The 57,090-nt window shown below is 71.7% G+C and carries 49 protein-coding genes; 18 read left to right on the plus strand and 31 right to left on the minus strand.

The window, feature by feature from the left end; all coding sequences use genetic code 11:
- Window positions 1-68 precede the first annotated feature (68 nt).
- Window positions 69-683, plus strand: a complete 615-nt coding sequence (locus WA762_RS06250) for a Uma2 family endonuclease (RefSeq protein ID WP_335933876.1) — start codon at window positions 69-71, stop codon at window positions 681-683.
- A gap of 23 nt (window positions 684-706) precedes the next feature.
- Here the strand turns inward: WA762_RS06250 and recQ are convergent, their stop codons facing one another.
- From recQ to WA762_RS06325, 15 genes are all read right to left on the minus strand, one after another.
- Window positions 707-2,770 carry a DNA helicase RecQ gene (recQ, locus tag WA762_RS06255; protein ID WP_335933621.1) on the minus strand — a complete coding sequence of 688 codons (2,064 nt, stop codon included), beginning with the start codon at window positions 2,768-2,770 and terminating at the stop codon, window positions 707-709.
- 218 nt (window positions 2,771-2,988) lie between these two features.
- Complete coding sequence (gene nuoN, locus WA762_RS06260) at window positions 2,989-4,653, minus strand: NADH-quinone oxidoreductase subunit NuoN (RefSeq protein ID WP_335933622.1); 1,665 nt, start codon at window positions 4,651-4,653, stop codon at window positions 2,989-2,991.
- Window positions 4,650-6,269 carry an NADH-quinone oxidoreductase subunit M gene (locus tag WA762_RS06265; protein ID WP_335933623.1) on the minus strand — a complete coding sequence of 540 codons (1,620 nt, stop codon included), beginning with the start codon at window positions 6,267-6,269 and terminating at the stop codon, window positions 4,650-4,652. Before WA762_RS06265 ends, nuoN begins: the two co-directional genes overlap by 4 nt.
- A gap of 4 nt (window positions 6,270-6,273) precedes the next feature.
- Entirely contained in the window at window positions 6,274-8,169 is a 1,896-nt protein-coding gene (gene nuoL, locus WA762_RS06270; protein WP_335933624.1) for an NADH-quinone oxidoreductase subunit L, read from the minus strand.
- Between the two features lie 14 nt (window positions 8,170-8,183).
- Window positions 8,184-8,483: an NADH-quinone oxidoreductase subunit NuoK gene (nuoK, locus tag WA762_RS06275; protein ID WP_335933625.1), complete on the minus strand. Its 300-nt coding sequence runs from the start codon at window positions 8,481-8,483 to the stop codon at window positions 8,184-8,186.
- Window positions 8,480-9,361: an NADH-quinone oxidoreductase subunit J gene (locus tag WA762_RS06280; RefSeq protein WP_335933626.1), complete on the minus strand. Its 882-nt coding sequence runs from the start codon at window positions 9,359-9,361 to the stop codon at window positions 8,480-8,482. The genes nuoK and WA762_RS06280 overlap by 4 nt, the downstream gene beginning before the upstream one ends.
- The gene (gene nuoI / locus WA762_RS06285) at window positions 9,358-10,005 is read right to left on the minus strand and encodes an NADH-quinone oxidoreductase subunit NuoI (RefSeq protein WP_335933627.1); all 648 of its coding nucleotides are present in this window, start codon (window positions 10,003-10,005) and stop codon (window positions 9,358-9,360) included. Before nuoI ends, WA762_RS06280 begins: the two co-directional genes overlap by 4 nt.
- Window positions 9,998-11,401, minus strand: coding sequence for an NADH-quinone oxidoreductase subunit NuoH (nuoH, locus tag WA762_RS06290; protein ID WP_335933628.1), 1,404 nt, complete (start codon window positions 11,399-11,401; stop codon window positions 9,998-10,000). The genes nuoI and nuoH overlap by 8 nt, the downstream gene beginning before the upstream one ends.
- The gene (locus WA762_RS06295) at window positions 11,398-13,911 is read right to left on the minus strand and encodes an NADH-quinone oxidoreductase subunit G (RefSeq protein WP_335933629.1); all 2,514 of its coding nucleotides are present in this window, start codon (window positions 13,909-13,911) and stop codon (window positions 11,398-11,400) included. The genes nuoH and WA762_RS06295 overlap by 4 nt, the downstream gene beginning before the upstream one ends.
- Window positions 13,908-15,287: an NADH-quinone oxidoreductase subunit NuoF gene (gene nuoF, locus WA762_RS06300; protein WP_335933630.1), complete on the minus strand. Its 1,380-nt coding sequence runs from the start codon at window positions 15,285-15,287 to the stop codon at window positions 13,908-13,910. Before nuoF ends, WA762_RS06295 begins: the two co-directional genes overlap by 4 nt.
- Window positions 15,287-16,108: an NADH-quinone oxidoreductase subunit NuoE gene (gene nuoE, locus WA762_RS06305; protein ID WP_335933877.1), complete on the minus strand. Its 822-nt coding sequence runs from the start codon at window positions 16,106-16,108 to the stop codon at window positions 15,287-15,289. Before nuoE ends, nuoF begins: the two co-directional genes overlap by 1 nt.
- A 29-nt stretch (window positions 16,109-16,137) precedes the next feature.
- The gene (locus WA762_RS06310) at window positions 16,138-17,496 is read right to left on the minus strand and encodes an NADH-quinone oxidoreductase subunit D (protein WP_335933631.1); all 1,359 of its coding nucleotides are present in this window, start codon (window positions 17,494-17,496) and stop codon (window positions 16,138-16,140) included.
- Window positions 17,496-18,221, minus strand: a complete 726-nt coding sequence (locus WA762_RS06315) for an NADH-quinone oxidoreductase subunit C (RefSeq protein WP_335933632.1) — start codon at window positions 18,219-18,221, stop codon at window positions 17,496-17,498. Before WA762_RS06315 ends, WA762_RS06310 begins: the two co-directional genes overlap by 1 nt.
- A complete protein-coding gene (locus tag WA762_RS06320; protein WP_335933633.1) occupies window positions 18,218-18,772 on the minus strand; it encodes a NuoB/complex I 20 kDa subunit family protein in 555 nt (184 codons plus the stop codon). Before WA762_RS06320 ends, WA762_RS06315 begins: the two co-directional genes overlap by 4 nt.
- An 18-nt stretch (window positions 18,773-18,790) precedes the next feature.
- Window positions 18,791-19,150, minus strand: coding sequence for an NADH-quinone oxidoreductase subunit A (locus WA762_RS06325; RefSeq protein ID WP_031093067.1), 360 nt, complete (start codon window positions 19,148-19,150; stop codon window positions 18,791-18,793).
- A 1,229-nt stretch (window positions 19,151-20,379) separates the two neighbouring features.
- On the opposite strand from WA762_RS06325, the gene WA762_RS06330 reads away from it, so the two are divergent.
- Window positions 20,380-21,234 (plus strand): C40 family peptidase, encoded by an 855-nt coding sequence (locus tag WA762_RS06330; protein WP_335933637.1) that lies wholly within the window; start codon window positions 20,380-20,382, stop codon window positions 21,232-21,234.
- A 1-nt stretch (window position 21,235) separates the two neighbouring features.
- Here WA762_RS06330 and WA762_RS06335 read toward each other — a convergent pair whose 3' ends face one another.
- Entirely contained in the window at window positions 21,236-21,421 is a 186-nt protein-coding gene (locus WA762_RS06335; RefSeq protein WP_335933638.1) for a hypothetical protein, read from the minus strand.
- Window positions 21,422-21,542: 121 nt separating this feature from the next.
- Between WA762_RS06335 and WA762_RS06340 the strand changes: the two genes are divergently transcribed.
- From WA762_RS06340 to WA762_RS06365, 6 genes are all read left to right on the plus strand, one after another.
- Entirely contained in the window at window positions 21,543-21,773 is a 231-nt protein-coding gene (locus WA762_RS06340) for a hypothetical protein (RefSeq protein ID WP_335933639.1), read from the plus strand.
- Between the two features lie 189 nt (window positions 21,774-21,962).
- Window positions 21,963-22,247: a hypothetical protein gene (locus tag WA762_RS06345; RefSeq protein WP_335933640.1), complete on the plus strand. Its 285-nt coding sequence runs from the start codon at window positions 21,963-21,965 to the stop codon at window positions 22,245-22,247.
- A gap of 302 nt (window positions 22,248-22,549) precedes the next feature.
- Window positions 22,550-24,025 carry an acyltransferase family protein gene (locus WA762_RS06350; RefSeq protein ID WP_335933641.1) on the plus strand — a complete coding sequence of 492 codons (1,476 nt, stop codon included), beginning with the start codon at window positions 22,550-22,552 and terminating at the stop codon, window positions 24,023-24,025.
- 217 nt (window positions 24,026-24,242) lie between these two features.
- The gene (locus WA762_RS06355; protein WP_335933642.1) at window positions 24,243-25,097 is read left to right on the plus strand and encodes a helix-turn-helix domain-containing protein; all 855 of its coding nucleotides are present in this window, start codon (window positions 24,243-24,245) and stop codon (window positions 25,095-25,097) included.
- A gap of 11 nt (window positions 25,098-25,108) precedes the next feature.
- Window positions 25,109-25,309, plus strand: a complete 201-nt coding sequence (locus tag WA762_RS06360) for a DUF397 domain-containing protein (protein WP_335933643.1) — start codon at window positions 25,109-25,111, stop codon at window positions 25,307-25,309.
- A gap of 546 nt (window positions 25,310-25,855) precedes the next feature.
- Window positions 25,856-27,118: an MraY family glycosyltransferase gene (locus WA762_RS06365; protein ID WP_335933644.1), complete on the plus strand. Its 1,263-nt coding sequence runs from the start codon at window positions 25,856-25,858 to the stop codon at window positions 27,116-27,118.
- A gap of 232 nt (window positions 27,119-27,350) precedes the next feature.
- Here WA762_RS06365 and WA762_RS06370 read toward each other — a convergent pair whose 3' ends face one another.
- From WA762_RS06370 to WA762_RS06385, 4 genes are all read right to left on the minus strand, one after another.
- Window positions 27,351-27,812: a hypothetical protein gene (locus WA762_RS06370; protein WP_335933645.1), complete on the minus strand. Its 462-nt coding sequence runs from the start codon at window positions 27,810-27,812 to the stop codon at window positions 27,351-27,353.
- 89 nt (window positions 27,813-27,901) lie between these two features.
- Window positions 27,902-29,842 carry an alpha/beta hydrolase gene (locus WA762_RS06375; protein ID WP_335933646.1) on the minus strand — a complete coding sequence of 647 codons (1,941 nt, stop codon included), beginning with the start codon at window positions 29,840-29,842 and terminating at the stop codon, window positions 27,902-27,904.
- A gap of 3 nt (window positions 29,843-29,845) precedes the next feature.
- Window positions 29,846-30,292, minus strand: coding sequence for an amino acid ABC transporter permease (locus WA762_RS06380; protein WP_335933647.1), 447 nt, complete (start codon window positions 30,290-30,292; stop codon window positions 29,846-29,848).
- Window positions 30,293-30,772: 480 nt separating this feature from the next.
- A complete protein-coding gene (locus WA762_RS06385; protein WP_335933648.1) occupies window positions 30,773-32,056 on the minus strand; it encodes a geranylgeranyl reductase family protein in 1,284 nt (427 codons plus the stop codon).
- A gap of 98 nt (window positions 32,057-32,154) precedes the next feature.
- Here WA762_RS06385 and WA762_RS06390 point away from each other — a divergent pair, with 98 nt between their 5' ends.
- Window positions 32,155-32,664, plus strand: coding sequence for a GNAT family N-acetyltransferase (locus WA762_RS06390; RefSeq protein ID WP_335933650.1), 510 nt, complete (start codon window positions 32,155-32,157; stop codon window positions 32,662-32,664).
- Between the two features lie 137 nt (window positions 32,665-32,801).
- On the opposite strand, the gene WA762_RS06395 is transcribed toward WA762_RS06390, so the two are convergent.
- A complete protein-coding gene (locus tag WA762_RS06395) occupies window positions 32,802-33,494 on the minus strand; it encodes a demethylmenaquinone methyltransferase (RefSeq protein ID WP_335933651.1) in 693 nt (230 codons plus the stop codon).
- Window positions 33,495-33,631: 137 nt separating this feature from the next.
- Here WA762_RS06395 and WA762_RS06400 point away from each other — a divergent pair, with 137 nt between their 5' ends.
- Window positions 33,632-34,495 carry a DUF3152 domain-containing protein gene (locus tag WA762_RS06400; RefSeq protein ID WP_335933652.1) on the plus strand — a complete coding sequence of 288 codons (864 nt, stop codon included), beginning with the start codon at window positions 33,632-33,634 and terminating at the stop codon, window positions 34,493-34,495.
- Between the two features lie 301 nt (window positions 34,496-34,796).
- On the opposite strand, the gene WA762_RS06405 is transcribed toward WA762_RS06400, so the two are convergent.
- The 4 genes from WA762_RS06405 to WA762_RS06420 form a co-directional block, all read right to left on the minus strand.
- Window positions 34,797-35,531: a hypothetical protein gene (locus tag WA762_RS06405; protein WP_335933653.1), complete on the minus strand. Its 735-nt coding sequence runs from the start codon at window positions 35,529-35,531 to the stop codon at window positions 34,797-34,799.
- A gap of 14 nt (window positions 35,532-35,545) precedes the next feature.
- The gene (gene mqnC / locus WA762_RS06410) at window positions 35,546-36,745 is read right to left on the minus strand and encodes a cyclic dehypoxanthinyl futalosine synthase (protein WP_335933654.1); all 1,200 of its coding nucleotides are present in this window, start codon (window positions 36,743-36,745) and stop codon (window positions 35,546-35,548) included.
- A gap of 72 nt (window positions 36,746-36,817) precedes the next feature.
- Window positions 36,818-38,857, minus strand: a complete 2,040-nt coding sequence (locus WA762_RS06415; protein ID WP_335933655.1) for a serine/threonine-protein kinase — start codon at window positions 38,855-38,857, stop codon at window positions 36,818-36,820.
- A 527-nt stretch (window positions 38,858-39,384) separates the two neighbouring features.
- On the minus strand, window positions 39,385-40,263 hold the full coding sequence (locus tag WA762_RS06420; protein ID WP_335933656.1) for a menaquinone biosynthetic enzyme MqnA/MqnD family protein: 879 nt from the start codon (window positions 40,261-40,263) through the stop codon (window positions 39,385-39,387).
- Window positions 40,264-40,773: 510 nt separating this feature from the next.
- On the opposite strand from WA762_RS06420, the gene WA762_RS06425 reads away from it, so the two are divergent.
- Together WA762_RS06425 and WA762_RS06430 are read left to right on the plus strand one after the other, a co-directional pair.
- Window positions 40,774-40,977, plus strand: a complete 204-nt coding sequence (locus tag WA762_RS06425; RefSeq protein ID WP_017948713.1) for a cold-shock protein — start codon at window positions 40,774-40,776, stop codon at window positions 40,975-40,977.
- 218 nt (window positions 40,978-41,195) lie between these two features.
- Entirely contained in the window at window positions 41,196-42,023 is an 828-nt protein-coding gene (locus WA762_RS06430) for a MerR family transcriptional regulator (protein WP_335933664.1), read from the plus strand.
- Between the two features lie 278 nt (window positions 42,024-42,301).
- Here WA762_RS06430 and WA762_RS06435 read toward each other — a convergent pair whose 3' ends face one another.
- Window positions 42,302-43,531 carry an amidohydrolase family protein gene (locus tag WA762_RS06435; protein ID WP_335933665.1) on the minus strand — a complete coding sequence of 410 codons (1,230 nt, stop codon included), beginning with the start codon at window positions 43,529-43,531 and terminating at the stop codon, window positions 42,302-42,304.
- Between the two features lie 261 nt (window positions 43,532-43,792).
- Here WA762_RS06435 and afsR point away from each other — a divergent pair, with 261 nt between their 5' ends.
- Both afsR and WA762_RS06445 read left to right on the plus strand, forming a co-directional pair.
- Window positions 43,793-46,750, plus strand: coding sequence for an SARP-family global regulator AfsR (afsR, locus tag WA762_RS06440; protein WP_335933666.1), 2,958 nt, complete (start codon window positions 43,793-43,795; stop codon window positions 46,748-46,750).
- A 364-nt stretch (window positions 46,751-47,114) separates the two neighbouring features.
- Window positions 47,115-47,303 carry a hypothetical protein gene (locus tag WA762_RS06445; RefSeq protein ID WP_335933667.1) on the plus strand — a complete coding sequence of 63 codons (189 nt, stop codon included), beginning with the start codon at window positions 47,115-47,117 and terminating at the stop codon, window positions 47,301-47,303.
- 167 nt (window positions 47,304-47,470) lie between these two features.
- Here the strand turns inward: WA762_RS06445 and WA762_RS06450 are convergent, their stop codons facing one another.
- The 3 genes from WA762_RS06450 to WA762_RS06460 form a co-directional block, all read right to left on the minus strand.
- Window positions 47,471-47,866, minus strand: coding sequence for a PIN domain-containing protein (locus WA762_RS06450; protein WP_335933670.1), 396 nt, complete (start codon window positions 47,864-47,866; stop codon window positions 47,471-47,473).
- Window positions 47,866-48,141 carry a hypothetical protein gene (locus WA762_RS06455; protein WP_335933672.1) on the minus strand — a complete coding sequence of 92 codons (276 nt, stop codon included), beginning with the start codon at window positions 48,139-48,141 and terminating at the stop codon, window positions 47,866-47,868. Before WA762_RS06455 ends, WA762_RS06450 begins: the two co-directional genes overlap by 1 nt.
- 104 nt (window positions 48,142-48,245) lie before the next feature.
- Window positions 48,246-49,829, minus strand: coding sequence for a FadD3 family acyl-CoA ligase (locus WA762_RS06460; protein ID WP_335933674.1), 1,584 nt, complete (start codon window positions 49,827-49,829; stop codon window positions 48,246-48,248).
- 125 nt (window positions 49,830-49,954) lie between these two features.
- Between WA762_RS06460 and WA762_RS06465 the strand changes: the two genes are divergently transcribed.
- From WA762_RS06465 to WA762_RS06475, 3 genes are all read left to right on the plus strand, one after another.
- Window positions 49,955-51,103, plus strand: coding sequence for a lipid-transfer protein (locus WA762_RS06465; RefSeq protein ID WP_335933879.1), 1,149 nt, complete (start codon window positions 49,955-49,957; stop codon window positions 51,101-51,103).
- An 88-nt stretch (window positions 51,104-51,191) separates the two neighbouring features.
- Window positions 51,192-51,635, plus strand: a complete 444-nt coding sequence (locus WA762_RS06470) for a Zn-ribbon domain-containing OB-fold protein (RefSeq protein WP_335933676.1) — start codon at window positions 51,192-51,194, stop codon at window positions 51,633-51,635.
- 13 nt (window positions 51,636-51,648) lie between these two features.
- A complete protein-coding gene (locus WA762_RS06475; RefSeq protein ID WP_335933677.1) occupies window positions 51,649-52,422 on the plus strand; it encodes an enoyl-CoA hydratase/isomerase family protein in 774 nt (257 codons plus the stop codon).
- A gap of 176 nt (window positions 52,423-52,598) precedes the next feature.
- Here the strand turns inward: WA762_RS06475 and WA762_RS06480 are convergent, their stop codons facing one another.
- Window positions 52,599-53,144, minus strand: coding sequence for a hypothetical protein (locus WA762_RS06480; protein WP_335933679.1), 546 nt, complete (start codon window positions 53,142-53,144; stop codon window positions 52,599-52,601).
- 361 nt (window positions 53,145-53,505) lie between these two features.
- On the opposite strand from WA762_RS06480, the gene WA762_RS06485 reads away from it, so the two are divergent.
- Complete coding sequence (locus WA762_RS06485; protein WP_335933681.1) at window positions 53,506-54,282, plus strand: hypothetical protein; 777 nt, start codon at window positions 53,506-53,508, stop codon at window positions 54,280-54,282.
- A gap of 306 nt (window positions 54,283-54,588) precedes the next feature.
- Here WA762_RS06485 and afsK read toward each other — a convergent pair whose 3' ends face one another.
- A complete protein-coding gene (gene afsK / locus WA762_RS06490) occupies window positions 54,589-57,000 on the minus strand; it encodes a protein serine/threonine kinase AfsK (protein WP_443080529.1) in 2,412 nt (803 codons plus the stop codon).
- Between the last annotated feature and the right edge of the window lie 90 nt (window positions 57,001-57,090).

The following is a 57,090-nucleotide window of genomic DNA, read 5'->3' on the forward strand; positions in this document are numbered from 1 at the left end:
TGCCGTCCTGATCCGGTTTCGGCCGATACGCTGGACAGATCCGCGAGACTCCGTGCATGGGAGCACTGATGAGCGTCGAACCCGAGGCCGACGAGCCGAGGTGGGCGGTTCCGCCCGTGGGCGGCTGGACCGCCGATGACCTGGACACACTCCCGAATCTGCCTCCGCACACGGAGCTGATCGACGGGAGCCTCGTTTTCGTGAGTCCGCGGACCCTGTTCCATTCACGGGCAGTCAGCTTCTTCGAATGGCAGCTTCAGTCACTGGCGCCCCCCGGTCTGGAGGTCGTGCGCGAGTTCACCGTCGACATCGACCGTCACAATCGGCCCGAACCCGATGTGATCGTCGTGGACGGCGAGGTCGTCCGGGATCCGGGCCAGACACGTTTCCCGGCCGCGTCCGTGCGACTCGCCGTCGAAGTCGTGTCCGAGGAGTCCCTGACCCGGGACCGGGAGACCAAGCCCGTGAAGTACGCACGGGCGCGTATCCCCCACTACTGGCGGGTGGAGAACCATGACGGCAGGGCGGTGGTCTACGTCTTCGAACTGGAGCCGTCGACCGGGGCCTATGCCTACACCTCCACCGGGATCTTCCACGACCGGATGAAGGTCTCCGTCCCCTTCCCGGTCGACCTCGACCTCACCGCCATCACCGCTCGCCGCGGGGCGGCGGCCCCGGAGTAGCCCGGCGCCGCCGCCCCGCCCGCTCACTCGTACTCGGGCGGCGGCTCCTCGTCCCAGTCGAACCCCGGGTCGTCGAACGCGGCCGGGGCCGCGGCGGCGCGCGCGGGGGCGGCCGGAGCAGCCGGGGCGGGAGCGGTCGCGGCCGGACGTGTCTCGCGGGCCGGGGCCGTCGCCGGGGCGGCCTGCTGGATCGCGTCCTGCCGGGGGGCCGCCTCGGCGTCCGGCGTCCCCGCCGGGTCCGCGAGCGAGGCCAGCACCTCCAGGACGCCCTCCCCGTACGTCGCCAGCTTCTTCTCGCCCAGGCCGCTGACGCCGCCCAGCGCGGCCACCGAGTCCGGACGGGCCGTGGCGATCTCGCGCAGGGTCGCGTCGTGGAAGATGACGTACGCCGGGACGCCCTGCTCCTTCGCCCGGGCCCCGCGCCAGGCCCGCAGCGCCTCGAAGACCGGAACGGCCTCGGGCGCCAGCTCGGCGGTGGCGGCCGCCCGGGACTTCGTCCCGCGCTCGCCCCGCGTGGAGCCGGAGCGCGAGGCGGGCTTCGCCGCCTCCTTGCGGAGCGGCACCTCCCGCTGCCCGCCGAGCACCGTGCCGCTGTCCTCCGTCAGCACCAGCGTGCCGTACTCGCCCTCGACCGCGAGCAGCCCCTGGGCCAGCAACTGCCGCACCACGCCCCGCCATTCGGCCTCGGACAGCTCGCCGCCGATGCCGAAGACCGAGAGCTGGTCGTGGTCGAACTGGATGATCTTCGCGGTCTTGCGGCCGAGCAGGATGTCGATGATCTGGCCCGCGCCGAACTTCTGCCCGCGCTCCCGCTTCAGCCGTACCACCGTCGACAGCAGCTTCTGCGCGGCGACCGTGCCGTCCCAGGTCTCGGGCGGGGTGAGGCAGGTGTCGCAGTTGCCGCAGCTCGCGTCGGCCGGCTCCTGGCCGAAGTACCGCAGCAGCCGGCCGCGGCGGCACTGGGCCGTCTCGCACAGGGCCAGCATCGCGTCCAGATGGGCCGCGGCGCGGCGGCGGAAAGCCTCGTCGCCCTCGCCGCCCTGGATGAGCTTGCGCTGCTGGACGACGTCCTGGAGGCCGTAGGCCATCCACGCCGTGGACGGCAGCCCGTCACGGCCGGCGCGCCCGGTCTCCTGGTAGTACCCCTCGACCGACTTCGGCAGATCGAGATGGGCGACGAACCGCACGTCCGGCTTGTCGATGCCCATGCCGAAGGCGATGGTCGCGACGACGACCAGCCCCTCCTCGCGCAGGAACCGGGACTGGTGCGCGGCGCGGGTACCCGCGTCCAGACCCGCGTGGTACGGGACGGCCTCGATGCCGTTGCGGCAGAGGTACTCGGCGGTCTTCTCCGTCGCGTTGCGCGACAGGCAGTAGACGATGCCCGCGTCCCCGGCGTGCTCCTCCTTGAGGAAGGACAGCAGCTGCTTCTTCGGGTCGGCCTTGGGCACGATCCGGTACTGGATGTTGGGCCGGTCGAAGCTGGCGACGAAGTGCTTGGCGTCGGGCATGCCGAGGCGCCGGGTGATCTCCTCGTGCGTGGCGTTCGTCGCGGTGGCGGTCAGGGCGATGCGCGGCACGTCGGGCCAGCGCTCCCCGAGGACCGACAGGGCCAGGTAGTCCGGGCGGAAGTCGTGGCCCCACTGGGCGACGCAGTGCGCCTCGTCGATCGCGAAGACGGAGATATCGCCGCGCGCGAGCAGGTTCAGCGTGGTGTCCAGCCGCAGCCGCTCCGGGGCCAGGTAGAGCACGTCGAGCTCGCCCGCGAGGAACTGGGCCTCCATCGAACGGCGCTCGTCGAGGTCCTGCGTGGAGTTGACGAAGCCGGCCCGCACCCCGAGCGCCCGCAGGGCGTCCACCTGGTCCTGCATCAGGGCGATCAGCGGGGAGACGACCACGCCCGTGCCGGGGCGGACCAGGGCCGGGATCTGGTAGCACAGGGACTTCCCGCCGCCGGTCGGCATGAGCACGACGGCGTCGCCGCCCGCCACCACATGGTCGACGATCGCCTCCTGCTCGCCGCGGAACTCCTCGTATCCGAACACGCGGTGCAGGGTCCGCCGTGCTTCGCTCCCGGTCACATCCATGGTCCCGCCCGTCGTGCTCGTCCGCCTGGTCCCCCGGTGCCGTCCCGGTCCGCCGGCCCGGCCGCCGCGCCGGTGCCCCCGGAGCGTCCGCCGCGCCCGCCCGTCCGGACACCGCTCACTGCCACGATAGGCGGCGGATACGACAACGCCGGACGGGCTTGACTTCCGAAGCCCGTCCGGCGCCGTGCGCGGCCGCGTATCGGCCGTACGCGTGTGCGCTACCTCACGAAGACCCCCGCCTGGCCCGCGAGGTCCAGGAAGTACTGCGGGGCCAGGCCCAGCACCAGGGTCACCGCGACACCGACCGCGATCGTCGTCATCGTCAGCGGGGACGGGACGGCTACCGACGGGCCGTCCGCCTTCGGCTCGCTGAAGAACATCAGCACGATGACCCGGATGTAGAAGAACGCGGCGATCGCCGACGAGATCACACCGACCACGACCAGCCCGGCCGCGCCGCCGTCCGCCGCCGCCTTGAAGACGGCGAACTTCCCGGAGAACCCGGAGGTCAGCGGGATGCCGGCGAAGGCCAGCAGGAACACCGCGAAGACCGCGGCGACCAGCGGGGAGCGCCGCCCCAGCCCCGCCCACTTCGACAGGTGCGTCGCCTCGCCGCCCGCGTCGCGCACCAGGGTGACGACGGCGAACGCGCCGACCGTGACGAAGGAGTACGCGCCCAGGTAGAAGAGGACCGACGAGACGCCGTCCGGGGTCGCCGCGATCACACCGGCGAGGATGAACCCGGCGTGCGCGATCGAGGAGTAGGCGAGCAGCCGCTTGATGTCGGTCTGGGTGATGGCGACGACCGCCCCGCCCAGCATCGTGAGGATCGCGACGGCCCACATGACCGGCCGCCAGTCCCAGGTGAGGCCCGGCAGCACCACGTACAGCAGGCGCAGCAGCGCGCCGAACGCGGCGACCTTGGTGGCGGCGGCCATGAACCCGGTGACCGGGGTCGGGGCGCCCTGGTAGACGTCCGGGGTCCACATGTGGAACGGGACGGCGCCGACCTTGAAGAGCAGACCGGTCAGGATCATCGCCCCGCCGATCAGCAGCAGCGCGTCGTTGCCCATGGTCGAGGCCAGCGCCGGGTCGACGCCGGTGACGGAGCCGTCGACCACGCTCGCGACGGTCGCGTAGGAGACGGAGCCCGCGTACCCGTACAGCAGGGCGATCCCGAAGAGCAGGAACGCCGACGAGAAGGCGCCGAGCAGGAAGTACTTCACCGCCGCCTCCTGCGACATCAGCCGCTTGCGGCGGGCGACGGCGCACAGCAGGTAGAGCGGGAGGGAGAAGACCTCCAGGGCCACGAAGAGGGTCAGCAGGTCGTTGGCGGCCGGGAAGACCAGCATGCCCGCGATCGAGAAGAGGACCAGCGGGAACACCTCGGTGGTGGTGAACCCGGCCCTGACCGCGGCCTTCTCGCTGTCGCTGCCGGGGACCGAGGCGGCCTGGGCGGCGAAGGAGTCCACATGGCCGCCGTGCGAGGCGGGGTCCAGCCGCCGCTCGGCGAAGGTGAAGACGGCGACCAGCGAGGTCAGCAGGATGACGCCCTGCAGGAACAGCGCCGGGCCGTCGACGGCGACGGCGCCCATCGCGGCGATGTGCGCCTTCGTCGTGGCGTATCCCCCGGCCGCGAGGCCGACGATCGCGGCGAACGCGGCGGCGAGGGCGACGACGGTCAGGAAGACCTGCGTGTAGTACCGCGACCGGCGCGGCACGAACGCCTCGACGAGCACGCCCACGACGGCCGCGCCGATCACGATCAGCACCGGCAGCAGCTGCCGGTACTCGATGACGGGCGCCGTGAACTTCTCGACCGGGGCGGCCGAGGTCACCCCGCCCGCCGTCGCCCACAGGCTGTGGACAGCTGTTGCGCTCACTTGGCGGCCTCCACCTCAGGCTGGGGGTCCTTCTTCTGGACGTCCGACATGGTGTGCTGCACCGCCGGGTTCACGATCTCGGTCAGCGGCTTCGGATAGACCCCCAGGAACAGCAGCATCGCGATCAGCGGCAGGACCACCGCCAGCTCCCGGACCTTGAGGTCCGCCATGCCCCGGACCTCGGCCTTCACCGGGCCGGTCATCGTCCGCTGGTAGAGGACGAGGACGTACAGCGCGGCGAGCACGATGCCGGTGGTGGCGATGACGCCGGCCGCCGGGTACGCGCTGAACGCGCCGACCAGGACCAGGAACTCGCTGACGAACGGGGCGAGTCCGGGCAGCGACAGGGTGGCCAGACCGCCGATCAGGAAGGTGCCGGCCAGGACCGGCGCCACCTTCTGCACTCCGCCGTAGTCGGCGATGAGCCGCGACCCGCGCCGGCTGATCAGGAAGCCCGCCACCAGCATCAGCGCGGCGGTCGAGATCCCGTGGTTGACCATGTACAGCGTGGCGCCGGACTGGCCCTGGCTGGTCATCGCGAAGATGCCGAGGACGATGAAGCCGAAGTGCGAGATCGACGCGTAGGCGATCAGCCGCTTGATGTCGCGCTGGCCGACGGCGAGCAGCGCCCCGTACACGATGCTGATCAGCGCCAGAACGACGATCACCGGCGTCGCCCACTTGCTGGCCCCCGGGAAGAGCTGGAGGCAGAAGCGGAGCATCGCGAACGTGCCGACCTTGTCGACGACGGCGGTGATCAGGACGGCGACCGGGGAGGTCGCCTCGCCCATGGCGTTGGGCAGCCAGGTGTGCAGCGGCCACAGCGGGGCCTTCACCGCGAAGGCGAAGAAGAAGCCGAGGAAGAGCCAGCGCTCCGTGCTCGTCGCCATGGAGAGCGTGCCGTCGGCGCGGGCCTGGGCGATCTCGGAGAGCGAGAACGTCCCCGCGACCACGTACAGCCCGATCACCGCGGCCAGCATGACGAGCCCGCCGACCAGGTTGTAGAGGAGGAACTTCACCGCGGCGTACGAGCGCTGCGCCGCCGCGTTCTCGATGCCGCCCGCCGCGGAGCCCGAGGCGGCCCGGTCCCCGAAGCCGCCGATGAGGAAGTACATCGGGATGAGCATGGCCTCGAACAGGACGTAGAAGAGGAAGACGTCGGTGGCCTCGAAGGAGAGGATCACCATCGCCTCCGTCATCAGCATCAGGGCGAAGAAGCCCTGGGTGGGCCGCCACCGGTAGGGACGGGTCCCGTCGCGGCCTCCCCCGCTCGGGCGGGGGGAGCCCGGGGCCGGGTCGGCGTCGTGCCAGCCGGCCAGGATGATGAACGGCATGAGCAGCGCGGTCAGCGCCAGCAGCGCCACCCCGATGCCGTCCACGCCCAGTTCGTAGCGGACGCCGAAGTCCTTGATCCAGGCGTGCGACTCGGTGAGCTGGTAGCGGGCGCCGCCGGGCTCGAACCGGGCCAGCGCGACGCCCGCCAGGGCGAGCGTGCCCAGCGAGAACAGCAGCGCCGTCCATTTCGCGGCGGTGCGCCGGGCGGCCGGGACCGCGGCGGTGGCGACGGCGCCGATCGCCGGGAGCGCCGCCGTCGCCGTCAGGAGGGGAAAGGACATGTGATCAGACCGCCCTCATCAGCAGGGTCGCGGCGATGAGGATCGCCGTACCGCCGAACATCGAGACCGCGTAGGAGCGGGCGTAGCCGTTCTGCAGCTTGCGGAGCCTTCCGGAGAGCCCGCCCATGGTGGCGGCCGTGCCGTTGACGACGCCGTCGACCAGGGTGTGGTCGACGTACACCAGGGAGCGGGTGAGGTGCTCGCCGCCGCGGACCAGGACCACGTGGTTGAAGTCGTCCTGGAGGAGGTCGCGGCGGGCCGCCCGGGTGAGCAGCGAGCCGCGCGGGGCGGTGACCGGCACCGGTCCGCGTCCGTACATCGCCCAGGCGAGGGCGGCGCCGACGACCAGGACCACCATGGTGGCGGCCGTGATGGTGGCGGCGCCGACCGGGGCGTGTCCGTGGCTGTGTCCGGTGACCGGCTCCAGCCACTTCAGGAAGCGGTCGCCCACGGAGAACAGGCCGCCCGCGAAGACCGAGCCGAAGGCCAGCACGATCATGGGGACGGTCATCGACTTCGGGGACTCGTGCGGGTGCGGCTCGTTGCCGTCCGCGTCGGGCTGCCAGCGCTTCTCGCCGAAGAACGTCAGCAGCATCACGCGCGTCATGTAGAACGCGGTGATCGCGGCGCCCAGCAGGGCCACCGAGCCGAGGATCCAGCCCTCGGCGCCGCCCTTGGCGAAGGCCGCCTCGATGATCTTGTCCTTGGAGAAGAAGCCGGACAGGCCGGGGAAGCCGATGATCGCCAGATAGCCGAGGCCGAAGGTGACGAAGGTGACCGGCATGTACTTCCGCAGGCCGCCGTACCTGCGCATGTCGACCTCGTCGTTCATGCCGTGCATGACCGAGCCGGCCCCGAGGAAGAGCCCGGCCTTGAAGAAGCCGTGCGTCACCAGGTGCATGATCGCGAAGACATAGCCGATCGGGCCGAGCCCGGCGGCCAGGACCATGTACCCGATCTGGGACATCGTCGACCCGGCGAGGGCCTTCTTGATGTCGTCCTTGGCGCAACCGACGATCGCACCGAAGAGCAGCGTGACCGCGCCGACGATCGCCACGACGAGCTGCGCGTCGGGCGCGGCGTCGAAGATCGCGCCGGAGCGGACGATGAGGTAGACGCCCGCGGTCACCATGGTCGCGGCGTGGATGAGGGCGGAGACCGGGGTCGGGCCCTCCATCGCGTCACCGAGCCAGGACTGGAGCGGCACCTGGGCCGACTTGCCGCAGGCGGCGAGCAGCAGCATCAGGCCGATCGCCGTCAGCCTGCCCTCGCCGGTGTCCCCGGTCGAGGCCAGCACCGGGCCGAACGCGAAGGTGCCGAAGGTGGTGAACATCAGCATGATCGCGATCGACAGGCCCATGTCGCCGACGCGGTTGACCAGGAACGCCTTCTTCGCGGCGGTGGCCGCGCTGGGCTTGTGCTGCCAGAAGCCGATCAGCAGGTACGAGGCCAGGCCGACGCCCTCCCAGCCGGCGTACAGCAGCAGGTAGTTGTCGGCGAGGACCAGCAGCAGCATCGCCGCGAGGAACAGGTTGAGATAGCCGAAGAAGCGGCGTCGGCGCTCGTCGTGCGCCATGTAGCCGACCGAGTAGAGGTGGATCAGGGTGCCGACGCCGGTGATCAGCAGCACGAACGTCATCGAGAGCTGGTCGAGCTGGAAGGCCACGTCGGCCCGGAAGCCCTCGACCGGGATCCAGCTGAACAGCTTCTGGTGCAGGGCCCGGTCGTCCGCGGCCCTGCCCAGCATGTCGGTGAAGAGCACCGCGCCGATGACGAACGACACGGCGGCGAGCAGGGTGCCGATCCAGTGTCCGGAGCGGTCGAGCCGTCGGCCGCCGCAGAGCAGGACGGCCGCTCCGAGCAGGGGCGCCGCGATGAGCAGCGCAATCAGGTTCTCCACGTTTCAACGTCCCCTCAGAGCTTCATCAGGCCGGCGTCGTCGACCGAGGCCGAGTGGCGGGAACGGAACACCGACACGATGATCGCGAGCCCCACCACGACCTCGGCGGCGGCGACGACCATCGTGAAGAACGCGATGATCTGGCCGTCGAGGTTGCCGTGCATCCGGGAGAAGGTCACGAGCGCGAGGTTGCAGGCGTTGAGCATCAGCTCCACGCACATGAACAGGATGATCGCGTTCCGCCGGATCAGGACTCCGGCCGCGCCGATGGTGAACAACAAGGCTGCGAGGTAGAGGTAGTTGACCGGATTCACTTGGCGACCCCCTCTGTCTTGTTGTCGCGGCCCTCGTTGTTCCGGCCGCCCGCCGCGCCGTCGCGGCCCTCGCCGTCGCGCCCGAGCCGCTCCTCGGAGCGCTGCTCCAGTACCCGGAGCTGCTCCAGGGACTCGCCCGACACGTCGCGGATCTGGCCGCGTTCGCGCAGCGTCCGCATGACGGTGAGCTCGGCCGGTGTGCCGTCCGGGAGCAGGCCCGGGATGTCCACGGCGTTGTGCCGGGCGTAGACGCCGGGGGCGGGCAGCGGCGGCAGCTGGACTCCCTCGCGCACCCGCGCCTCGGCCAGCTCCCGCTGGGTGCGGGCCCGTTCGGTGCGCTCGCGGTGGGTGAGCACCATCGCGCCGACCGTCGCCGTGATCAGCAGGGCGCCGGTGATCTCGAACGCGAAGACGTACTTGGTGAAGATGAGGGCGGCCAGCCCCTCGACGTTCCCGCCGTGGGCGCCGTTGGCGGCGCCGAGCCCGTTGAAGGTGTCCAGCGAGGCGTTGCCGATGCCCGCGATCAGCAGGACGCCGAAGCCGATCCCGCAGCCCGCGGCCAGCCAGCGCTGCCCCTTGATGGTCTCCTTCAGCGAGTCGGCCGCCGTGACGCCGACGAGCATGACGACGAAGAGGAACAGCATCATGATCGCGCCGGTGTAGACGACGATCTGGACGATGCCGAGGAAGTAGGCGCCGTTGGCGAGATAGAACACCGCCAGGACGATCATGGTCCCGGCGAGGCTCAGCGCGCTGTGCACGGCTTTTCTCATCAGCACGGTGGACAGCGCGCCGATGACGGCGACGATGCCCAGCACCCAGAACTGCACGGCCTCCCCGGTCGAGGTCTGGGAGGCCGCGGCGGCCAGGGCCGTCATGCGTCCACCCCCCGCGCCGAGCCGTCGTTCTCGCGGTCGCCGCCGGACCGGGCGGCGTCGTCCGAGGGCTTCTCGCCCTTGGAGACGGCGGTCTGACGCACCGTGCCGGGCGCGGCCCCGGTGACCAGGCCGCGGTAGTAGTCCTGCTCGTCCATCCCCGGATGGATCGCGTGCGGGGTGTCGACCATGCCCTCCTCCAGGCCCGCGAGCAGCTCGTCCTTGGTGTAGATGAGGCTCTCGCGGGTGGTGTTGGCGAGCTCGAAGTCGTTGGTCATCGTGAGCGCCCGGGTCGGGCACGCCTCGATGCACAGCCCGCACAGGATGCAGCGCGCGTAGTTGATCTGGTAGACGCGGCCGTAGCGCTCGCCCGGCGAGTAGCGTTCCTCGTCGGTGTTGTCCGCGCCCTCCACGTAGATCGCGTCCGCCGGGCAGGCCCAGGCGCACAGCTCGCAGCCGACGCACTTCTCCAGCCCGTCCGGGTGACGGTTGAGCTGATGCCGGCCGTGGAAGCGCGGCGCCGTCACCTTCGGCGTCTCCGGATACTGCTCCGTCAGCCGCTTCTTGAACATGGCCTTGAAGGTCACGCCGAAGCCGGCGACGGGGTTCTGGAACTTCTCCTCCGAGGGCTCCTTGGACTCAGACACCGTCAGCCTCCTTTCCGTCACTCGAATCTCCGTCACGCTCAGTGTCCGACCCGCCACTGACAACGAGCTGCCGTTCGCCCCGCGGCCTGCGGCGCGGCACCGGCGGCAGGGTCTGTCCGGGCAGCGGCGGCACCGGGAATCCGCCCGCCATCGGGTCGAACTCGGGCGTCGGACCCGCCTGCGCCGCCTCGGCCCGGCCCTTCTTGTCGCGGAAGACGTCCGCGACGAAGGAGAGCAGCAGGACCGCGATCACCGCCCCGGCCACGTACAGCACGATGCGCGAGAAGTCGTAGCCGTCGTTGCGCAGCGCCCGCACGGTGGCGACCAGCATCAGCCAGACCACGGACACCGGGATCAGCACCTTCCAGCCGAGCTTCATCAGCTGGTCGTAGCGGACCCGGGGCAGCGTGCCGCGCAGCCAGATGAAGAAGAACAGCAGCAGCTGGACCTTGAGGACGAACCAGAGCATCGGCCACCAGCCGTGGTTCGCGCCCTCCCAGAAGGTGCTGATGGGCCAGGGGGCCCGCCAGCCGCCCAGGAACAGGGTGGTGGAGACCGCCGAGACGGTCACCATGTTCACGTACTCGGCGAGCATGAACATCGCGAACTTGATCGACGAGTACTCGGTGTTGAACCCGCCGACCAGGTCGCCCTCGGACTCCGGCATGTCGAACGGGGCCCGGTTGGTCTCCCCGACCATCGTGACGATGTAGATGAGGAAGGAGACCGGCAGCAGCAGGATGAACCAGCGGTCCTGCTGCGCCTCCACGATCTTCGAGGTCGACATCGACCCGGAGTAGAGGAAGACCGAGGCGAACGCGGCGCCCATCGCGATCTCGTAGCTGATCATCTGGGCGCAGGAGCGCAGCCCGCCCAGCAGCGGGTACGTCGACCCGGACGACCAGCCGGCCAGCACGATGCCGTAGATCCCGACCGAGGCGACCGCGAGGATGTAGAGCATCGCGATCGGCAGGTCGGTGAGCTGCATCGCCGTGCGGTGCCCGAAGACCGAGACCTCGTTGCCGGACGGGCCGAACGGGATCACGGCGATCGCCATGAACGCCGGGATGGCGGCCACGATCGGCGCGAGCACGTACACGACCTTGTCGGCGCGCCGGACGACGACGTCTTCCTTCAGCATCAGCTTCACGCCGTCGGCGAGCGACTGGAGCATGCCCCAGGGCCCGTTCCGGTTGGGGCCGATGCGCAGCTGCATCCAGGCGACGACCTTGCGCTCCCACACGATGGAGAACAGCACGGTCACCATCAGGAACGCGAAGCAGAAGACCGCCTTGACGACGACCAGCCACCACGGGTCGGCGCCGAACATCGACAGGTCCTCGGCGGCGAGCACCGCCCCGTGCGGTGCCGCGGCCAGTTGAGCGAAGGCAGTCACGCCCCCACCTCCGGTGTCGTGTCGTCGGTGGCCGGTGCGGCGGGGCCGATCCGGACCAGGCCGCCGGGCCGGGCGCCGGTGTCGGCCGGGACGCCCCGCCCGACGGAGTTCAGCGGCACCCAGACCACCCGGTCCGGCATGTCGGTGATCTTCAGCGGGAGTTCGACGCCGCCCGCCGGGCCGGTGACGGCCAGCAGCTCGCCGTCCGCGACGCCGGCCTCGGCCGCGGTGGCCGCGGAGAGCCGGGCGAGGGCGGCGTGCCGGGTGCCGGCCAGCGCCTCGTCGCCCTCCTGGAGCAGGCCCAGGTCGAGCAGCATCCGATGGCCGGCCAGGACGGCCTCGCCGTCGCCGGGCCGGGGCAGCGGGCGCGTCGCCTCGTCCGGGTCGCCGGCGTGCGCGCCGGCCCAGCCGCCGAGCCGGTCCAGCTCGCGGCGTACGGACTTCAGGTCGGGCAGCGCGAGCGGGGTGTCCATCGCGTCGGCCAGCATGTGCAGCGCCCGGGCGTCGGTCGGCGGGAGGGCCCGGGTCAGCTGCTCGGGCTTGAGCGCCGCCTCGAACGGCCGGGCCCTGCCCTCCCAGTTGAGGAAGGTCCCGGCCTTCTCCGCGACCGCGGCGACCGGCAGGACCACGTCGGCCCGCTCCGTGACCTCGCTCGGCCGCAGCTCCAGCGAGACCAGGAAGCCGACCCCGTCCAGGGCCTCCAGGGCCCGTGCCGGGTCCGGCAGGTCCGCGGGCTCGACGCCGGCGACGAGCAGCGCGCCCAGTTCGCCGGTGGCCGCCGCTTCCACGATCTGGCCGGTGTCGCGGCCGAACCGGGACGGGAGTTCGTCGACGCCCCAGACGGCCGCCACCTCGTCCCTGGCCCGCGGGTCGGTCGCCGGCCGCCCGCCGGGCAGCAGCGACGGAAGGAGTCCGGCCTCGATCGCGCCGCGCTCGCCGGCCCGGCGCGGGATCCACACCAGCTTCGCGCCGGTCGCGGTCGCGGCCCGCACCGCGGCGGTCAGCCCGCCGGGCACGGCGGCCAGCCGTTCGCCGACCACGATCACGGCGCCGTCGCCGCGCAGCGCCTCGGCCGCCGCGGCCCCGTCGCCCTCCAGTCCGGCGCCGCCCGCGAGGGCGTCCAGCCACTGGGGCTCGGTGCCGGGCGCGGCGGGCAGCAGCGTGCCGCCCGTCTTGGTGAGGCCGCGGGTGGCGTGCGAGGCGACGGCGAAGGTGCGCTGTCCGTGCTTGCGCATCGCCTTGCGCAGCCGCAGGAAGACGCCGGGCGACTCCTCCTCCGACTCGAAGCCGACCAGCAGCACCGCGGGGGCCTTCTCCAGCGAGGCGTAGGTGACGCCCGTGCTTCCCGGTTCCAGGTCCCGGCCGCGTCCGGCGACGCGGGCGGCCAGGAAGTCGGCCTCCTCGCCGCTGTGCGCGCGGGCCCGGAAGTCGACGTCGTTGGTGTCGAGGACGACCCGGGCGAACTTGCCGTACGCGTACGCGTCCTCGACGGTCAGCCGGCCGCCGGCCAGGACGCCCGCCCGGCCGCGCGCGGCGGCGAGCCCGGCGGCCGCGGCGGCCAGGGCCTCGGGCCAGCTCGCCGGTTCCAGGACCCCGTCCGCGTTCCGTACCAGCGGGGTGGTGAGCCGGTCCCTCTGCTGCGCGTAGCGGAAGGCGAAGCGGCCCTTGTCGCAGATCCACTCCTCGTTGACCTCGGGGTCGTCGGCGGCGAGCCGCCGCATGACCTTGCCGCGCCGGTGGTCGGTGCGGGTGGCGCAGCCGCCCGCGCAGTGCTCGCACACCGACGGCGACGACACCAGGTCGAAGGGGCGGGAGCGGAACCGGTACGCGGCCGAGGTCAGCGCCCCGACCGGGCAGATCTGGATGGTGTTCCCGGAGAAGTACGACTCGAAGGGGTCGCCCTCGCCGGTGCCGACCTGCTGGAGCGCGCCGCGCTCGATCAGCTCGATCATCGGGTCGCCCGCGACCTGGTTGGAGAACCGGGTGCAGCGGGCGCAGAGCACGCACCGCTCCCGGTCCAGCAGCACCTGGGCGGAGATCGGGACGGGCTTCTCGTACGTCCGCTTCATCCCGTCGAACCGGGACTCGGCGCCGCCGTGCGACATCGCCTGGTTCTGCAGCGGGCACTCGCCGCCCTTGTCGCAGACCGGGCAGTCCAGCGGGTGGTTGATGAGCAGCAGCTCCATCACACCCTTCTGCGCCTTCTCCGCGACGGGCGAGGTGAGCTGGGTGCGCACCACCATGCCGTCGGTGCAGGTGATGGTGCACGACGCCATCGGCTTGCGCTGGCCCTCGACCTCGACGATGCACTGGCGGCAGGCGCCGGCCGGGTCGAGGAGCGGGTGGTCGCAGAAGCGCGGGATCTCGATGCCGAGGAGCTCGGCGGCGCGGATGACCAGGGTGCCCTTGGGCACGCTGATCTCGATGCCGTCGATCGTCAGTGTGACGAGGTCCTCGGGCGGGACGGCCGCCTCGCCGCCCCCGGTGGGCGCGCTCGTGGTGACGGTCATGCGTTCACCCCCTGGTGAGCGGTCGTGTCGTCGTCGGCCCAGGCGGTCGACCTGGCGGGATCGAAGGGGCAGCCACGGCCCGTGATGTGCTGCTCGTACTCCTCGCGGAAGTACTTCAGCGAGGAGAAGATCGGCGAGGCGGCGCCGTCGCCGAGGGCGCAGAAGGACTTGCCGTTGATGTTGTCGGCGATGTCGTTGAGCTTGTCGAGATCGTCCATCCGGCCCTTGCCCGCCTCGATGTCGCGAAGCAACTGGACGAGCCAGTACGTCCCCTCGCGGCAGGGCGTGCACTTGCCGCAGGACTCATGGGCGTAGAACTCGGTCCAGCGGGTGACGGCCCGCACCACGCAGGTGGTCTCGTCGAAGCACTGGAGCGCCTTGGTGCCGAGCATGGATCCGGCGGCGCCGACGCCCTCGTAGTCGAGCGGCACGTCGAGGTGCTCGTCGGTGAACATCGGGGTGGAGGAGCCGCCGGGGGTCCAGAACTTCAGCCGGTGCCCGGGGCGGATGCCGCCGCTCATGTCGAGCAGCTGGCGCAGGGTGATGCCGAGCGGCGCCTCGTACTGCCCGGGGTTCGCGACGTGGCCGCTGAGCGAGTACAGCGTGAAGCCGGGGGACTTCTCGCTGCCCATGGACCTGAACCAGTCCTTGCCCCGGTTCAGGATCGCGGGAACCGAGGCGATGGACTCGACGTTGTTCACCACGGTGGGGCAGGCGTACAGACCGGCGACCGCGGGGAAGGGGGGACGCAGCCGGGGCTGGCCGCGCCGTCCTTCGAGGGAGTCGAGCAGGGCCGTCTCCTCGCCGCAGATGTACGCGCCGGCGCCCGCGTGCACGGTGAGCTCCAGGTCGAGCCCGGAGTCCAGGATGTTCGTGCCGAGGAGACCCGCCGCGTACGCCTCGCGCACGGCCTCGTGCAGCCGCCGCAGCACGGGGACGACCTCGCCGCGCAGATAGATGAAGGCGTGCGCGGAGCGGATCGCGTAGCAGGCGATCACGATGCCCTCGATGAGGGAGTGCGGGTTGGCGAAGAGGAGCGGGATGTCCTTGCAGGTCCCGGGCTCCGATTCGTCGGCGTTGACGACCAGGTAGTGCGGTTTGCCGTCGCCCTGCGGGATGAACTGCCACTTCATCCCGGTGGGGAAGCCGGCGCCGCCGCGCCCGCGCAGTCCGGAGTCCTTCACATAGGCGATGAGGTCGTCCGGGGACATGGCGAGGGCCTTGCGCAGCCCCTCGTAGCCGCCGTGGCGCCGGTAGGTCTCCAGGGTCCAGGAGCGCGGTTCGTCCCAGAAGGCGGAGAGGACGGGGGCGAGCAGCTTCTCGGCGTCGCCGCCGTTGCCGCCGCCGTTGTCGTTGATCGCGGTGGCCAACGTCATCACGCTCCCTCCTCGGTCACGGGGCCTGCCGGGTGGTCCGGGTCGGAGGCCGAGGTCTGCTGCGGGGCGTCGTGGGAACTGAGATGCTCGGACGGCGACGGGTCGTGCGGCCGGGCGTCGCGCGGGCTCTCGCCGCGGGGGGAGACGACGCGCGGGTGCGGCTCCTCGCCCCGGGCGAGCCGGAGGCCGGCCAGCGAGGCGGGTCCGGCGCCGCCCGACGCCTCGACGGCGCCGGGGCGCTCGTCGGGGAAGCCGGCCAGGATCCGGGAGGTCTCCTTGTACGAGCACAGCGGCGCGCCCCGGGTGGGGGCGACGGTGCGCCCGGCGATCAGGTCGTCGACCAGGCGCTCCGCGCTCTCGGGCGTCTGGTTGTCGAAGAACTCCCAGTTGACCATCACCACGGGGGCGAAGTCGCAGGCGGCGTTGCACTCGATGTGTTCGAGGGTGATCCGGCCGTCCTCGGTGGTCCCGCCGTTGCCGACGCCGAGGTGTTCCCGCAGCCGTTCGAAGATGGCGTCGCCGCCCATCACCGCGCACAGGGTGTTGGTGCAGACGCCGACCTGGTAGTCGCCGCCCGGACCGCGCCGGTACATGGTGTAGAAGGTGGCGACGGCGGTGACCTCGGCGGTGGTGAGGCCGAGCAGCTCGGCGCAGAACGCCATGCCGGTGCGGGAGACGTAGCCCTCCTCGGCCTGGACCAGGTGCAGCAGCGGCAGCAGGGCGGACCGGCTGCCGGGGTAGCGGGCGATCACCTCCTTCGCGTCCGCCTCCAGCCTGGCGCGTACCTCGTCCGGGTAGGCGGGGGCGGGGAGCTGCGGCATTCCCAGACTGACTTCCTGGCGTGCTTCGGTCACCGGTCGACGCCTCCCATCACGGGGTCGATGGACGCGACGGCGACGATGACGTCGGCGACCTGGCCGCCCTCGCACATCGCCGCCATGGCCTGGAGGTTGGTGAAGGACGGGTCGCGGAAGTGGACCCGGTAGGGGCGGGTGCCGCCGTCGGAGACGACGTGCGCGCCGAGTTCGCCCTTGGGCGATTCGACGGCGGCGTACGCCTGTCCCGCGGGGACCCGGAAGCCCTCGGTCACCAGCTTGAAGTGGTGGATCAGGGCCTCCATGGAGGTGCCCATGATCTTCCTGATGTGGTCGAGCGAGTTGCCGAGCCCGTCGGGGCCGAGGGCGAGCTGCGCGGGCCAGGCGATCTTCTTGTCGGCGACCATGACCGGTCCGGGGGCGAGCCGGTCGACGCACTGCTCGATGATCCGCAGCGACTGGCGCATCTCCTCCAGGCGGATGAGGAAGCGGCCGTAGGCGTCGCAGCTGTCGGCGGTGGGGACGTCGAACTCGTACGTCTCGTATCCGCAGTACGGGTCCGTCTTGCGCAGGTCGTGCGGGAGTCCGGCGGAGCGCAGGATCGGGCCGGTGGCGCCGAGCGCCATGCAGCCGGTGAGGTCGAGGTGGCCGACGTCCTGCATGCGGGCCTTGAAGATGGGGTTGCCGGTGGCGAGCTTGTCGTACTCCGGCAGGTTCCGCTTCATGGTCTTCAGGAACTCGCGGAGCTGGTCGATCGCGCCGGGCGGCAGGTCCTGGGCGAGCCCGCCGGGCCGGATGAACGCGTGGTTCATGCGCAGGCCGGTGATCAGCTCGAAGAGGTCGAGGACGAGCTCGCGGTCGCGGAACCCGTAGATCATGATCGTGGTCGCGCCGAGCTCCATGCCGCCGGTGGCGATGCACACCAGGTGCGAGGAGATCCGGTTGAGCTCCATCAGCAGGACCCGCAGGACGCTGGCCCGGTCGGGGATCTGGTCCTCGATGCCGAGCAGCTTCTCGACGCCGAGGCAGTACGCCGCCTCGTTGAAGAACGGCGTCAGGTAGTCCATGCGCGTCACGAACGTGGTGCCCTGGGTCCAGTTCCGGAATTCGAGGTTCTTCTCGATGCCGGTGTGGAGGTAGCCGATGCCGCAGCGGGCCTCGGTGACGGTCTCGCCGTCGATCTCCAGGATCAGCCGCAGCACCCCGTGGGTGGACGGGTGCTGGGGACCCATGTTGACGATGATGCGTTCGTCGTCGGACTTGGCCGCGGACTCGGCGACCTCGTCCCAGTCGCCGCCGGTGACCGTGTAGACGGCGCCCTCGGTCGTGGCGCGGGCGTCCGAGAGGGGGGTCTCGGCGGGGCCCGGCGTGGGGTGGGCGTGGGGAGCAGTCATCAGGAGTACGACCTCCGCTGGTCCGGAGCCGGGATCTGGGCGCCCTTGTACTCGACGGCGATGCCGCCGAGCGGATAGTCCTTGCGCTGCGGGAAGCCCTGCCAGTCGTCCGGCATCATGATCCGGGTGAGGGCGGGGTGCCCGTCGAAGACGAGCCCGAAGAAGTCGTACGTCTCGCGCTCGTGCCAGTCGTTGGTCGGATAGACCGCGACCAGCGACGGGATGTGCGGGTCGTCGTCCGGGGCCGAGACCTCCAGCCGGATCAGCCGGCCGTGGGTGATCGAGCGCAGGTGGTAGACGGCGTGCAGCTCGCGGCCCTTGTCGCCGGGGAAGTGGACGCCGCTCACGCCGGTGCACAGCTCGAAGCGCAGCGCCGGGTCGTCGCGCAGGGTGCGGGCCACCCGGACCAGGTGTTCGCGGGCGATGTGGAAGGTGAGTTCGCCGCGGTCGACGACGGTCTTCTCGATGGCGTTGGCCGGGAGCAGGTCCTGTTCCTCCAGGGCTCCCTCGAGCTCGTCGGCGACCTCGTCGAACCAGCCGCCGTAGGGGCGGGGCGAAGCGCCGGGCAGGGTCACGGTGCGGACCAGGCCGCCGTAGCCGGAGGTGTCGCCGCCGTTGTTCGCGCCGAACATGCCCCGGCGTACGCCGATGACCTCGCCGCTCTCGTCGCGCGGGGCGGGAACGCCGTTGTCGTCCGGGGCGCGGTGGTCGTGGTTCGCGGTCATCGCAGCAGCCCCTTCATCTCGATCAGGGGCAGGGCCTTGAGCGCCGCGTCCTCCGCCTCGCGGGCGGCCTCCTCCGCGTTGACCCCGAGCTTGGTGTTCTGGATCTTCTGGTGGAGCTTGAGGATCGCGTCCATCAGCATCTCGGGCCGCGGCGGGCAGCCGGGCAAATAGACGTCAACCGGCACAATATGATCAACACCCTGAACAATGGCGTAGTTATTGAACATTCCGCCCGAGGAGGCGCAAACCCCCATGGAGATCACCCACTTGGGGTTGGGCATCTGGTCGTAGACCTGCCGCAGGACGGGCGCCATCTTCTGGCTGACCCGTCCCGCCACGATCATCAGATCCGCCTGACGCGGGGATCCGCGGAAGACCTCCATCCCGAAACGGGCCAGGTCGTAGCGCCCCGCGCCGGTCGTCATCATCTCGATGGCGCAGCAGGCGAGGCCGAAGGTGGCGGGGAAGACGGAGGCCTTCCGCACCCAGCCGGCGGCCTGCTCGACGGTGGTCAGCATGAAGCCGCTGGGCAGCTTCTCTTCGAGTCCCATGGTGTGCCCCTCAGCCCCTCAGTCCCATTCCAGGCCGCCGCGACGCCAGACGTACGCGTACGCGACGAAGACGGTGAGCACGAAGAGCAGCATCTCCACGAGCCCGAAGATCCCCAGCGCGTCGAAGGTGACCGCCCAGGGATAGAGGAAGACGATCTCGATGTCGAAGACGATGAAGAGCATCGCCGTCAGGTAGTACTTGATGGGGAAGCGGCCGCCTCCGGCCGGAGTGGGGGTGGGTTCGATCCCGCACTCGTACGCTTCGAGCTTCGCCCGGTTGTATCGCCTGGGGCCGATAAGCGTGGCCATGACCACGGAGAAGATCGCAAACCCTGCCCCGAGGGCGCCGAGCACGAGGATGGGCGCGTAGGCATTCACGCTCCTCGCTCCTTCCAGTCGTCCTTGACCGTTGGACCGCATCGGGCGTTTCCGGCTCGCCACCCCACCAAGATCGTGCACATGTGAGGCAGTTCACAAGCCCGACTGCCCCGCATCCTATGCCCGCCGTCCTGTGATCTGCGACACGGGGTAGTAGACAGAGTTTGTGATCTCCACCACCAAGTGAACGATCTTGAAGCCCGGTGGGGGCCGATCTTTTCACGCAAAGCGGCAGTGCCGTCACGAGTCGTGACATTCGATGCTGTTATCGCTGGTCAAAGCGCGTTTCCATTAACAATGGAACGCCTCTACACGCAAATTGGCAATGGACAGCGATGCATGATATGGGCATCCATCCCACACCGGACTCACCCGTGCGAGGGGGCCCGCGTCCAGCGAAGTGGACGTGTGCACGCATTCACGATCTTCCGGACGCGGGGGCGGGCGGCGCCCGCGCGGGGCATGGGGCGGCTCCCGCGCGGAGCGCGGGGCGCTCCCGTGCGGGGTGCCGGGCGCCTCGCACGGGAGGCGCGCAGGCAGGAGGCGTGCGAGCGGCGTCCGGTCCGCGCGGTCCACACATAGCCCGTGCACGGTCCGCGCGCGCAAGCCCGTGCACGGTCCGCGTCCGGTCCGCGCTCCGACCGGACGCCCGGCCCCCACCCGGCCCCCACCCGACCCTCGCCCGGCCCTCCGTCCGATCCCCATCCGGTCGACATCCGATCGGCAGCCGGTCGACATCCGGCCGGCATCCGATCGACGTTCGTCCGGCGTTCACCCGGAACCCGGACACTCCCCGCCTGACGGCCGCTCAGCACCGATATGGGCCGTTCGCGCGACGCCCCGCCGCTCACACTCCGGCCGCACTCCAGCCACACACGGAGCCGCTCCCGCACGGCGGACCGCACCCCGCCGCACACCCCGCCGCGCGCCCCGTCCGCACGACCCGGCCGCGCGCCCCGCACACGACCCGTCAGGTTGTGACCTGCGTCACTCGTCAATCGTCGCAGCGAAAGCGGGCTTGGCCATCAGTACGAGCGGATGGTAAGTGGCGGGCAATTCGGACGTATTGGCGAAAGTCCGTGATCACAGCGGTGATCAAGCATGTCCGTTTTGCCCGTTACGGCGTCAATAAGGCTCATCAGAAAGCGGATTCAGGGATTCCGAACGTAACTGTGTCGCAACACACGTTTCTTGATGGGAGCCCTGGAGCCCTGATAGCGCTAGTACTCATGTCCCACACCGCTCACATACCCAGCCACCGGAAGCCCCGCCGAAGCACGCCCACGACGGCGCTGCGCGCCGGAGTTGCCGGTGGTGTCCTCAGCACCATCGCGGTCGCTGGCGCTGCCGGGCCGGCCCAGGCCGAGCCGGTGACCCGGACGATCGAGATGCCCACCATCACTGAGGGGCTCTCCACCGCCGTCGCCGCCTCCGCCCAGGCGACGGAGCAGGTCGCCCAGGACCTGCGGACGCAGGCCCAGGAGGACGCCGCCGCGGCCACCGCCGCCAAGGCCGCCAAGAAGGCCAAGGCCGAGGCGGTCCGCAAGGCCGAGGCCAAGAAGAAGGCGGAGGCCGCCGCCAAGGCGAAGGCCGAGGCCGCGCTGCGTGCCTCGCGCACGGAGGCCCGTACGACGCTCGCCGCGTCGACCTCCGGCTCCCCCGCGAGCACCACCACCGCCGCCACGACGTCCGCCTCGTCCTCCTCCTCTTCGTACTCGTCGAGCGCGACCGGCTCCGCCGCGTCCGTCGTCTCCTTCGTGAAGGCCCAGGTCGGCGACGCGTACGTGTCCGGCGGCACCGGCCCCAACTCGTGGGACTGCTCCGGGCTGGTCCAGGCCGCGTTCCGGTCGGTGGGCGTCGACCTGCCGCGCATCTCGCAGGCCCAGTCCACCGCGGGCACCCAGGTCTCCCTGAGCAACCTTCAGCCGGGCGACATCCTGTACTGGGGCGGCGCGGGCAGCGCGTACCACGTCGCGGTGTACGTGGGCGGCGGCCAGTTCGTCGGCGCGCAGAACTCCAGCACCGGTGTGGTGCAGCGTTCGCTCTCCTACGACCCGCCGTCGGGCGCGGTGCGCGTTCTCTGATTCACAAGCGCGCGAAGTCCGCGAAGTCCGCGAAGTCCGCGAAGTCCGCGAAGTCCGCGAAGTCCGCGTAGGGCCGTCGCTCCCCTCCTTGCTCGGGGGCGACGGCCCTTCGCCATGCCCCGCCCGGCCGCCCCGCCCGGCCGCCGCGCTCCAGCCGGCCACCGCGCCCCGGCACCAGCCCGTGCATCACGCTCCGCCCGACCGCCGCTCCCCCTCCTCCAGGCTCCGCGTCACGGAGTCCGCGTTCCCCCTGTCCGTCGACGCCCCGTGCCGTTAAAGTACTCATCCTTTGGCACGAGGGGGGCCACATGGATTCGGATTTCGGCCTGCTGATCCGGATTGCCGTCATCTACATCGCACTTCACGCGTTGTTCTTGATGATCCGCGGGAAATACCACCGATGGCGGTCTCCCGCGCCGTCGATCACGTCGGCACAGGCGAATGCGTGCCAGAAGCAGGCTTTCCAGGAGATCTGCCGCAGAGCGGCCGGGCCGGGCCAGCAGGTCCGCATGGGCGACTACTTCACCGCGCGGGAGTGAAACCGCGGGGATGCCCTGCTCATTCTCGCCGAACCTCTCAAGCACGGGCTGATCAAGCAGCGGGGATGGAGGTTCGGGAATACAGCCCGACCCGCAAGGGCTGGGCAGAATACCGGAAGCATTTCATGTGGACAGGGAGCAGCGAAGCAGTGCATATATCAGCCACTCATGGCGGTTTCCTGGTCGCCAATGTCAACAGCGCTCATGCCGTGGCACAAGGGGGCCGCGGCAAACAAGGCCGACCGCCGCGACGTCTCCAACCGGCAGCTGATCGAGGCTCTCCGCGAGGACGCGCGCGGCGCGGAACCCGACGAGGCCGTACGGGCGCAGGAGTACGCCGACGATCTGGCGGACGCGCTCGGGACGGGGAGTTCCGACAGGGCCGACCGGGTCCTCACCCGGATCAACACGCTTCTCGCAACCGCCCGTTCAGCCTTCTTGCTCACCAGGGAGCTGCTGCCGCCCGGCCCCTGAGAGCTCGCACGCGACCCGTTCACCGCACCGCCGGACCACACAGCGGAACCGCACAGCGGGGCCGCACGTGGGGATCGCATCGCCGGCCCCGCACCGCAGGATCGCACCGCGGGGCCGCACCGCGGGGCCGCACCGCGGGATCGCACGGAACGCGGAGCGTCTCCCTCCCCTCGCGCCCCTCCGGTACGGCGGTGAACCCGCCCCGGTAGGGAAATCCCCACCATGCCCTCGATGCTGGCCCCCCGACGCATTCGGGGGGCCTCTTTACTGCCCTTCGTGATTGCCGACGGCACGATGATTGTATGCAGCCGACGGAAGCTCATTCGTCGAGTCGTGGTCGCGACTCATTCATAGACATCATCCGAGCGCTATGCGTACTGGCCGTGATTTCACAGCACTGGCTCATGCCGGTGCTGTCCTATGAACATGGGCATTTGAGCACCGGAAATGCTCTCGCCAGTCCGGGCTGGTGGATTGTCACCTGGCTGACGCAGGTCATGCCCATGGTGTTCTTCGCCGGCGGAGCCGCTAATTTCTTCTCGTTCCGGTCGGCGAAATCGGTGAGCGAATGGCTCCGAAGCAGAATCGCCCGCCTTCTGGTACCGGTCATACCGTTGGCCGCCGTATGGCTGCTGCTGCCGCACGTGTTGATGAGCGCAGGCGTTCCTCAGCAACCGGTGCAGACCGCGGGCAAAATCGCCGGGCAGCTTCTTTGGTTCCTCGCCGTCTACGTGCTGGTGGTCGCGGTCACGCCGCTGATGTACACCTGGTACCGCCGCTACGGATGGCGCGTGATCGGTGTCCTCGCAGCCTGTTCCCTGGTCGTCGACGTACTGCGCTTCGAGGTCAGCCCCGCGATCGGCTATCTGAACGCCTTGTTCGTCTGGCTGGCCGCCCATCAGTCGGGCTTCCACTACGCCGACGGCGGGCTGCGCACGGGACGCGCGTGGAAAACGTCGGGTCTGGCCGCCGCCGGATTCGGACTCACCGCGGCCGCCGTGTTCTTCGGGCCCTATCCGGCGTCCATGATCGGAATGCCCGGCGCCCCCGTCTCCAACATGAGCCCTCCGACCGCGGTGATGCTGGCGCTGACGGCCGGCCAGCTCGGACTGTGGCTGACGCTCAAGCCCGCGATCACGCGTCTCGCTGAACGGCCGTTCGCCGTCACCGTCCTGCGTTGGTGCGGGTCCCGCTTCATGACGCTGTACCTCTGGCACATGCCGGCGCTCGTGGTCACCGCGGGAATCTCGGTCGTCGGGCTCGGCTTCGCGACGCCGGCGCCCGGCAGCCCGATGTGGTTCGCCGTGGCTCCGGTCTGGGTCGGCGTCGCGGGAAGCTTCCTGATGTGCTTCACCAGGATGTTCGGCCGGTTCGAGGTCCGCCGCGGTTCCGGCGAGGCAGCGCATGCGAGCCTCGGCAAGGTCGTGCTCGCGGCCGTCCTCTCCTCCGGCGGACTCCTCGGACTCGCCGCGCAGGGGTTCATCACCTCCGGGAACTCGCCGGGCCCGGTGCTCTGGGTGCTGCTCGTGCTGGCGGGGCTGCTGATCGTGCGGGACAGGAGCGTTCCGGAATCCGTCCACGGGCGCTGGTCCCGCACGGGGTCCGCTCATGCGAGTGTTCGCCATGAGGACGACGCCAGCGCCCTCACCGCACGGATACCCGGGCCACGTACGCCCTCGACAGGGACCCCCGACGCCCGGACGCCCGCAGCGCAGGCGCCTGCGGCACGGACGCTGACGCTCACGGCGCGGGCGGGGGACAAGGGCCTGGCGCCCTGAGCACACGGTCGCGGCCGCGGCGGCCCCGAGGCCGCACCACCGCCCCGCACCGGGGCGGGTCGCCGAACTTCGCACCACGAAGCCTGCCGGGCCTCGCCGGACGGGGCCAGCAGGTGCACAGTTGCCCCGGGGTAAGCCTGCCCTCAATGCTTCACACGAGTGGGTGGACCAGGCCGTCCGCGTCGCGCAAGACTGTGCGCGATCAGAGGAAGGTGACATGCCACCGAGGGACAACCCCACCGCACGACAGGCGCGTTTGGGCTGCGAGTTGAGGAAGCTGCGCGAGCAGGCCGGCATGACCGCGCGCGAGGCCGCCGGGCTGATCTCCACCGATCAGGCGAAGATCAGTCACATAGAGGCGGGCCGCATCGGCGTCGGCGAGGAACGGATCCGCCGCCTGGCCAGCTTCTACTCATGCGACGACGCCGCGCTGATCGACGCCCTGTGCGCCATATCGAGGGAGCACCGGGGCCAGTTCTGGTGGGACGAATACCGCGGCGTGCTGGCGCCCGGCTTTCTGAACATCGCGGAACTGGAACACCACGCGCGCTACATGCGCTGTCTCCAGCCCGTGATGGCGCCCGGGCTGCTCCAGATCCCGGAGTACGCCCGCGCGCTCTTCGAAGGCATGCTGCCGAAGCTGCCCGAGGATCAGGTGGAGGCGCGGGTCGAGCACCGGATGCGCAGACAGGCCGTACTCGACCGCGAGAATCCGCCAAAGTTCGACGTCGTCCTCCACGAGGCCGGGCTGCGCATGCGGATAGGCGGACGCAAGGTCGCACGCGCCCAGTTGGAACGTCTCCTGGAGGAGACGGACCGTCCCGCCGTGACCGTGCGTGTGATCCCGTTCGCCGGCGAACGGTTCGTCGAGGCCACGCAGACCGTGCTGTACGCGGGCGGAGTGACACCGCAGTTGGACACCGTCCACATCGACGCCCCGTTCGGGGGTGTCTACCTGGATGCCGTGGCCGACCTGAACCGGTACCGCATGCAACTCGACTTCGCGGAACAGGTCAGTCTCGACCCCGAGGAGTCGCGGAGCTTCATTCACCACCTCGCTCGCGACCTGTGATAATCCGCGCCATGGACACCGAGATCAGCTGGCAGAAGTCGTCGTTCTCCGGCGGTGGCGGGGAACAGTGTGTCGAGGTCGCACGGCACGCCGAGGAGATCCTGTTGCGCGAGAGCGACGATCCGCGCGTGGTCACCCGGACGGGCCGCGACGAGTTCGCCGCGTTCGTCCAGGGCATCAAGACGGGCGAGTTCAACCGCTTCGGGCGCTGAGCGCCGCCCCATACGCCGGACCGCTCCGTACGCCAGGCCGCTCCACGCACGCCTGGCCGCTCCGTACGCCAGGCCGCTCCAAGCACGCCTGGCCGCTCCACGCACGCCCCGCCGCTCCACGCCGGACCGCTCCGTATGCCTGGCCGCCCCACACACGCCGACCGCTCCGTACGACGAGCCGCCCGTCGCGTACGGCGGGCCGCCCCGCGCGGGACGAGCCGCCCCGTACGGTCGTACGCGCCGTCGCCACCGGCGAGAGCCCCTGTCCCGCCCGGGCAGGGGCTTTCACGCGTGAGGACAACCATGCTCCAGGGAGGTGGCACCGGCTACCGGCCCGGCACCGCGCGGAGCGGTAATACGCATGGGTTAGGCTCGGCGGGGCGCAGCGAGGGGCCTCGACCGGGATCCGGAACCATGATCCGGTCCCCACAGCATCGGACTCGCCATCAGGCCCGTCCCATCACCCTGAGCAACGGCCCCGGAGAAGCGGAACCGGAAGAAGCTGTTCAGGAATCGGCCTGTCGGGGCCGGGATGTGAGGCCGCCCGTGCGGGACTACTTGCTCATGCTGTTCATCACGGCGGCGGTGACCCATCTTCTGACCGGTCCGGTGCGGAAGTTCGCCATCGCGATCGGCGCGATGCCGGAGATCAGGGCGCGCGACGTCCACCGCGAGCCCACCCCGCGCCTGGGCGGGATCGCCATGTTCGGCGGGCTGCTGACCGGTTATCTGGTGGGCTCCCATCTGCCGCACCTGGAGGAGATCTTCACCCAGAGCTCGACGCCCCGGGCGCTGCTGTCCGGCGCCACGATCATCTGGCTGCTGGGCGTCCTCGACGACAAGTGGGAGCTGGACTCGCTGGTCAAGCTCGGCGGGCAGGTGCTCGCCGCCGGGGTGATGGTGTTCCAGGGGCTGACGATCCTCTGGCTTCCGGTGCCGGGCACCGACGGGTTCTACCTCGCGGACTGGCAGGGCACACTGCTGACCGTGGGGCTGATCCTGGTCACCATCAACGCGGTCAACTTCGTCGACGGGCTCGACGGGCTGTCCGCCGGCACGGTCGGCATCGCGGCGACGGCGTTCTTCCTGTACGCGTACCGGCTCTGGTACGGCTACGGCATCGAGGCGGCCGCCTCCACCACCCTGATCTCCGCGATCCTCGCGGGCATGTGCCTCGGGTTCCTGGTCCACAACTCGCACCCGGCCCGCATCTTCATGGGCGACTCGGGCTCCATGCTGCTCGGGCTGCTGATCGCGGGCTGCGCGGTCTCGGTCACGGGCGAGGTCGACCCGAGCCTTCTCAGCCAGACGGTCGACGGCACGGCCGGGTCGGCCGCGATGGTGCCGGTCTACATTCCGCTGCTGCTGCCGCTGTCCGTGATCGCCCTGCCCATCGCCGACCTGGTGCTCGCGGTCGTCCGGCGCACCTGGAACGGGAAGTCGCCGTTCGCCGCCGACAAGGGCCACCTCCACCACCGGCTGCTCCAGCTCGGTCACTCGCACCGGCGGGCCGTGCTGCTCATGTACTTCTGGTCGGCGCTGTTCTCGTTCGGGATCGTGGCCTTCTCCGCCCGGGGCGCCAAGTCGTGGATCCTGTACGGCGTCACCTGTGTCTGCGCGCTGGGCCTCTTCCTTCTGCTCCAGCCCCGTTACGAGGTCGCCCTCGCCGGGCGGCTGGGCGTGCTCACGCCGCGCTGGTACCGGCGGGGCCGGATGCCCCTGGGCCCGGAGAGCTCCGGCCCGCTCCGGCGCCTGAAGGCGGGCGCCCAGGCCCTGCGCGCCCGCCGGAGCACGGGTTCGCTCGGCTGACCCGGCGGAGGCCGCGGGCGCGGGCGCCGAACCCGCCGAGGCCGCGGACGCGGCGAGGGTGGACAGCAGAGCAAGCCACCGCGCCCGCGTGCACGACGCCGACCGGGGCCTGAAGAGCCTGGTCGGGGCTGGTCGGCCACCCCACGCGCGGCCTCCGCCCGGCCGACCAGCCCCAGGACCACGGCGAGGCCGCCTGGGAAGCGGGCGAGGGGCGGAGTGGCCACCGCCGAAGTCACATGGAAGAAACCGGGGCCGTCACGGACCAGAAATCCGACCTGACGTCAGGAATAGGGGTCTCCTTTCCGGCATAGTTCGGGCCGACTGTCTCCGTCTTCGGCGGAGACACTTTGGAAACGTTCACGCAAGGCGTCGCAACTTCAAAAAACGCTTGCCCCGCACCACCGATAAGCACGCGCACATTGAATTCATCGGGCGTCCTGTAGTACATGGCCGGCATATCCGAGTCGTTCACCGAGAGCCGCTTGTATCCCTGACCATCCCAGTAGCGCTCGATCATCCCCAGGAAACTCCCCCGACGTTCCTCGGAGATGATCGTCATGACCGCTCGGCTTCTTTGTACGTCACATTCACCTTCAGTCGACTGCTCGTGCGTCCAGTGCACCGGTGGCTTGATAGCGGCGAATGTCCCGTCGAGGATTTCATCCGCTCGCACCGCCGCCTCCTGCATGTTCATCCTTACCTCCTGCCCCGTCGAATCGTCTGATGCGCCGCATCCGGCCAGAAGCAGCACCCCAGCCGCCAGAACCACGGTTCCCGAACCCCTCACCGAGGTGCCTCCAAGCTGATCTTTCCTGACTTTCCAGCCACAATCTTGGCAATATTGTCGGCCGAGGCCTGGTCTTTCGCCGGGTTGAAGTAATTCGAATGTGCCGACATCTTTCCGCGGTCTTCCACGATGGTTGCCCCGTCATCCACCATGAACCGCGTGGCCCCGAAATCCTTACTTGCCGGGTCGGTACCGAACCAACGCTCACTGGGGTCGGCTTGTGCGTCCTGGGCCATGTAGCCGCCGATGCCTCCAACGAGGGCCCCGGCACCGCCACCGACAAGCGCTCCTGGCGGGCCGGCCATGCCGGCTCCCAGAACAAATCCGGCCGACCCTCCGCCGACCGCGCCGGAGACCATGCCAGACGCTTCCTCATGGTTCGGAAGTTTGGTGACAATGTCATTGTCTGCTGCGCCTACGAATACGTGCCCCTTGCCCACGTTGAGGTCCTGAGCGTTGCCCGCGCCCGTGCCAGGGCTTCCGACCAGGATGATGTCATCGGCGCCAGGGATTCCGCCTTTCTCCTGAGCCGCGAGCCCGACCGTGAGGGAGCCGTAGGAATGTCCGATGGCGGTGACGTGCGGGGCTCCGCCCTCGTGCGTTGCGGAGATCCCCGCCATGAACGCGTTGTAGTCGGGGGCTCCCGCTTTGGCATCGTTCATGAACATCACGCTTTTACCGCTGGTCAGATCACTCGGTGTCACCTGCGGCGCGTCGTATCCGAGCCATACGATCGACGAGGTTCTGCTGAACTGATCAACCTGATGTGCGCCGCGGGCTGTCTGCAGCGCTCGATTGACCGTTCCGCCGGCGAACTCCGCATCCAGCTTGGTTCCGAGTCCAGGGACGTACGCCGAGACATTGTCTGCCGTGTCGGGGTTGCCGTAAGCAATGATGGCGCGACCGTTGCCCTCGTCACCGATGCCCAGCAAGTACATCGGCGGCTCGCTGCCCTTCTCCAGCTTCTCCTGGATTTTCTTCAGGCCACCCAGCATGTCTCGTGAAGCGTCATCATGCTTCCCGTCGAGTCGCCCGATGAGCATCTGGAGATTCTCGCGGTTCGCCTCATCGCGCACCAACGCCGGGATCCCGTCCAAGTTTCCGATCAGCTCCGGGAAAGCTGCGACGTACTCCTCGCGCTGCTCCTTGCTGAGGTGATCCCACCACTCCTTGCGGTCCGCAGGTGATTTATCGAGAGGAAGGTGCTCCTCCAAGTAGTTGTAGGCAGCTTGGCTTACCGCGGCAGCGTCCGAGGCCACGTCCGCCCACGTCTTGCTGTCGACTGTGAGGCCGGGTGCCGCCCTGAGCTTGTGGAGTGCGGTGCTGTACCGTTCGTCGATTTCACGCGCCTCGCGCAGCGCGTGGGCGACGCGATCGGCGATGTCCTGGGCTTTGGCGCGGTGCGGGTTGGGGCTCTTCAGGGCGGGAGCGTCCGGGCTCAGAGCGGGGTCGTACATACCGTTGGCATCGCGGTACAGGCCCGGGTTCCCAGCGCCGATGAGGCCGTTGTCACCCATCACGGAGCCGCCGGGGATCGTATCGCCGGTCATCTCGTTCCTGCCGCCGGCCGGGTAGTCGATGCTGCCGTTGTCGTTGACGGCGTATCCGAGAGAGGCGGCGTCGTCGAGAGCGTTACGCAGTCGACGCTGCGGGGCGCCGAGCTCGGTGGCGAGTCCGTCGAGGGCGCCTCGGATGAGGCCGGTCTCGGTGTGGATGTAGTGGTAGTTCTCGCTCAGTCGCTTCAACCGCTCGACGGCCGCTCGGGCGGACTCGCTGTTCTGGGTCTTGGTGATCCCGCTGCTCATGTCACCGTCGACGCGTTCGCGAGCGGCATCGGCGAACGCGGAAGCGGCGCGCCAGCCGTCGACGGCGTCGGTCAGCTCCGACAGTTCGAGGTCGCGGAGGCGCTGCCAGGTCAGCCCGGAGACTGCGGCCATGGTCTACTCACCCCTCCTCGTGCCGGGCACGGCAACCGCCTTCGCCGCTTCCCCCACCTCGGCGTCCACTTCGCCGAGGTCCACAGCCACCTGCCGCAGCTTCGGCTCCAGCGAACCGCACTCCTCACGGACGCGACCGAGGCGTGTCTCCCACGACGCGAGGACAGACGTGAGAGCGCCGAGGCTGGACAGCCCGGCCAGACCGCCCCCGGTGCCGTCGTGCGTTCTGCGCAGGTCGGTCTTCGCGCTGATCGTGCTGGTCTGGAGTTCATCCGCGGTGCCGGCGGCCTTCGTCCACGGGCCGCCCCGGTGCTTGAGCGTGCCGATGCCGCCGCCACCGCCGGGCGGATCGGCGTGACCGCCTTCTCCCTGAAGGCCGTTGATCCGCATATCGGCGGTATGCCGCTCGGCGGCCTGTGCCTTGAGTTGTTCCCACTCGTCCCACGCCATGCGCGCGTCCTCCCCGTGACCCGGGCGTCGCCCAGGTGGGCGTGCCGGTTACGCCTGTTGCGCTCGCCGGGGCCGCCGATGCGGACGTCAGAGCGCGGTTGCGCTGCGTCGCGTCGGCGTGATCGCCCGGACCGGCTCTCGGCGCCCATGCCTGCCGGTCCGGCATCGGGCCCGGCTCGTCGGCCGCTCGGGAACGTGCCCTCCCTCGATGCGCCCTGCGGGCGCCCGGCCGACTACCGGGACAGTAGTGGCGGGGCCACGCCAGGCGGCTGAGTACAGATACTCAAACCACGTCCGGGTGGAGAAACTGGCGTGAAAGCGGCGTTTGGCGCAATCAAAGGGTTCGGGAGCCCGGCGACAAGGGGCCGCTCCATGCGTATGCCTACGGAGCGACGGCTGTTCTCCGTAGGCATACGGGTGTCCGAGAGGCGGTCCCGTGGTCCCCGCCCGGCGGGGGGGAGAGACGGCCGCCTTGGTGGGTCAGGCCTTCGGGGCCACCTTGGACAGGCCGTTGATGATCCGGTCCATGGCGTCGCCGCCCGTGGGGTCGGTCAGGTTGGCGAGCATCTTGAGCGTGAACTTCATCAGCAGCGGGTGCGTCAGGCCGCGCTGGGTCGCGATCTTCATCACCTTCGGGTTGCCGATCAGCTTCACGAAGGCGCGGCCCAGCGTGTAGTAGCCGCCGTAGGTCTCCTTGAGCACCTTCGGGTAGTTGGCGAGGGCCAGTTCGCGCTGGGCCGGGGTGACGCGGGCGTGGGCCTGGACGATGACGTCCGCGGCGATCTGGCCCGACTCCATGGCGTACGCGATGCCCTCGCCGTTGAACGGGTTGACCATGCCGCCCGCGTCCCCGACGAGCAGCAGGCCCCGGGTGTAGTGCGGCTGGCGGTTGAACGCCATCGGCAGGGCGGCGCCGCGGATCGGCGTCGTCATGTTCTCCGGGGTGAAGCCCCAGTCCTCCGGCATGGAGGCGCACCAGGCCTTGAGGATCTCGCGCCAGTCCAGCTCCTTGAACGCGGAGGAGGAGTTGAGGATGCCGAGGCCGACGTTGGACGTGCCGTCGCCCATGCCGAAGATCCAGCCGTAGCCGGGCAGCAGCCGGTCCTCGGGGCCGCGCCGGTCCCACAGCTCCAGCCAGGACTCCAGGTAGTCGTCGTCGTGGCGGGGCGAGGTGAAGTACGTGCGCACGGCCACGCCCATCGGGCGGTCCTCGCGGCGGTGCAGGCCCATGGCGAGCGACAGCCGGGAGGAGTTGCCGTCGGCGGCGACGACCAGCGGGGCGTGGAAGGTGACGGGGGTCTTCTCCTCGCCGAGCTTCGCGTGGACGCCGGTGATGCGGCCGGTGCGGTCGTCGACGATCGGCGCGCCGACGTTGCAGCGCTCGTACAGCCGGGCGCCCGCCTTCTGCGCCTGCTGGGCCAGCTGCTCGTCGAAGTCGTCGCGCTTGCGGACCAGTCCGTAGTTCGGATACGAGGCCAGCTCCGGCCAGTCGAGCTGGAGGCGGACGCCGCCGCCGATGATGCGCAGGCCCTTGTTGCGCAGCCAGCCGGCCTCTTCGGAGATGTCGACGCCCATGGCGGCGAGCTGCTTGACGGCGCGCGGGGTGAGGCCGTCGCCGCACACCTTCTCGCGCGGGAAGGCCGTCTTCTCCAGCAGCAGGACGTCCAGTCCGGACTTGGCGAGGTGGTACGCGGTGGTGGAGCCGGCCGGGCCCGCCCCGACGACGATCACGTCCGCGTTGTGCTCGGAGAGGGGCTCGGTCACGGTCGGATCTCCCGGAGGCTCGAAATCGCGTGCCGTGCGGCACCTGGTCCGTTCAGTCTATGGGGGTCCGCCGCCCGGCCTTCTGAAGGGCTCCCTCGATGTCCGCTCCCCGCATACACCTGCGCGTCCCCACGGATGAGGACGCGTTCGCCTGGCACCGCGCGTTCGACGACCCCGAGGTGATGGAGTTCTTCGGCGGCACGCCGGCGGAGCTCTCCGTCTACGAGGAGCTGACCGCCAGACAGCGCAGGCACGACGCCGAGCTGGGCCACTGCCTGTGGACGGTGGTGGATGAGGACGGAGAGGTCGTCGGCTTCACCGGGGCCCAGCCCTGGCCGCACACCGCGTTCGGCCCGGTGGGCGAGATCGAGATCGGCTGGCGGCTGGCCCGGCCGGCCTGGGGCCGGGGCTATGCCACCGCCGCCGCGCGTCTCACCCTGGAGCGGTTGCGCGCGGCCGGGGTGGCGCGCGTGGTCGCGGTGATCGACGCGCAGAACGCGCGGTCGATCGCCGTGGCCCGGCGGCTCGGCATGGAACGGGCGGAGGGCATCACGACCCCGCGCTCGGGCCGCCGGGGGTTCTGTTTCCGGCTGGAACTGGGCCGTTGACCCCCGGCGCGGGCCGGGCCTGGTGAGGGGCCCGGCCCCGTGAAGGGCCGGACCTCGTGAGGGGCCCGGCCCGCGTGGTCGTCCGGGGCCCGGCCCCGTAGGCCCGGTGCGGGGCCCGGCCCGGAGGCGCGGGGCGGCTACGCGCGTACGCCCCGGTGCAGGGCCACCACGCCGCCCGTGAGGTTGCGCCAGGCGACCCGCGACCAGCCGGCCCGCTGGAGCTTCGCCGCGAGTCCCGCCTGGTCGGGCCAGTCGCGGATGGACTCGGCGAGGTACACGTACGCGTCCGGGTTGGACGACACCGCGCGCGCGACCGGCGGCAGCGCCCGCATCAGGTACTCGGTGTACACGGTGCGGAACGGCGCCCAGGTCGGCTGCGAGAACTCGCAGATCACCACCCGGCCGCCCGGCTTCGTCACCCGGTACAGCTCGCGCAGCGCCGCGTCCGTGTCCTGGACGTTGCGCAGTCCGAAGGAGATCGTCACGGCGTCGAAGCTCTCGTCGCGGAACGGCAGCTTCGTGGCGTCGCCCGCGGTGAACGGCAGCCAGGAGTTGCGCTTCTTGCCCTCCTGCAGCATGCCGAAGGAGAAGTCGCACGGCACCACGTACGCGCCGGTCGCGGCGAACGGCAGCGAGGACGTCGCCGTGCCCGCCGCCAGGTCGAGGACCTTCTCCGCGGGCCGGGCGTGCACCGTCTTCGCGACCTCCTTGCGCCACAGCCGGTCCTGGCCGAGCGACAGCACGTCGTTGGTGAGGTCGTAGTTCGCCGCCACTCGGTCGAACATCGTGGCGACTTCGTGCGGCTTTTTGTCCAGGGATGCTCGGGTCACCCGCCCATTCAAGCAGCCCGGTCCGCGGTGCCTCGCCCCGGTCGCGGGTCGTGTCCGGACGGACTGAACCGATCGGCCCCGCCGACGGTCATACGGGCAGGGGAAACAGGGAGTGACCACGAGCAGGGGGAACGAGGATGTCCGCACAGGGTGCGCGCCGGCCCGGGAGGCCGGAGCGGTCGGAGCGGTCCGGCCGTCCGGACCTGCCGGGACCGGCGGGAAGACGCCGGAAGAGGCTGATCGTCGCGGTCGCCGTCCCCGCCGTGTTGCTCTGTGCCGTCGCCGCGGTCGGCATACGTTGGGTAACCGACGGTGACGGGAAGGGCAACTCGCCTTCGGGTTCCGGGAGTTCGCGGGGAACCGGCACGTTCACCGTCGCCCGCGCGGCCGCCGTCGACACCGGTGGCCGGTCCGGCGAGGCGACCCGCGCCCCGGCCGACGACGGGCACGGCACCGGGGACCGGGCAGCGGGCGCGACGGGCGGCGGGGCAGGCGGCAGCGCGAGCAACGGCTACCGGGTCGAGGTGGAGGACGGCACGGGCGTCGACCCCGACGAAGCCGCCGCCGAGATCGCGCGGGTCCTGGCCGATCCGCGCGGCTGGTCGCACCACGGCGAGCACACCTTCCACCAGGTCGCCGACGCCCCGGCGGGGCTGGTCATCCGCATCGCGACGCCCGGGACCACGGACGCCGTCTGCGCGAAGAGCGGCCTCGACACCCACGGCGAGGTCAACTGCCGGGTCGGCGCCGACGTCATGGTCAACCTCAAGCGCTGGCAGCAGGGCTCGCCCGAGTTCCACGGCCCGCTCGCCGACTACCGGGCCCTCATCGTCAACCACGAGGTCGGCCACTGGCTGGGCCACGGCCATGAGACCTGCCCGGGCAGGGGCCGCCCGGCTCCCGCGATGATGCAGCAGATCGACGGGCTGGAGGGGTGCGTCTCCAACGCCTGGCCGTACGACGCGAAGGGACGCTACCTGGACGGCCCGCCGGTGCCGTGACGCGCGGACGCCACAGGTGGCACGGACGTCGCGGGTGGCGTGGGCGGCGTGGGCGCCGCCGGTGCCGTGACGCGCGCGGAAGCCGTCGGCGCCGTGGCGTGCGGACGGGGTCGGCGCCCCGTCGCGCGCACGGGGTCGAGGGCGGATCGGTCCCACCGGTTTCCTCCCCCGCGACGGGGCGCGCCGGTTCCTTCTTCCCCTCGGCGGGACTGCCGGTTCTTTCTTCCCCTCGGCGGGACGCGTCGGTTCTTTCTTCCCCGCGACGGGGCGCGCCGGTTCCCCCGCGACGGGATCGCGCCCGTTACCCCCGGCGGAAGAGCAGCCGCCCGCCCAGCACCGTGGCCGTGCAGCTCCCGGCGCCCGCGGCGGCCAGCCCCGCCAGGTCCGGTACGGCGAACACCGCCAGGTCGGCGGGACCGCCGACGGTCAGGGGCGTCGCGAACGCCTCGGTCGGATCCGCCGCCGACGCCAGCGGGTCGAGGCCGGTCGGCTCCGGCACGGAGGACAACGGGTCGGCGGAGACGGTTTCCGCCGGGCGGCCCGGGGCGTGGACGCGCAGCCCGGAGCGGGCGACCGCCATGCGTACGGCGGGATGGGCGAAGGGGCCCCGGACGGTGGTGGTGCCGTGCCGCAGCATCCGCTGGAGCCCGCGCCGTGCGCTCGCGCCCCGGCGCGTGTCGTCCAGGTCCAGCGCGGTGAGCGCGGCGCCGGTGATCGGTTCGGTGCCCAGCTCGTCGGCCTCGCGCGGGTCCGGGTGGTACGCGGCCTCCAGCAGGGCCGGCGCCCCCGGGTTCAGCAGGCCCGGGGTGATCAGCCCGGACCAGCGGCGCACCCGGGCCCCGGGGCGGGCGGCGACCACTTCCTCGTACGGCCCGATCGCGACGATCACGGCCCCGTCCACGGCCACGGAGTCCGCCCCGGCCGGGATACCGGTCCCCGACTCCGCGCGGGCCGGAACGCCGGGTCCGCAGTCCGCGCCGGCCGGGCCGCCGGGCCCAACGCCGTACACCGCGTCGGCGGTGTGCACCGTCAGCATGCCGGTCCCCGGTCTCAGTCGGTGTTCAGGAGCGTCAGCTCGGGGTGCGCCGTGCCCCCCTCGATCGCGGTGGACGAGATGTGCGAGACGACGCGGTCGTCGACCGGGTCGTTCGCCGGGTCGTCGTGGACCACGAGGTGCTCGTACGTGGTGGCGCGCTGTGCGGGCACCCGGCCCGCCTTGCGGATCAGGTCGATGAGCTCCAGACGGTTGGAGCGGTGCCTGGCGCCGGCCGAGGAGACGACGTTCTCCTCCAGCATGACCGAGCCGAGGTCGTCGGCGCCGTAGTGCAGCGACAGCTGGCCGACCTCCTTGCCGGTGGTCAGCCAGGAGCCCTGGATGTGCGCGACGTTGTCGAGGAAGATCCGGGCGATGGCGATCATCCGCAGGTACTCGAAGAGCGTCGCCTGGGTCCGGCCCTTCAGGTGGTTGTTCTCCGGCTGGTAGGTGTACGGGATGAAGGCGCGGAAGCCGCCCGTACGGTCCTGCACGTCGCGGATCATCCGCAGGTGCTCGATGCGCTCGGCGTTGGTCTCGCCGGTGCCCATCAGCATGGTGGAGGTGGACTCGACGCCGAGGCCGTGCGCGATCTCCATGATCTCCAGCCAGCGCTCGCCGGACTCCTTGAGCGGGGCGATCGCCTTGCGCGGGCGGGCGGGGAGCAGTTCGGCGCCCGCGCCCGCGAAGGAGTCGAGCCCGGCGGCGTGGATCCGCCCGATGGCCTCCTCGACGGACACCCCTGAGATCCGGGCCATGTGCTCGACCTCGGAGGCGCCCAGCGAGTGGATGACCAGCTGCGGGAACTCCTGCTTGATCGCGGAGAAGTGCTTCTCGTAGTACTCGACGCCGTAGTCCGGGTGGTGGCCGCCCTGGAACATGATCTGGGTGCCGCCCAGTTCGACGGTCTCGGCGCAGCGTCGCAGGATGTCGTCGAGGTCGCGGGTCCAGCCCTTGGCGGTGTCCTTGGGCGCGGCGTAGAACGCGCAGAACCGGCAGGCCGTGACGCACACGTTGGTGTAGTTGATGTTGCGCTCGATGATGTACGTCGCGATGTGCTCCGTACCGGCGTAACGGCGGCGGCGCACCGCGTCGGCGGCGGCGCCCAGCGCGTGCAGCGGCGCCGACCGGTAGAGATCGAGGGCCTCCTCCGGGGTGATCCGGCCGCCCTCGGCGGCGCGGTCGAGGATGGGCTGGAGAGCGGCCTTCTCGGTCACCGGGCTGTCACCTTTCGGCGGTATTTCAACGGATCCACGGACCGGTTCAGCGTACGCCAGCGTCCGGCGGGGTCAGCCGCCGGACCGGGTGAGCGTGCCGTAGGGGAGGCCGGCGCCCCTCTCCTCGGAGCGGAAGCGGAGGGTGCCGTCGTCGTTCCGGGTGAAGTGGACCTCGGACTCGGTGGAGGTGCAGAGGGCGCGGTCGCCGGGGCGTTCGGGGTCGGCCCGCTCATGGAGCGTCAGCTCCTTGCCGGTGCCGGAGGTGAGGGCGGCGACGCTGTTGCAGCGGACGGTCAGCCCGAGGGCGGTGACCTCCGTGGTCATGCGGACCACGTCGGCGCCCTTCCGGCCGGGGGTGAACACGGCGGTGAGCGTGCCGTGCGACTGCCCCGTCGTGCGCTCGGTGAGCGGGCCCCGCCAGGTGCCGACGAACCCCTTCGGCAGCTCGGTGATCCGGCCCGGGTCGCCCGCCCCCGGGTCCCCGTCGGACGCGGGGGGCCGGGTGGAGGGGCGGGCGCCCGGTCCCCCTTCGGCGGTGTCCCGGGCGCCTCCGCCCGGCATCAGGTCGAAGAGGTACGCGCCGCCCACGAGGACGACGGCGAGCGAGCCCGCCACGGCGAGGGCGACGGTGCAGCTCAGCCGCCGGCCCCGCCGGGCGCCGGGCCGGGAGGGCGCGGTGTCCGCGCCGACGGTGACGGAGAACCGGGGGTCGGACGTCCGGGGCCCCGGCAGCCCGGCGGCCCCGGGCCCGCCCGTCGCCCCGGACGCACCCGGCGCACGTGCCGGGCCGTGCGGAGCGGCCCCGTCCGCCTCGGTGGGGACCCAGGCGGGCGGTACGTCCGGCCCGGACGGGCGGGGCGTTCCGTACGGGGAGGAGGACCCGGGCGGGGGCGGGTACGGAGAGGACGGGTACGGCGAGGAGGCGTACGGCGACGGGGACCCCGGGGCGGACGGGTACGGCGACGCGGACCCGGGCGAGGACGAGTACGGCGACGGCCCGCCCGGCGCGCCGGGGTCGCCGGGGTCGCCCTGGGTCGTCCCGTGGCCGCCGCGCGCCCCGCCGTCCCCGCCGTCGTGGCCGCCGCCCGCGCTCCCGCCGCTCCCGGCATTCGCGCTTCCACTGCTCCCGGCGTTCGCGCTGTTCGCGCCGTTCGCGCCGGCGGGGCCCCAGGACGCCGCGCTGAACGGCACCGGCCCGGACTGCGCCGGCGCGTCCTGCGGTTCCAGGTCCAGCAGCGCGACCGCCGCCCGGCTGACCTCGCGTACCAGCGGGTCGGGCAGCCAGCCCGCCGCCACCAGCTCCGCCGCGCCGCCCGGCGCCAGCCTGCGGGCCAGTTCCAGCGGGGTCGGCCGGTCCTCCGGGTACTTCTCCAGGCACCCGGCGACGACCTCCCGAAGCTCGCCCTCCAGTTCTCCCAGCTCGGGTTCCTCGTGCACCACCTTGTAGAGCAGTACGGCGGACGAGTCGCCCAGGAAGGGGGCGGAGCCGGTCGCCGCGTAGGCGAGCACCGCGCCGAGCGAGAAGACGTCGGCCGCGCCCGAGATGTCCGTGCCCCTGATCTGCTCCGGCGCCATGTAGCCGGGCGAGCCGACGGACACCCCGGTGGAGGTGAGGGAGGTCGTGGCGCCGAGGGCGTGGGCGATCCCGAAGTCGATCAGCCGGGGGCCGTCGAGGGCGAGCAGCACGTTGGACGGCTTCACGTCGCGGTGGACGAGTCCCTGCCCGTGCACCGCGGCCAGCGCCTCCCCCAGCCCGGCGCCCAGCGTCCGCACCGCCTGCTCGGGCAGCGGGCCGTGCCCGACGACCGCGGCGGACAACGGGGGCCCGGCCACATAGCCGGTGGCCACCCACGGAATCGGGGCGTCCGGGTCGGCGTCCAGCACGGGCGCCGTCCACTGCGCGCCGATCCGCCTCGCCGCCTCGACCTCCCGCCGGAAGCGGGCCCGGAACTGCTCGTCGAGGGCGAAGTGGGGGTGCACGACCTTCACCGCGACGGTGCGCCCGCCCGCGCTGCGCCCCAGGTACACCCGGCCCATGCCGCCCGCACCGAGCCTGCCGAGCAATCGGTAGGCACCGATGGTCGGCGGTTCGCCGGCTTCCAGCGGCTGCATATCCGTACTCCCCCTGATGTACCGGCCGGATCTTTCGGTCGAAGACTAAGGGCACCGGATCCCGGCGGAAACCGCCCGCCGATTTCGCCCCCACTGGAACGAACGACGACTTCCGCCGCGGTGAAAGGCGTGAATGCGTCGTTCACGCGAACGAATCGGGCATGGCGGCGGGACTCCGTCCGGACGGCTTCCCGGAATCGGTTATTCGCCGCTTATTCACCCGAACCGATAGCCGCTGGAGACCGTCGGAGAGAAGAACGGATGAGCGGGCGGCGAGAAGGGCGGGGAATTCTCCTCCCGGAAAGTTCAGGATTCACCCATATTCCGGCTGTCCCGGTCATCCCGGTCCCATTCCCGCACGGGGCGCGCGGCGCCCGCGCGGCCGGACCCCGTCCCGGCGCGCGGTGCGGCCGTTCCCTCCCCGGCGCGCCCGTGCTCCGGCGGCTCCGCCGCGCGCGCCGGGGGGTACCCCGCGCCCGGGGTGCACCGGTGCCGTTCCGGCTGGCGCCCCGGGCGCGTCCGCCCGGTCAGCCGGGGAGCAGTTCGACCTTCACGTCCGCGGGGAACCCGGTCGTCGGGCCGACCCGGCGGGCGAACTCCGTCACGCCCGCCAACTGGTCGGGTCCGAAGCGGAAGTCCAGGGTCGTGAAGTACCGCTCCAGCACCTCGGCGTCGAAGGCCTCCCAGCGGGCCGCCTGCTCCGCGACCTTGGTGACCTCCTCCAGGGAGAGGTCGCGCGAGGCCAGGAACGCCTCGTGCACCTGACGCACCTGCTCGGGCGCGGCCGCCAGGAAGTCCTTGCGGGCCGCCCAGACCGCGAAGACGAACGGCAGCCCGGTCCAGTCCTTCCACATCTGCCCCAAGTCGTGGACCTGGAGGCCGAGCCGGGGCGCGTCGTGCAGATTGGCCCGGAGCGCGGCGTCGCCGATCAGCACCGCGGCGTCCGCCTCCTGCATCATCACGCCGAGGTCCGGCGGGCAGGTGTAGTAGTCCGGGGTCACGCCGTACCGCTCGGCGAGCAGGAGTTGGGCCAGCCGTACGGAGGTGCGGGAGGTCGATCCGAGCGCCACCCTGGCCCGGTCCAGCTGCTCCAGCGGCAGCTGCGAGACGATCACGCACGACATGACGGGCCCGTCGCAGCCCACCGCGATGTCCGGGAAGGCGACCAGGTCGTCGGCGTTGCGCAGGAACTCGACCAGAGTGACGGGACCGATGTCCAGATCGCCCGCGATCAGCTGCTCGCTGAGCTTTTCCGGGGTGTCCTTCGACAGCTCCAGGTCGAGCAGGGTCCCGGTCCTCGCCAGTCCCCAGTACAGGGGGAGGCAGTTCAGGAACTGGATGTGGCCGACGCGTGGCCGGCTGCGACGGTCGTCGCCTGCGGCGGTTGAAACGGTTGAATTGTCCACATCGCGAGGCTAGACCTGCGGGACAGCCCGGAGAGCACCGGGTGCGCCCGACACCGCGGGCCCCCGCCGGAGCCGCCCGGAGCCGTCCCCGAGCCGCCCCGGGCCGCCCTCGCGGCCGCTTTCGGGGCTGCTTCCGGAGCCGTCCGGGGCCGTCCGGGAGGCCCTCGCCCGCCCTCGTTCACCGCGTCCGGGAAAGTTGTACCGGAAGACGCGCCGGAGCCGCCTCCCGAGTCGCTCCCGAGTCACCTCGGAGTCGCACCGGAGACGCTCGCGCGTCACTCTCCCGGACGCGTACTTCATCAGCTCATCCGCACGCCAATGAAACATCCGAGTGAAGTGATCTTTCCCTCTACCCTTCTGTACACGCTGCGTGCTAGGCTCGACGCAAGTTGCAGTTTGGTTTCCCTTGCAGTACAGAGCCTGCGGAGCATGTAACCCGCAGGCTTTTGTAGTTTTCAGACTTCTTTGCAGGTTCTGGAGCAGGGCAACCCTTTGGCCCAAGGAGGGCTTATGGCTACCGGAACCGTCAAGTGGTTCAACGCTGAAAAGGGCTTCGGCTTCATCGCCCAGGACGGCGGCGGCCCGGATGTCTTCGTCCACTACTCCGCGATCAACGCGACCGGGTTCCGCTCCCTCGAGGAGAACCAGGTCGTGAACTTCGACGTCACTCAGGGCCCCAAGGGCCCGCAGGCTGAGAACGTCACCCCGGCCTAAGTTGCCCGGGTCGGCCGATCGCGGCCGACTAGCAGTACCCAAGGAGCCCTGCTCCCCCGTTTGACCGGGGAGCGGGGCTCCTGCCTTTTCCCGCCCGAAGCCCCGGAAACCCCGAAACCCCGGAACCCTCGGAAGCCCGGGAAACCCCGAAGCCCTGGAAACCCCGGCAACCCGGCCTTGACCTTGACACCGTGTGAAGCGGTGCAGTGGGAGCCGTCATGTTCACCATCGGAGACTTCGCCAGGCACGGACGGGTGTCGGCCCGGATGCTGCGCCATTACGACGCCATCGGGCTCCTGCGCCCGGACCGCACCGACCCCGCCACCGGCTACCGCTTCTACGCGGCCACCCAGCTCGCCCGCCTCAACCGGATCATCGCCCTGAAGGATCTCGGCTTCACCCTCCAGCAGGTGCGCGCCGTGCTCGACGAGGAGGTGGGGCCGGCGGAGCTGCGCGGGATGCTGCGGCTGCGGCGGGCGGAGCTGGAGGAGGCCATGGCGGCGACGGCCGCGAGGCTGGCGCGGGTCGAGGCGAGGCTCCGGTCGATCGAGAGCGAGGGACGCATGCCCAGGGACGACGTGGTGGTACGGAAGGTGCCCGCGGTGCGGGTGGCCGAGCTGACCGGCGTCGCGGCGGGCTTCGAGCCGGAGGACGTCTCTCCGGTGATCGGGCCGCTGTACGACCGGCTCTTCCCGTCCCTGGAAGCGGCGGGCGTGAGCCCGAGCGGCCCCGGGATCGCGTACTACGAGGACGCCCCGGAGGGCGGCGGAGCGGTCGTCGTCCACGCCGGGGTGACGGTCTCGGCCCCGCTCGGGCCGCTCGGCGGCGACGGGGTCGTGGTGGTGGAGCTGCCCCCGGTCGAGGCGGCGGCCGTCGTCCACCGGGGAGCGATGGACGACGTGCTGCCGACGGCGCAGGCCCTGGCCCGCTGGATCGACGCCAACGGCTACCGGTCGACGGGGTACGCCCGTGAGATCAGCCTGGAGTGCCCCGAGGACCGGGACGCCTGGGTGACCGAACTCCAGGAACCGGTCGCCAGGGCCTGACGCGGGGCCGCGGGCCCGGCGCGGGCGCATGGGGTTCGGCGCGGGCGCATGGGGCCCGGCGCGGGCGCATGGGGCCCGGCGCGGGCGCATGGGGCCCGGCGCGGGCCCGATGGGCCCCACCTCTGACACGGGACCCTGGTGCCGGGCCCTGACGCGGAGCCCTGGCACCGGACCCGCACGGGCCCTACCCGCCCGGCCCTACCCGCACGGACCCAACCCGCCCGGGCCCTACCCATACGGGCCGGGCCCGGGCGAGGCGCCCCCGCCCGGGCGCGCTCCTACCGTCCGCCGGGCCCCGCCCACAGTCCGTCGTCCGTCAGCCCCAGCAGCTCGATCGCGTTGCGGCGCACGATCCGGTCCACGACCTCGGCGTCCAGGTGCCCCATCTGCGCCTCCCCGACCTCGCGCGACTTGGGCCAGGTGGAGTCGGAGTGCGGGTAGTCCGTCTCGTACAGCACGTTTCCGACGCCGATCGAGTCCAGGTTCCTGAGCCCGAAGGCGTCGTCGAAGAAGCAGCCGTAGACGTGGTCCGCGAACAGCTCCGAGGGCGGGCGGCGGACCTTGTCCGCGACCCCGCCCCAGGCGCGGTTCTCCTCCCAGACCACGTCGGCGCGTTCCAGGATGTACGGGATCCACCCGATCTGCCCCTCCGCGTACATGATCCGGAGGTTCGGAAACCGCTCGAACTTGCCGCTCATCAGCCAGTCGACCATCGAGAAGCAGCAGTTGGCGAAGGTGATGGTGGAGCCGACGGCCGGCGGGGCGTCGGCCGAGGTCGACGGCATCCTGGACGACGAGCCGATGTGCATCGCGATCACCGTCCCCGTCTCGTCACAGGCACGCAGGAACGGGTCCCACTCGTCCGTGTGAATGGACGGCAGCCCCAGATGCGGGGGTATCTCGGAGAAGGCCACCGCGCGCACCCCGCGCGCCGCGTTCCGCCGGACCTCCTCGGCGGCCAGTTCCGCGTCCCACAGCGGGATCAGGGTGAGCGGGACGAGCCGGCCGTGCGCCTCGGGCCCGCACCACTCCTCCACCATCCAGTCGTTGTACGCGCGCACCCCGAGGAGCCCCAGCTCCCGGTCCTTCGCTTCGGTGAAGGTCTGGCCGCAGAAGCGGGGAAACGTGGGGAAGCACAGGGCGGACTGGACGTGGTTGACGTCCATGTCGGCGAGCCGCTCGGGCACCGAGTACGAGCCGGGGCGCATCTGCTCGTAGGTGATGATCTCCAGCTTGATCTCGTCCCGGTCGTAGCCGACCGCGGTGTCCAGGCGGGTGAGCGGGCGGTGCAGGTCCTCGTACACCCACCAGTCGCCGATCGGGCCGTCATCGCCCTCGGCGCCCATCACAGGCGCGAATTTTCCGCCCATGAAGGTCATTTCCTTGAGCGGCGCGCGCACGATCCGGGGGGCGCGGTCGAGGTACTTCGACGGGAGCCGGTCCCGCCAGACATGAGCGGGCTCCACCGTGTGGTCGTCCACCGAGATGATCTTGGGGAAGGTCTCCATGCCTTTCACGGTAGCGTCGATCTGACGAACCGTCAGCTATCCGGGCGGATCCTCGTTCTGCGATCGTTGTCGAGGGCTTGTGCAGAGCGTCACCCACTGCTGACGTCTCCGCCCGTGACAAGGCAGACTGTTGAGCGCGATACCAGCGGTACACAGCAATCCGGATGCGCCCTCCCCGGACCGGAGAGCATGGGCGGCGGGCGGTCCGGGACGGACAGCACACCGGCACGATCGGCAGGGCGAGCAGGGCAGGGGGCGGCAATGGACCGTGACAACGGACCACGAGCGCGGGTTCCGGAGCAGCGTGGTCCGCGGCAGCGGTCCGCCGACGGCTCCGACCTGTGCTTCTCCGTGCTCGGTCCGGTACGGGCGTGGCGCGGCGACGACGCCCTGCCGTCCGGTTCGCCGCAGCAGCGCGCCCTGCTGACCGCGCTGCTGCTGCGCGGCGGGCGCACGGCCACCGCGGCCGAGCTCATCGACGCCATCTGGGGCGAGGACCCGCCCTCGCAGGCCCTGGCCGCCGTGCGCACCTACGCCTCCCGGCTGCGCAAGGTCCTCGACCCGCAGACGCTGGTCAGCGACGCCGGCGGGTACGCGATCCGCACCCGGCACGACGCGGTCGACCTGACGGTCGCCCAGGAACTGGCGGCCGACGCGGAAAAGGCCCGGGTGGGCGGCGACCGCGCCCGGGCCCGCGCGCTGCTCGACGAGGCGCTCGGCCTGTGGGACGGCGAGGCGCTGGCCTCGGTGCCCGGCCCGTACGCCGAGAACCACCGCGCCCGCCTGGAGGAATGGCGGCTCCAGCTCACCGAGACCCGGCTGGACCTGGATCTGGACCTCGGCTGCCACGCCGAGGCGGTCTCCGAGCTGACCGCCCTCACCGCCGCGCACCCGCTGCGCGAGCGGCTGCGCGAACTCCTCATGATCGCCCTGTACCGCAGCGGCCGGCAGGCGGAGGCGCTCGCGGTGTACGCGGACACCCGCCGGCTGCTCGCCGACGAGCTGGGCGTCGACCCGCGCCCCGAACTCTCCCAGCTCCAGCAGCGCATCCTGCGGGCCGACGAGGAGCTGGCCCGCCCCGCCGACGAGCCGGCCCCGGTCCCCGTGCCGGTGCGCCCCGCCCAGCTCCCGGCGACCGTGCCGGACTTCACCGGCCGCTCCGCCTTCGTACGGGAGCTGGGCGACCGGCTGGCGACCGCGGAGGGCTCCGTCATGGCCGTCTCCGCGCTGGCCGGCATCGGCGGCGTCGGCAAGACGACCCTCGCCGTGCACGTCGCCCACCAGGCGCGCCAGCACTTCCCGGACGGCCAGCTGTACGTGGACCTCCAGGGCGCGGGGGCCCGTGCCGCCGAACCGGAGACGGTCCTCGGCGCGTTCCTGCGCGCGCTGGGCGCGGCGGACTCCGCGATCCCCGACTCCCTCGACGAACGCGCCGCCCTCTACCGCTCCACGCTCGACGGCCGCCGCATCCTCGTCCTCCTCGACAACGCGCACGACGCGGCGCAGATCCGCCCGCTGCTCCCCGGCACGCCGGGCTGCGCCGCCCTGGTCACCAGCCGCGTCCGGCTCGTCGACCTGGCCGGCGCCCACCTGGTCGACCTGGACGTGATGTCCCCGGACGAGGCGCTCCAGCTCTTCACCCGCATCGTCGGCGAGGACCGGGTCGCCGCCGAGCGCGAGCCCGCCCTCGACGTGGTCGCCGCCTGCGGCTTCCTCCCGCTGGCCATCCGGATCGCCGCCTCCCGCCTGGCCGCCCGCCGCACCTGGACGGTCTCGGCCCTGGCCGCCCGGCTCGCGGACGAACGCCGCCGCCTCGACGAGCTCCAGGCCGGCGACCTCGCGGTGAAGGCCACGTTCGAACTCGGCTACGGGCAGCTCGAACCCGCCCAGGCCCGCGCCTTCCGCCTGCTGGGCCTGGCCGACGGCCCCGACATCTCCCTCGCCGCGGCCGCCGCGCTGCTCAACCTGGACCCGCACGTCGCCGAGGACGTCCTGGAGTCCCTGGTCGACACCAGCCTCCTGGAATCCGCCGCCCCGGGCCGCTACCGCTACCACGACCTGGTGCGCCTCTACGCCCGCTCCTGCGCGGAACGGGACGAACAGCCCCCGGAGGAACGCGAGGCGGCGCTCTCCCGGCTGCTGGACTTCTACCTGGCGACGGCGGCGGGCGTGTACGCGCTGGAGCGGCCGGGCGACCGGCTGGTGGACCACCTGGAGCCGACGGGGCACGCGGGGCTGCGGTTCACCGACCGGCACAGCGCGCGGGACTGGCTCTACTCCGAGGCGGCCTCCCTGCTCTCCTGCGTCCGCCAGTCCACCGGCCCCGCGACGCTCCCCCGGGGCATCGACCTGCTCTGGGCGGCGCTCGACCTGGGCGAGTCGGGGGCGAACTCGAAGCAGTACGAGTCGACCGCCGTCGCCGTCCTGGAGGCCGCCCGCACGGCGCGCGACCCGCGTGCCGAGGTGCGCGCCCTGATGACGCTCGCCGACGTGCACCACACCTCCGGCCGTTTCGACCAGGCCAGGGACGAGGCGGAGAGGGTCATGCGGCTGGTCGAGTCCACGCGCGACCCCCTGCCCGGCTGCTGGGCGCCGAACGCCCTGGGGATCATGGCGCTCTATCAGAACCGGCACGAGGACGGCGAGAAGTACCTCACCCTGGCCATCGAGCGCTTCCGGGAGATCCACGACCGCCCGGGAGAGGCGAGCGCGCTGTGCAATCTGTCGCGCATCCACCTCGCCACCGGCCGCACCGACAGCGCGGTCTCGCTGGCGCAGCAGGGCATAGACATCTACGACGCCCTGGGGCACGCCCTGCGAAGCGCGAACGGGCGCTACGCGCTGGGCATGGCTCTCACCCAGAGCGGGCAGTTCTCCACCGCCGCGGAGAGCCTCCTGGAGGCGCTGGAGATCTTCCGTGACAGCCGCCAGCGTCTGTGGGAGGGAATGACCCTCTTCCGCCTCTCCGAGGTCGACCTCGCGTCCGGCAGCTCGGCCGACGCGGCGACCAAGGCCGAACTGGCCCTGACCTCCCTGCGCGGGATCGGCGGCGAATGGCGGCGGGGCAATGTGCTCACCGTGCTCGGCCGGGCCCTCGACGACATCGGCCAGTTCGGCCGGGCACAGGTGTGCTGGCGCGAGGCTCTGACCATTTACGATCAGCTCGGCTCCCATGAGGCCGCCGAGGTGCGCGCCCTGCTGGCGTCCGCGGCGACCTAAGGGCTGGACGCCTCCGGGAAGGTCGCGCCCTTGCCGGGAGGGGTGCCTTCGCCGGGAGGGGTGCCTTCGCAGGGGTGCCTTCGCCGGCAGGGGTGCCTTCGCAGGGGTGCCTTCGCCGGGAGGGGTGCCCTTCCCGGGAGGGCGCCGGGCCGCGTCGGCCGGGCCGGAGCGTCGTTCATCGTTCGTTTATCGCGGCACGGCACTCTCTTGCATGTCAATCCGCCGCGTCGGGGGGCAGGCGGATCGATGCCGAGGCCGTAGCACTAATGTGAGCGGCCCTGAGGCGCCCGCCCGGCAGTCCACGGGGGAACAGCCGGGCGGGGCGTCGCCCCACCGTCCTAGATGGCTAAGGAAGCAAACGAACATGGCTGACCCGAAGAACAACCTGGAGATCAAGCCGCAGGACATGCACGCCACCGGCGAGGACACCGGGAAGATCACGACCAAGGACATGCACGCCACCGGCGGAACGGTGAAGCCGCAGGACATGCACGCGACGCTCGCCGCCACCGGCACCGATGACATGCACGCGACGGGCGAGCCGGCCAACTAGAGCCGCATTCGGGGGATGGGGGACGGCCGCGGCGGCGCGGAGGGGGAGCCGTCGCGGCCGTGGCGCGTCCACGGGCGCGCGGCCGGAACGAGCGGCCGGAGAGCCCGGGAAGGGAAGAGGGGCGCGAGCACACGGCTCGCGCCCCTCTCCGCGTACCGGCGGGGCCGCTACAGCGCCCGCACCAGCACCTCCGCCCCGCACAGCTTGCCCATGTCGTCCTCGTCCGAGGTGAAGACCACCACCCGGCCCGCCTGACGCCCCGCGATCACCGCGAGCGCCGCGTCGATGGCGTACTTGTGGCCGTGCAGCCCCGTGGCGCGCAGCAGCCCGATCGCCTCGTCGGCGACGTCCTTCGTGACGGGCTCGACGACGATCCGGGACATGGCCCAGTTCCACACGGGCTGCCGGATCCCGCTGTGGTACGCCTCGATGAGCGTCATCGAACTCGTCACCACGCGAGCACCGGCCTGATGTGCCTTCGTGAGGGTGGCCGTCATCCCCCGGTCCCGCAGCACGGCCCTGGACAAGGCTTCGCTGTCCAGCACAAACGTCATTTCCGCCATCAAGCCGCTTCCGCCCCGCCCTGGGCCCCGGCTTCGCGATCCTCGAACCAGCGCTCGATCTCACGCAGTTCCGCGGCCGCCGCCGCCTGTTCCTGCTCCGTGAGCTGTCCGCCCTCTTCCTGCATCCACGCCACCAGCTCCCCCAGCCGGTCGCGCTCGCGCTGCCGCTCTATGGCGCGCGTGACGTACGCGCTGAACGCGCCGGGGCCGACCTCGCGGCGGATCTCCTCCGCCAGCTCCTCCGGCAGGGTGACCGTGTACTTCTTGGTTGCCATACCAGGCACCATACTCTTGCCCCGGACGCCGCGACCGCCCCTTTCACCTGGGCGAATGACCTTCACACCCCCGTGTTGACACATGCGGCGGCCGGGGCGGGCGGTCAGGCGTCCCTCGGGCTCCCCGACCCGTCCGCGCGCCCCCGCAGCTCCCCCTTCAGCACCTTGCCGCTCGCGTTGCGCGGCAGGGCGGGGAGGAACTCCACCGTCCTGGGGACCTTGTAGTTCGCCATCTCGCGGCGCGACCAGGCGATCAGGTCGTCGGCCGTGACGACGGCGCCCGGCCGGCGCACCACGTACGCCCGGCCGACCTCGCCCAGGCGGGGGTCCGGGACGCCGATCACCGCCACGTCCGCGACGTCCGGGTGCAGGCCGAGGATCTGCTCTATCTCGGCCGGGTACGCGTTGAAGCCGCCGGCGATGAACATGTCCTTGATCCGGTCGGTGATCCGCAGGTTGCCGTGCTCGTCGAGGACGCCCACGTCGCCGGTGCGCAGCCAGCCGTCCGGGGTGAGCGTCGCGGCCGTGGCCTCCGGGTCCTCGAAGTAGCCCGCCATCACATGGAAGCCGCGCACCAGGATCTCGCCGGGGGCCCCGGGCTCGGCCAGCACGCGGACCTCCGTGCCCGGGATCGCCCGGCCGGACGTCGCGGCGATCGTCTCCGCCGGGTCGCCCCGGCGGCACATCGTGACGATGCCGCTCGCCTCGGAGAGGCCGTACGCGGTGAGCACGGTCGCGATGCCCAGCTCCGTGCGCAGCCGTTCCACCAGCCGCAGCGGCACCACCGCCGCGCCCGTCACCACCAGGCGGAGGGCGGAGAGGTCGTGGGCGCCCCGGGCCGGATGGTCGAGCAGCGACTGGTGGAGGGTGGGCGGGCCGGGCAGCACCGAGACGCGCTCGGCGGCCACGTTCGCCAGCGCCGTGTCCGCGTTGAACACCGGCTGCGGGATCATCGTCGCGCCCCGCATCAGGCAGGCGAGCACCCCCGCCTTGTAGCCGAAGGTGTGGAAGAAGGGGTTCACGATCAGATAGCGGTCGCCCTCGCGCAGGCCCGCCAGCTCGCTCCAGATCGCGTAGCAGCGCAGGGTCTGGGCGTGGGTGATGACCGCGCCCTTGGGCCGACCGGTGGTGCCCGAGGTGTAGATGATGTCGGAGGGGTCGGTGGGGGCGATCGCTTCGGCGCGGGCCCGGACCGCCCCGGCGGGCACCCCCTCCCCCGCCGCCAGGAAGTCCTTCCAGGTGAGGTAGTCCTCCGGGGCGCTGTCCGCCAGCACCACCACCCGCTCCAGATGCGGGAGCGGCACCCCGGCCCGGCGCAGCGAGGCCACGTACGAGGTGCCGAGGAAGGTCCCGGTGACGAAGAGCAGCCTGGCCCGGCTGCGACACAGGACATCCGCCGCCTCGGCGCCCTTGAAGCGGGTGTTGAGGGGGACCAGGACCGCCCCGGCGGTGACGGCGCCCAGCGCGGAGACGATCCAGTCGAGGGTGTTCGGGGCCCATACCGCGACCCGGTCCCCAGGCTCGACGCCCGAGGCCATGCACGCGGCGGCGGCCCGCTCGACGCGTTCGCCGAGTTCGGCGTACGAGATCCGGGTGCGGCCCTCGACGACCGCCTCCCGGTCCGCGTACCGCCGCGCCGCCGCGCGCACCAGCCCCGGAACGCTGCCCCACTCCTCGTCGCCGCGCATCGCCCGTCCTCCTGACGCAGTATCCGATCGCACCGGCCCCGGTGGCCGTTCCGGTAGCTGACTATCCGTCAGATTAGCTGTAGCCTCAGCCGCTGTCAGCGGTCATGACGGTCTCGGAGGTGGCGGTGACGGCGCTCAAGGACAGGACGGCGATAGCCGGCATAGGTCAGACGAGGTTCGCGAGACGACTGCCGGAATCCGAGAAGACGCTGGCCTGCCGGGCCATCGTCGCGGCGCTCGACGACGCCGGGATCGACGCCTCGGAGGTGGACGCCTTCGCCTCGTACACGATGGAGGAGACCGACGAGGTCGAGGTCGCCAAGGCGATCGGCGCGGGCGATGTGACCTTCTTCAGCAAGGTGGGCTACGGGGGCGGCGGTTCGTGCGCCACGATCGCCCATCTGGCCGCCGCCGTGGCGACCGGGCAGGCGAGCGTCGGGGTGGCCTGGCGGTCCCGGAAGCGGGGTTCGGGGCCCCGCCCGTGGAAGAACACCGCGGTCCAACTGCCCACCCCCGCCCAGTGGACCCGGCCGTACGGGCTGCTGCGGCCGGCCGACGAGATCGGGATGCTGGCCCGGCGCTACATGCACGCGTACGGGGCGACCCGCGACCATCTCTTCAACGTGGCGCTCGCCTGCCGCAACCGCGCCAACCAGAACCCGGACGCGGTGATGTACGAGCGCCCGCTGACCCGCGACATGTATATGACCTCGCGCTGGATCAGCGAACCGCTCTGCCTCTTCGACAACTGCCTGGAGACGGACGGCGCGCTGGCCTGCGTCGTCGTCTCGGCGGAACGGGCCCGGGACTGCCGGCGCAGGCCCGTCTACATCCACTCGGTCGCGCAGGGGCTGCCCGCCCAGCACCACGGGATGGTCAACTACTGGAACGACGACCCGCTCTCCGGCCCGGCGTGGACGGCCGCCCGGCAGCTGTGGAAGCACGCCGACTTCGGCCCGGACGACGTGGACGTCGCGCAGATTTACGACGCGTTCACCCCGCTCATCCCGCTGTCGCTGGAGGGCTACGGATTCTGTGGGCGCGGCGAGGGCGCCGCGTTCACCGAGGGCGGGGCGCTGGAGAGCGGCGGCCGGCTGCCCATCAACACCGGGGGCGGCGGGCTCAGCGAGGCGTATGTGCACGGCTTCAACCTGATCACCGAGGGCGTGAAGCAGTTGCGCGGCGACTCCACCGCCCAGGTCCCGGACGCCGGAACGTGCCTGGTCACCGCGGGCGAGGGCGTGCCCACGTCCGCCGTGCTGCTCAGGAACTGAGGAGCTGGGGGCCGGGGATCGAGGGGCCGGGGAACCGGGGAAGTCGGGGATTCGCGGAAACGGAGAATCGGAGAATTGGAGAGCTGACATGGACGACGCTCTGCTGACGCCGGTCGTGGACGACGACGGCGCCCCCTTCTGGGAGTACGCGGCCCATGGCGAACTCCGGGTGCAGGCGTGCGCCGACCCGGGGTGCGGGAGGCTGCGGTTCCCGCCCCGCCCGTGCTGCCCGCACTGCCGGTCCTTCGCGAGCGAGTGGCGGCTGATGAGCGGGCGCGGCCGGATCTGGTCGTATGTGCTGCCGCATCCGCCGCTGCTGCCCGCGTACGCCGCGCAGGCGCCGTACAACGCCGTCGTGGTGGAACTGGCCGAGGCGCCGGGGATCCGGCTGGTCGGCAATGTGGTGAGCGGCCCGGACGCGGCGCTGGACTCGGTGGACCCGGGGCGGCTGCGGATCGGGGCCCCGGTGCGGGCGGTGTTCTGCCCGGACCCCTCCGGGACGACCCTGGTGCGCTGGCTGCTGGAGCGGTGAGGGGGAGGCGGCGATGGGGCTGCGCACGGAACGGGACGAGCAGACCGGGGTCGCGCTGATCACCCTGGACCGGCCGGAGCGGCTGAACGCGATCGACCTGCCGACGGCCGCCGAACTGACCGCCGCCTGGCGGGCGTTCCGGTACGACGACGGGGTGCGGACGGTCGTCGTCACCGGGGCGGGCGGCCGGGCCTTCTGCACGGGCATCGACCGGTCGGCGGAGGTGCCGCAGCCCTCGTCCCCGTACGCGATCGACGATCCGCTGCTCGCGATCGGGCCGAAGGCGAACGACCTGTGGAAGCCGGTGATCGCGGCCGTGGAGGGGATGGCCTGCGGCGGAGCGTTCTATCTGCTGGGCGAGGCGGAGTTCGTCGTGGCGTCGGAGGAGGCGACGTTCTTCGACCCGCACACCACGTACGGCATGGTCAGCGCCTACGAGGCGATCGCCATGGCGCAGCGGATGCCGTTCGGGGAGGTGGCCCGGATGTCCCTGATGGGTACGGCGGAACGCGTCACGGCCCGCCGTGCCTACGAGATCGGCCTGGTCAGCGAGGTGACGGCGGCGGGCGGCGCGGTGGCGGCGGCGCTGCGGGCGGCGGAGGTGATCGCCTCGTACCCGACGGAGGCGGTGCAGGGGACGGTACGGGCGGTGTGGTCCGCGAAGGAGGCGGCACGGACGCAGGCCATGGCCCACGCCCCGCACCTGATCGCGCTCGGGAACCTGCCGCCGGAACGGCAGGCCGGGCTCTTCCGGGGGCGGGGCGGCGGCGACTTCCGGCTGCGCTGACCGGTTGGCCGACCGGTCGGCCGGTCGGCGGTCGGCGGTCGGCAGTCGGCAGTCGGCAGTCGGCGGTCGGCCGGTCTCATGGCCTTCCGGTCTCATGGCCTTCCGGTCTCATGGCCGTCCGGTCTTCCGGCCGTCGCCCGGAGCCGGCCGTGCCCCGGGACGGCCATGCCCCGGGGTCAGCTGATCAGTTCGGCCTCGACCCGGCACTTCCTGACCTTGGAGACCTTGCGCGGGTTGTCCATGCGCACGGACACGGTCTTGGTCTCGCCGCCCTCGGCCGTCACGTCGGCCTCACCGCTGTCGATGGTGCGGCCGCCCGCGTCGAGGAAGTCCACGTCCACCTCGTACCGGTGCGAACCGGTGGCGTTCGCCGTCAGCCTGACGGTGGAGGCGGTGACGGCCTTGCGCTTCCCCCTGCCGGGCGAGGCGCAGCGGAACACGTACGCGCTGGGCGCGTCGGACGCGGACGGCTCGGGCGCCGTGCCGCCGGAGGAGGAGGACGATGAGCCGGAGTCGTAGTCGTCGCGGCCGTAATCGCTGTGGTGGTAGTCGTTGTTGCTCTTCTTCGAGCTGGAGCAGCCGCCCCCGCCACTGCTGCTGCTCGATCCCTTGCTCCGGCTCTTGCCCTTGCTCGCGTGGCTCCGGCCGGCGGTCGAGAACCCGGTGAGCGCGAGCACCACCACGAGCAGTACCGCCGAAAGCTTGATGTGCTGCCGCATCATCGATGCAGCCCCCCTTGTGTCGTCTGTCCGTACGCCACAGGTGCCGTACGGATCACCGCGTCGTCCGTCCCGGGGCGCGGGCGTCCGTGCCCCGGGCGTCGGGCGTTCCGGGCGCGGCACGCCCCGGATTGTCGTGCGTCCCCGCGTGTCCTGGGTTGTTGCTTGTCGAACAACTGCGTCACGGTAGCGCACGGTGGCGAGGCCCGGGGCGTGGGCGTAGCGTCGGGCGCGTGAGTGGTGCCGATCCCTATCGCGGGCCGACGGCACCGGGCGGGTGACGGCGGACCGTCGCACCGGCCCCTCGGACCGGTCTTCCGCACCGGTTCCTCATTCCGGTCCGTGCGCAGGCAGGAGGCCGACGATGATCCGCAACGTCCTCGGTTCGGTCCTCGCCCTCGTCGGAGCGGCGGCCGCCGTGCTGAGCCCCTTCCGTCACTGGTACGACGGCCGTCTCGGACGTGAGTACGGGATCGGGGACCCGTTCACCGGCATCACGTCCGGCCATCCGGGCGTGTGGGGCTCGATCCTGTTGTTCTTCCTGTTCACCGCCCTGCTGACGGTGGTCGGGGTACTGGTGCGCTCGCGGTCGCTGGTGGCGGTGGCGGGGCTGGCGGTGCTCGGGTTCACGGTGCTGTGGATGGTGCGCCAGGGGCAGGCGGCGGACGGCCTGGCGGTCACGAGCGGCGGTTCCGGGCTGCGGTGGGGTGTGGCGGGCGCGGCGGTGGGCGGGGTGCTGACCCTGCTGGGCGCGTTCCTGATGTCGGGGCGGCGCGGCGGCGGGCGGCGCGCCCGCAGGTGGCCCGGCGGCAGGCGGACGCCCGACGAGGAGTACGCGGACGAGGGGCGCCCCGCGCACGGCGCACACGGCGCGCACGACGATCCGGCCCGTTCGTACCGCACGCCCGGCGCGGAGCATCCGGACACCTGGCCGCCGACGCAGGAGCCGGGGCCGTCCGTCCAGACGAGCACACTGCCGGAGCCCGAACGGGACCCGTACACGGGCCCGGAGCCCCGCACCGGCCCGCCGCCGGCCCCCGGTCCGTCCCCGGAGAGCCCGGGTCCGGGGGATCAGGACACGGCCCACCTTCCCCCGGTGACGGACGAGGAGCCCGGCGCCCACCGGCCCCCGCGGGACTGAGACCTCGCGGGACCGAGACCCTGCGGGACCGGGACCTCGCGGGACCGAGACCCTGCGGGACCGGGACCTCGCGGGACCGAGACCCTGCGGGACCGGGACCTCGCGGGACTGAGACCTCGCGGGACCGAGACCCTGCGGGACCGGGACCTCGCGGAACTGAGACCCTGCGGCCCCTGCGGGTCTGAGAACCCACCGCCCTCGCGGGACCGAAGCCCCTGCGGCCCGGCGAGCCCGAAACCCCGCGCCCCCGTCGGCGGCCCGCCGGAGGCCCCGCGCCCCGGGCCGTCGGCAGGCGCTACGCGGGCGCTACGCCCGGGCGCGGTTGCCCGTGCCCGTGCCCTTCAGCGCGTCCAGCGCGTAGACGCAGCGGTCCTTGCTGCACGCGTACACGACGCCGCCGCGCGCCACCGGGGAACCCGTGATCTCGCCGCCGGTCGCCAGCTTCCAGCGGAGCTGGCCGCCCGCCGCGTCCAGGGTGTACAGGACGTGGTCGGCGGAGCCGAAGTGCACCCGGCCGTCCGCGACGACGGGCGCGCCGACCACCTCGCCGCCCGCCGCGAACCGCCACTTCGGGGTGCCGGTGACCGCGTCGAGGGTGTACAGCGCGCTGCCACTGCCGACGTGGACGTTCCCGCCCGTCACCAGGGCCGGTTCGATCGACTGGCGGGCCTCCGTGGCGATCCGCCAGCGGTCCTTGCCGGTGGCGGCGTCGAGCGCGTACACCGTGCCGAGGTAGTCCGCGAGATACACGCCGCCGCCGGTGACGGCCGGCCCGGGCGCGAACGCGGGCGGGGAGAGGAACACCGCGGGCGACTCGAAGTGCCAGCGGACGTGGCCGGAGACCAGTTCGACGGCGAGGACCCGGGCCCCGGCGCCGATGTACACGAAGCCGTCCGACGCCGGCGTCACCCGGACCGGCACACCGCCGCAGGAGGCCGCGTCGCCGATCGGGTACGACCAGCGCTCCATGCCGGTGCGGGCGTCCACGGCGCGCAGCCGGGCGTCCTGCCAGAGGAAGACCGTGCCGTCGTGGAGGGCGGGCCCGGCGTCCTGCGTCTCGAAGTCGCTCTGCACCCCGACGGCCTCCCACAGCTTCTCGCCCGTGGACGCCTCCCACGCCTGGACGCCGCCGCCCCGGGTGCCGGTGACGACGGTGCCGCGCTCGGCCCTCAGCGAGTACACCCAGGCGTCGGTCTGCAGCCGCCACTGCTCGGCGCCCGTCGCGGCGTCCAGGGCATACAGCGAAGGACCGTCGGAGGCGTGGATCCGGCCGCCGTCGACGGCCATCGACCAGGCCACGTCCCGGGTCTTGAACTGGCGCCGGCCGTTGCCGATGTCCAGGGCGTGGACCTCGAACGACGTCACGTAGAGGAGGTCGCCGACGACGACGGGGGTGCCCCAGACGTCGTTGGACATCCGGAACCGCCAGGGCCGCCAGCGGTCCGGGGCCGGGGCGTCGGGGGCGTGTGTCGGCGCGGGCAGCGGGGCGGGCGGGGCGCCGTTCACCCCGGGCGCGCCGTTCACGCCGGTGGCGGCGACCCCGGCGGGCGGGCGCACCCAGCCGGTCGCGGGGCCGGCGTCCGGGGCGGCGGTGGCGGCGGCCCGGACGTCCTGGGCGCGGGGGCCGGGGCCGATCGGCACCTGGGCGCCGGGCAGCCGGACCGGGCCGCCGTCGGGCGGCGACGCCGGGGGCGCGGGGTGCGGGTCGGTGTCGCCGTGCCACGCCGGGTGCGGGTCGGCGGCCGGCGGCTGCGGGGGCGGCGGAGGCAGCGGGGCCGGGGCGGGCGGAGGAGCCGGCTCGGGGGCGGGAGGGGCCGCCTTGCGGCCGCCGCGGCGCTGCTCGATGAGCGCGGTGGCGGCGGACGGCAGCCAGGCCGAGGCCGTACCGCTGTCGTCGCCGCCGGAGGCGAAGAGGTGCGGGGCGAGCTGCGCCTGGAGATCGGCGGGGGTGGGCCGCAGCGCCGCGTCCATCTGCATGCAGGACTCGATCAGCGGGCGCAGCTCGTCCGGCAGGCCCTCCAGGTCGGGGCCCTCGCGCAGCAGCATGAACACGGTCTCCACGGGGTTGCCGCCGTGGAACGGCGCGTGGCCGGTGGCGGCGAAGACCAGGGTCGAGCCGAGCGAGAACACGTCGCTGGCGCCGGTGACGCTGCGCGAGTCCCTGGCCTGCTCGGGAGACATGTACGCGGGGGTGCCGACGGCGACGTTCGTCATGGTCAGCCGGGTGTTGGAGACCCCGGACGCGATCCCGAAGTCGATCACGCGGGGACCGTCCTCGACGACGAGCACGTTCGACGGCTTCATGTCGCGGTGCACGAGCCCCGCGCCGTGGATCGACTGGAGCGCCTCGGCGATTCCGGCGGCCAGCCAGCGCACCGCCTGCGCCGGCATGGGCCCGCACTCGTTGACGATCTCTTCCAGGGAGGGGGCGGGCACATAGGCGGTGGCGAGCCAGGGCACGGCGGCCCGCGGGTCGGCGTCCACGACGGCGGCCGTGTAGAAGCCGCTGACCGCCCGGGCGGCCTCCACCTCACGCGTGAAGCGGACCCGGAAGAGCTGGTCCTCGGCGAGCTCCGTGCGCACCGTCTTGATCGCCACCCGCCGGCCCGACGCCGAGCGTGCGAGATAGACCAGCCCCATGCCGCCGGCCCCGAGCCGTCCCAGCACCTCGAACGGGCCGATCCGCCTCGGGTCGTGCTGCGTCAGCTGCTCCACCACTTGCACTGCCACCTCCCCGTACGGACCTCCGGCAACGGAAGCCCGCGAAAACCCGCCTCGTGCGGCGTCTCACCACTGGGCACCACCCGG

The sequence above is a fragment of the Streptomyces tyrfis genome (assembly GCF_037034285.1).
Lineage (GTDB): Bacteria > Actinomycetota > Actinomycetes > Streptomycetales > Streptomycetaceae > Streptomyces.

Bases quoted from the DNA above. Each gene is read 5' to 3' on its own strand.
- WA762_RS06250 (WP_335933876.1), top strand. From the start codon at position 69: ATGAGCGTCGAACCCGAGGCCGACGAGCCGAGGTGGGCGGTTCCGCCC.
- recQ (WP_335933621.1), bottom strand. From the start codon at position 2,770: ATGGATGTGACCGGGAGCGAAGCACGGCGGACCCTGCACCGCGTGTTC.
- WA762_RS06265 (WP_335933623.1), bottom strand. From the start codon at position 6,269: ATGTCCTTTCCCCTCCTGACGGCGACGGCGGCGCTCCCGGCGATCGGC.
- WA762_RS06280 (WP_335933626.1), bottom strand. From the start codon at position 9,361: ATGACGGCCCTGGCCGCCGCGGCCTCCCAGACCTCGACCGGGGAGGCC.
- WA762_RS06295 (WP_335933629.1), bottom strand. From the start codon at position 13,911: ATGACCGTCACCACGAGCGCGCCCACCGGGGGCGGCGAGGCGGCCGTC.
- nuoF (WP_335933630.1), bottom strand. From the start codon at position 15,287: ATGACGTTGGCCACCGCGATCAACGACAACGGCGGCGGCAACGGCGGC.
- nuoE (WP_335933877.1), bottom strand. From the start codon at position 16,108: ATGCCGCAGCTCCCCGCCCCCGCCTACCCGGACGAGGTACGCGCCAGG.
- WA762_RS06310 (WP_335933631.1), bottom strand. From the start codon at position 17,496: ATGACTGCTCCCCACGCCCACCCCACGCCGGGCCCCGCCGAGACCCCC.
- WA762_RS06315 (WP_335933632.1), bottom strand. From the start codon at position 18,221: ATGACCGCGAACCACGACCACCGCGCCCCGGACGACAACGGCGTTCCC.
- WA762_RS06320 (WP_335933633.1), bottom strand. From the start codon at position 18,772: ATGGGACTCGAAGAGAAGCTGCCCAGCGGCTTCATGCTGACCACCGTC.
- WA762_RS06330 (WP_335933637.1), top strand. From the start codon at position 20,380: ATGTCCCACACCGCTCACATACCCAGCCACCGGAAGCCCCGCCGAAGC.
- WA762_RS06335 (WP_335933638.1), bottom strand. From the start codon at position 21,421: ATGCACGGGCTGGTGCCGGGGCGCGGTGGCCGGCTGGAGCGCGGCGGC.
- WA762_RS06340 (WP_335933639.1), top strand. From the start codon at position 21,543: ATGGATTCGGATTTCGGCCTGCTGATCCGGATTGCCGTCATCTACATC.
- WA762_RS06345 (WP_335933640.1), top strand. From the start codon at position 21,963: ATGTCAACAGCGCTCATGCCGTGGCACAAGGGGGCCGCGGCAAACAAG.
- WA762_RS06350 (WP_335933641.1), top strand. From the start codon at position 22,550: ATGCAGCCGACGGAAGCTCATTCGTCGAGTCGTGGTCGCGACTCATTC.
- WA762_RS06355 (WP_335933642.1), top strand. From the start codon at position 24,243: ATGCCACCGAGGGACAACCCCACCGCACGACAGGCGCGTTTGGGCTGC.
- WA762_RS06360 (WP_335933643.1), top strand. From the start codon at position 25,109: ATGGACACCGAGATCAGCTGGCAGAAGTCGTCGTTCTCCGGCGGTGGC.
- WA762_RS06370 (WP_335933645.1), bottom strand. From the start codon at position 27,812: ATGAACATGCAGGAGGCGGCGGTGCGAGCGGATGAAATCCTCGACGGG.
- WA762_RS06375 (WP_335933646.1), bottom strand. From the start codon at position 29,842: ATGGCCGCAGTCTCCGGGCTGACCTGGCAGCGCCTCCGCGACCTCGAA.
- WA762_RS06380 (WP_335933647.1), bottom strand. From the start codon at position 30,292: ATGGCGTGGGACGAGTGGGAACAACTCAAGGCACAGGCCGCCGAGCGG.
- WA762_RS06390 (WP_335933650.1), top strand. From the start codon at position 32,155: ATGTCCGCTCCCCGCATACACCTGCGCGTCCCCACGGATGAGGACGCG.
- WA762_RS06400 (WP_335933652.1), top strand. From the start codon at position 33,632: ATGTCCGCACAGGGTGCGCGCCGGCCCGGGAGGCCGGAGCGGTCGGAG.
- WA762_RS06405 (WP_335933653.1), bottom strand. From the start codon at position 35,531: ATGCTGACGGTGCACACCGCCGACGCGGTGTACGGCGTTGGGCCCGGC.
- WA762_RS06415 (WP_335933655.1), bottom strand. From the start codon at position 38,857: ATGCAGCCGCTGGAAGCCGGCGAACCGCCGACCATCGGTGCCTACCGA.
- WA762_RS06425 (WP_017948713.1), top strand. From the start codon at position 40,774: ATGGCTACCGGAACCGTCAAGTGGTTCAACGCTGAAAAGGGCTTCGGC.
- WA762_RS06430 (WP_335933664.1), top strand. From the start codon at position 41,196: ATGTTCACCATCGGAGACTTCGCCAGGCACGGACGGGTGTCGGCCCGG.
- WA762_RS06435 (WP_335933665.1), bottom strand. From the start codon at position 43,531: ATGGAGACCTTCCCCAAGATCATCTCGGTGGACGACCACACGGTGGAG.
- afsR (WP_335933666.1), top strand. From the start codon at position 43,793: ATGGACCGTGACAACGGACCACGAGCGCGGGTTCCGGAGCAGCGTGGT.
- WA762_RS06445 (WP_335933667.1), top strand. From the start codon at position 47,115: ATGGCTGACCCGAAGAACAACCTGGAGATCAAGCCGCAGGACATGCAC.
- WA762_RS06450 (WP_335933670.1), bottom strand. From the start codon at position 47,866: ATGGCGGAAATGACGTTTGTGCTGGACAGCGAAGCCTTGTCCAGGGCC.
- WA762_RS06455 (WP_335933672.1), bottom strand. From the start codon at position 48,141: ATGGCAACCAAGAAGTACACGGTCACCCTGCCGGAGGAGCTGGCGGAG.
- WA762_RS06460 (WP_335933674.1), bottom strand. From the start codon at position 49,829: ATGCGCGGCGACGAGGAGTGGGGCAGCGTTCCGGGGCTGGTGCGCGCG.
- WA762_RS06470 (WP_335933676.1), top strand. From the start codon at position 51,192: ATGGACGACGCTCTGCTGACGCCGGTCGTGGACGACGACGGCGCCCCC.
- WA762_RS06475 (WP_335933677.1), top strand. From the start codon at position 51,649: ATGGGGCTGCGCACGGAACGGGACGAGCAGACCGGGGTCGCGCTGATC.
- WA762_RS06480 (WP_335933679.1), bottom strand. From the start codon at position 53,144: ATGATGCGGCAGCACATCAAGCTTTCGGCGGTACTGCTCGTGGTGGTG.
- WA762_RS06485 (WP_335933681.1), top strand. From the start codon at position 53,506: ATGATCCGCAACGTCCTCGGTTCGGTCCTCGCCCTCGTCGGAGCGGCG.